The sequence below is a fragment of the Microcoleus sp. FACHB-672 genome, assembly GCF_014695725.1.
Classification (GTDB): Bacteria; Cyanobacteriota; Cyanobacteriia; order Cyanobacteriales; family Oscillatoriaceae; genus FACHB-68.
This window is the reverse complement of sequence record NZ_JACJOU010000020.1, coordinates 173,015-218,883: the sequence shown is the minus strand read 5'-3', so window position 1 is coordinate 218,883 and position 45,869 is coordinate 173,015. Positions and strand designations below refer to the sequence as shown.

General features: G+C 47.7%; 45 protein-coding genes (1 of these 45 cut by a window edge). 13 read left to right on the top strand and 32 right to left on the bottom strand.

The features are described 5' to 3' along the window. The first annotated feature begins 213 nt into the window (after positions 1 to 213). Positions 214 to 405, top strand: coding sequence for an HNH endonuclease signature motif containing protein (locus H6F56_RS26920; protein WP_190670282.1), 192 nt, complete (start codon positions 214 to 216; stop codon positions 403 to 405). 80 nt (positions 406 to 485) lie between these two features. On the opposite strand, the gene argH is transcribed toward H6F56_RS26920, so the two are convergent. The 7 genes from argH to H6F56_RS16890 form a co-directional block, all read right to left on the bottom strand. Beyond that, the gene (argH, locus tag H6F56_RS16920) at positions 486 to 1,871 is read right to left on the bottom strand and encodes an argininosuccinate lyase (protein ID WP_190670279.1); all 1,386 of its coding nucleotides are present in this window, start codon (positions 1,869 to 1,871) and stop codon (positions 486 to 488) included. A 115-nt stretch (positions 1,872 to 1,986) separates the two neighbouring features. Next, positions 1,987 to 2,235, bottom strand: a complete 249-nt coding sequence (locus H6F56_RS16915; RefSeq protein WP_199312972.1) for a hypothetical protein — start codon at positions 2,233 to 2,235, stop codon at positions 1,987 to 1,989. Positions 2,236 to 2,602: 367 nt separating this feature from the next. Beyond that, positions 2,603 to 4,087, bottom strand: coding sequence for a PP2C family protein-serine/threonine phosphatase (locus H6F56_RS16910; RefSeq protein WP_190670327.1), 1,485 nt, complete (start codon positions 4,085 to 4,087; stop codon positions 2,603 to 2,605). 673 nt (positions 4,088 to 4,760) lie between these two features. Next, positions 4,761 to 5,783 (bottom strand): hypothetical protein, encoded by a 1,023-nt coding sequence (locus tag H6F56_RS16905; RefSeq protein WP_190670276.1) that lies wholly within the window; start codon positions 5,781 to 5,783, stop codon positions 4,761 to 4,763. A gap of 107 nt (positions 5,784 to 5,890) precedes the next feature. Next, entirely contained in the window at positions 5,891 to 8,275 is a 2,385-nt protein-coding gene (locus tag H6F56_RS16900; RefSeq protein WP_190670274.1) for a DUF3769 domain-containing protein, read from the bottom strand. A 108-nt stretch (positions 8,276 to 8,383) separates the two neighbouring features. After that, complete coding sequence (locus H6F56_RS16895; RefSeq protein ID WP_190670270.1) at positions 8,384 to 8,503, bottom strand: photosystem II reaction center protein I; 120 nt, start codon at positions 8,501 to 8,503, stop codon at positions 8,384 to 8,386. A 318-nt stretch (positions 8,504 to 8,821) separates the two neighbouring features. After that, positions 8,822 to 10,690, bottom strand: a complete 1,869-nt coding sequence (locus H6F56_RS16890; protein WP_190670267.1) for a hypothetical protein — start codon at positions 10,688 to 10,690, stop codon at positions 8,822 to 8,824. A 17-nt stretch (positions 10,691 to 10,707) separates the two neighbouring features. Between H6F56_RS16890 and H6F56_RS16885 the strand changes: the two genes are divergently transcribed. Further along, complete coding sequence (locus H6F56_RS16885) at positions 10,708 to 13,884, top strand: alpha-mannosidase (protein ID WP_190670265.1); 3,177 nt, start codon at positions 10,708 to 10,710, stop codon at positions 13,882 to 13,884. Positions 13,885 to 14,002: 118 nt separating this feature from the next. Here H6F56_RS16885 and H6F56_RS16880 read toward each other — a convergent pair whose 3' ends face one another. From H6F56_RS16880 to H6F56_RS16870, 3 genes are all read right to left on the bottom strand, one after another. Continuing rightward, entirely contained in the window at positions 14,003 to 14,509 is a 507-nt protein-coding gene (locus H6F56_RS16880) for a hypothetical protein (protein ID WP_190670264.1), read from the bottom strand. Between the two features lie 259 nt (positions 14,510 to 14,768). After that, entirely contained in the window at positions 14,769 to 16,934 is a 2,166-nt protein-coding gene (locus H6F56_RS16875; protein ID WP_190670262.1) for a pentapeptide repeat-containing protein, read from the bottom strand. A 15-nt stretch (positions 16,935 to 16,949) separates the two neighbouring features. Then, positions 16,950 to 17,282: a hypothetical protein gene (locus H6F56_RS16870; RefSeq protein ID WP_190670260.1), complete on the bottom strand. Its 333-nt coding sequence runs from the start codon at positions 17,280 to 17,282 to the stop codon at positions 16,950 to 16,952. A gap of 209 nt (positions 17,283 to 17,491) precedes the next feature. Here H6F56_RS16870 and H6F56_RS16865 point away from each other — a divergent pair, with 209 nt between their 5' ends. After that, positions 17,492 to 17,917, top strand: a complete 426-nt coding sequence (locus tag H6F56_RS16865) for a hypothetical protein (protein ID WP_199312970.1) — start codon at positions 17,492 to 17,494, stop codon at positions 17,915 to 17,917. 372 nt (positions 17,918 to 18,289) lie between these two features. Here the strand turns inward: H6F56_RS16865 and H6F56_RS16860 are convergent, their stop codons facing one another. The 5 genes from H6F56_RS16860 to petB all read right to left on the bottom strand — a co-directional run bounded on the left by H6F56_RS16860 (position 18,290) and on the right by petB (position 21,766). Then, complete coding sequence (locus tag H6F56_RS16860) at positions 18,290 to 18,670, bottom strand: hypothetical protein (RefSeq protein ID WP_190670258.1); 381 nt, start codon at positions 18,668 to 18,670, stop codon at positions 18,290 to 18,292. A 46-nt stretch (positions 18,671 to 18,716) separates the two neighbouring features. Then, entirely contained in the window at positions 18,717 to 19,862 is a 1,146-nt protein-coding gene (locus H6F56_RS16855) for a glycosyltransferase family 4 protein (protein ID WP_190670255.1), read from the bottom strand. Positions 19,863 to 19,871: 9 nt separating this feature from the next. Next, positions 19,872 to 20,297 (bottom strand): ATP-binding protein, encoded by a 426-nt coding sequence (locus H6F56_RS16850; RefSeq protein WP_190670253.1) that lies wholly within the window; start codon positions 20,295 to 20,297, stop codon positions 19,872 to 19,874. Positions 20,298 to 20,514: 217 nt separating this feature from the next. Continuing rightward, positions 20,515 to 20,997 (bottom strand): cytochrome b6-f complex subunit IV, encoded by a 483-nt coding sequence (gene petD, locus H6F56_RS16845; protein ID WP_190670251.1) that lies wholly within the window; start codon positions 20,995 to 20,997, stop codon positions 20,515 to 20,517. A gap of 121 nt (positions 20,998 to 21,118) precedes the next feature. After that, positions 21,119 to 21,766 carry a cytochrome b6 gene (gene petB / locus H6F56_RS16840; protein WP_190670249.1) on the bottom strand — a complete coding sequence of 216 codons (648 nt, stop codon included), beginning with the start codon at positions 21,764 to 21,766 and terminating at the stop codon, positions 21,119 to 21,121. A gap of 619 nt (positions 21,767 to 22,385) precedes the next feature. Here petB and ctpA point away from each other — a divergent pair. After that, a complete protein-coding gene (gene ctpA / locus H6F56_RS16835; protein ID WP_190670247.1) occupies positions 22,386 to 23,618 on the top strand; it encodes a carboxyl-terminal processing protease CtpA in 1,233 nt (410 codons plus the stop codon). Here ctpA and H6F56_RS16830 read toward each other — a convergent pair. Together H6F56_RS16830 and H6F56_RS16825 are read right to left on the bottom strand one after the other, a co-directional pair. Continuing rightward, positions 23,615 to 24,814 (bottom strand): chromate transporter, encoded by a 1,200-nt coding sequence (locus H6F56_RS16830; RefSeq protein ID WP_190670245.1) that lies wholly within the window; start codon positions 24,812 to 24,814, stop codon positions 23,615 to 23,617. The genes ctpA and H6F56_RS16830 overlap by 4 nt on opposite strands. A gap of 298 nt (positions 24,815 to 25,112) precedes the next feature. Further along, positions 25,113 to 26,051: a chromate resistance protein ChrB domain-containing protein gene (locus tag H6F56_RS16825; protein ID WP_190670244.1), complete on the bottom strand. Its 939-nt coding sequence runs from the start codon at positions 26,049 to 26,051 to the stop codon at positions 25,113 to 25,115. Between the two features lie 314 nt (positions 26,052 to 26,365). On the opposite strand from H6F56_RS16825, the gene H6F56_RS16820 reads away from it, so the two are divergent. After that, on the top strand, positions 26,366 to 27,157 hold the full coding sequence (locus H6F56_RS16820; RefSeq protein WP_190670242.1) for a tetratricopeptide repeat protein: 792 nt from the start codon (positions 26,366 to 26,368) through the stop codon (positions 27,155 to 27,157). A 9-nt stretch (positions 27,158 to 27,166) separates the two neighbouring features. Here the strand turns inward: H6F56_RS16820 and H6F56_RS16815 are convergent, their stop codons facing one another. Together H6F56_RS16815 and psaM are read right to left on the bottom strand one after the other, a co-directional pair. Then, entirely contained in the window at positions 27,167 to 27,598 is a 432-nt protein-coding gene (locus H6F56_RS16815; RefSeq protein WP_190670240.1) for a hypothetical protein, read from the bottom strand. A 283-nt stretch (positions 27,599 to 27,881) separates the two neighbouring features. Beyond that, on the bottom strand, positions 27,882 to 27,977 hold the full coding sequence (psaM, locus tag H6F56_RS16810) for a photosystem I reaction center subunit XII (RefSeq protein ID WP_190670238.1): 96 nt from the start codon (positions 27,975 to 27,977) through the stop codon (positions 27,882 to 27,884). A 425-nt stretch (positions 27,978 to 28,402) separates the two neighbouring features. Between psaM and H6F56_RS16805 the strand changes: the two genes are divergently transcribed. Further along, on the top strand, positions 28,403 to 29,131 hold the full coding sequence (locus H6F56_RS16805; protein WP_190670236.1) for a TerC family protein: 729 nt from the start codon (positions 28,403 to 28,405) through the stop codon (positions 29,129 to 29,131). Positions 29,132 to 29,241: 110 nt separating this feature from the next. Here the strand turns inward: H6F56_RS16805 and ndk are convergent, their stop codons facing one another. The 5 genes from ndk to H6F56_RS16780 form a co-directional block, all read right to left on the bottom strand. Next, positions 29,242 to 29,691: a nucleoside-diphosphate kinase gene (ndk, locus tag H6F56_RS16800; RefSeq protein ID WP_190670235.1), complete on the bottom strand. Its 450-nt coding sequence runs from the start codon at positions 29,689 to 29,691 to the stop codon at positions 29,242 to 29,244. An 81-nt stretch (positions 29,692 to 29,772) separates the two neighbouring features. Beyond that, complete coding sequence (locus H6F56_RS16795; protein WP_190670232.1) at positions 29,773 to 29,943, bottom strand: hypothetical protein; 171 nt, start codon at positions 29,941 to 29,943, stop codon at positions 29,773 to 29,775. Between the two features lie 56 nt (positions 29,944 to 29,999). Further along, positions 30,000 to 31,028: a PstS family phosphate ABC transporter substrate-binding protein gene (locus tag H6F56_RS16790; RefSeq protein WP_190670230.1), complete on the bottom strand. Its 1,029-nt coding sequence runs from the start codon at positions 31,026 to 31,028 to the stop codon at positions 30,000 to 30,002. Between the two features lie 91 nt (positions 31,029 to 31,119). Next, the gene (locus H6F56_RS16785; protein ID WP_190670228.1) at positions 31,120 to 32,151 is read right to left on the bottom strand and encodes a mechanosensitive ion channel family protein; all 1,032 of its coding nucleotides are present in this window, start codon (positions 32,149 to 32,151) and stop codon (positions 31,120 to 31,122) included. A 98-nt stretch (positions 32,152 to 32,249) separates the two neighbouring features. Further along, on the bottom strand, positions 32,250 to 32,768 hold the full coding sequence (locus tag H6F56_RS16780) for a hypothetical protein (protein WP_190670226.1): 519 nt from the start codon (positions 32,766 to 32,768) through the stop codon (positions 32,250 to 32,252). Between the two features lie 233 nt (positions 32,769 to 33,001). Between H6F56_RS16780 and H6F56_RS16775 the strand changes: the two genes are divergently transcribed. Beyond that, entirely contained in the window at positions 33,002 to 33,919 is a 918-nt protein-coding gene (locus H6F56_RS16775; RefSeq protein ID WP_190670224.1) for a histone deacetylase, read from the top strand. A gap of 75 nt (positions 33,920 to 33,994) precedes the next feature. On the opposite strand, the gene lepB is transcribed toward H6F56_RS16775, so the two are convergent. From lepB to H6F56_RS16760, 3 genes are all read right to left on the bottom strand, one after another. Continuing rightward, positions 33,995 to 35,104: a signal peptidase I gene (gene lepB, locus H6F56_RS16770; RefSeq protein WP_190670222.1), complete on the bottom strand. Its 1,110-nt coding sequence runs from the start codon at positions 35,102 to 35,104 to the stop codon at positions 33,995 to 33,997. Positions 35,105 to 35,110: 6 nt separating this feature from the next. Continuing rightward, the gene (locus tag H6F56_RS16765) at positions 35,111 to 35,884 is read right to left on the bottom strand and encodes an SDR family oxidoreductase (protein WP_190670220.1); all 774 of its coding nucleotides are present in this window, start codon (positions 35,882 to 35,884) and stop codon (positions 35,111 to 35,113) included. A gap of 88 nt (positions 35,885 to 35,972) precedes the next feature. After that, the gene (locus H6F56_RS16760) at positions 35,973 to 36,818 is read right to left on the bottom strand and encodes a nuclear transport factor 2 family protein (RefSeq protein WP_190670218.1); all 846 of its coding nucleotides are present in this window, start codon (positions 36,816 to 36,818) and stop codon (positions 35,973 to 35,975) included. A gap of 107 nt (positions 36,819 to 36,925) precedes the next feature. Between H6F56_RS16760 and murG the strand changes: the two genes are divergently transcribed. The 3 genes from murG (at position 36,926) to H6F56_RS16745 (ending at position 39,819) form a co-directional block, all read left to right on the top strand. After that, complete coding sequence (gene murG, locus H6F56_RS16755) at positions 36,926 to 37,987, top strand: undecaprenyldiphospho-muramoylpentapeptide beta-N-acetylglucosaminyltransferase (RefSeq protein ID WP_190670216.1); 1,062 nt, start codon at positions 36,926 to 36,928, stop codon at positions 37,985 to 37,987. Positions 37,988 to 38,001: 14 nt separating this feature from the next. Next, complete coding sequence (locus H6F56_RS16750) at positions 38,002 to 38,922, top strand: hypothetical protein (protein ID WP_190670214.1); 921 nt, start codon at positions 38,002 to 38,004, stop codon at positions 38,920 to 38,922. A gap of 156 nt (positions 38,923 to 39,078) precedes the next feature. Next, positions 39,079 to 39,819 (top strand): Uma2 family endonuclease, encoded by a 741-nt coding sequence (locus H6F56_RS16745; protein WP_190670212.1) that lies wholly within the window; start codon positions 39,079 to 39,081, stop codon positions 39,817 to 39,819. Positions 39,820 to 39,895: 76 nt separating this feature from the next. On the opposite strand, the gene H6F56_RS16740 is transcribed toward H6F56_RS16745, so the two are convergent. Further along, positions 39,896 to 40,522 carry a thioredoxin family protein gene (locus H6F56_RS16740; RefSeq protein WP_190670210.1) on the bottom strand — a complete coding sequence of 209 codons (627 nt, stop codon included), beginning with the start codon at positions 40,520 to 40,522 and terminating at the stop codon, positions 39,896 to 39,898. Positions 40,523 to 40,590: 68 nt separating this feature from the next. On the opposite strand from H6F56_RS16740, the gene H6F56_RS16735 reads away from it, so the two are divergent. From H6F56_RS16735 to fmt, 3 genes are all read left to right on the top strand, one after another. Further along, entirely contained in the window at positions 40,591 to 40,995 is a 405-nt protein-coding gene (locus H6F56_RS16735; RefSeq protein WP_190670208.1) for an NIL domain-containing protein, read from the top strand. Positions 40,996 to 41,053: 58 nt separating this feature from the next. Then, positions 41,054 to 41,521, top strand: a complete 468-nt coding sequence (locus tag H6F56_RS16730; protein ID WP_206753412.1) for a hypothetical protein — start codon at positions 41,054 to 41,056, stop codon at positions 41,519 to 41,521. 366 nt (positions 41,522 to 41,887) lie between these two features. Next, entirely contained in the window at positions 41,888 to 42,895 is a 1,008-nt protein-coding gene (gene fmt / locus H6F56_RS16725; protein ID WP_190670204.1) for a methionyl-tRNA formyltransferase, read from the top strand. A gap of 94 nt (positions 42,896 to 42,989) precedes the next feature. On the opposite strand, the gene uvsE is transcribed toward fmt, so the two are convergent. The 4 genes from uvsE to H6F56_RS16705 form a co-directional block, all read right to left on the bottom strand. Continuing rightward, positions 42,990 to 43,931: a UV DNA damage repair endonuclease UvsE gene (gene uvsE / locus H6F56_RS16720; protein WP_190670202.1), complete on the bottom strand. Its 942-nt coding sequence runs from the start codon at positions 43,929 to 43,931 to the stop codon at positions 42,990 to 42,992. An 88-nt stretch (positions 43,932 to 44,019) separates the two neighbouring features. Further along, positions 44,020 to 44,376, bottom strand: a complete 357-nt coding sequence (locus H6F56_RS16715) for a DUF6464 family protein (protein WP_190670200.1) — start codon at positions 44,374 to 44,376, stop codon at positions 44,020 to 44,022. A 115-nt stretch (positions 44,377 to 44,491) separates the two neighbouring features. Then, on the bottom strand, positions 44,492 to 45,628 hold the full coding sequence (locus H6F56_RS16710) for a hypothetical protein (protein ID WP_190670198.1): 1,137 nt from the start codon (positions 45,626 to 45,628) through the stop codon (positions 44,492 to 44,494). A 59-nt stretch (positions 45,629 to 45,687) separates the two neighbouring features. Continuing rightward, positions 45,688 to 45,869: the end of a GAF domain-containing protein gene (locus tag H6F56_RS16705; protein WP_190670195.1), read on the bottom strand. The gene runs 2,371 nt beyond the window's last position; the window shows 182 of its 2,553 coding nt (coding positions 2,372-2,553); its start codon lies off the right edge, out of view; it ends in the stop codon at positions 45,688 to 45,690.

Here is a 45,869-nt window from a genome sequence, read left to right as displayed (position 1 = left end):
CTTTCTCTCTACTGTTTTATTAACTTTTGAATGAAGCTTTTGGCTACACAAAATCGTTTCGCCAATTCCCGTTGCGATATTTCTTCATTCTCATACACTTGGATTATTTTTTCCCGCAAGTCCAGTGAGTAGGCTTTCATCTTTACACCCTCAACAGCTCCCCATTACTGTACCTCTGTTATTTGAGAAACGCTATATATGGTGTGTTGGTAGGTGAACCCTAAAGCTCACGGTCATTACCTAATTCTGTATAGTGAAGGAGGCTCTGCTGATCTACAAAACATGATGACGCTTTGTCCTTCATGCCATACTAGGTCTCATAATAAAGAGGCTACTTTGGCTTTAGCTAAACGGATCGCTACTCGTCGCCAGCGTCAGAAAGCTGCCAATACCGGCTCCCAGTAGAATTTCCTAGCCTTAATTTTTCCGAGTTGCCTGTTCAACATTTCACCCCAATATTACAGTCAACAACTTGTCTCTCACGCCTATGAGTTCAACCGGCACTTTGCCTCCTCTATTGCTTTCCTCACCGGCACAAAACCTGTCCCGCCATAACTATTCCGTGCGGCAACAACTTGCCTGGGTGTAATTGCATCATAAATATCTCCCTCAAAAGCGGGATGCAATTCTTTCCACTCTTCCAAACTCAAATTCTTGAGCAATTTCCCCGCAGCCAGACAAGTTTTTACTACCTTTCCCACAAGATTATACGCCTCGCGGAATGGCACGCCCTTTGTTGCCAAATAATCTGCTACATCTGTCGCATTCGAGAAGTCTTCCGCCACCGCCTCAGCCAGACGCTCACTGCGAAATTCGATTCCTTCCCGCAGCAAAATTGTCATCGCTTCTAAACAAGCTTTAACGGTTTTAACGGCATCAAATAGCGCTTCTTTATCTTCTTGCAAGTCTTTGTTATAGGCTAAAGGCAATCCTTTCATTAACACCAACATTGCTTGCAAATGCCCAAACACACGCCCTGTTTTTCCTCTTACTAATTCTGGTACGTCGGGGTTTTTCTTCTGGGGCATAATGCTAGAGCCGGTGGCGCAGCTATCTTTGAGGGTAACAAAACCAAACTCTTGAGATGCCCAAAGAATGACTTCTTCAGACAGCCGGCTTAGGTGAACCATAATTAAGCTAGCTGCACAGAGAAATTCAATCGCAAAATCGCGATCACTGACCCCATCTAAACTGTTGGCATAAACGTTGCTAAACCCCAACAATTCGGCGGTATAATGCCGATCAATGGGGAAAGTGGTGCCGGCAAGTGCACCCGAACCTAGGGGACATACATCCACGCGCCGGCACACATCTCCCAGGCGTTCCCAGTCGCGCTGAGACATTTCAAAATAAGCCAGCAGGTGATGAGCTAAACTCACCGGCTGCGCTCGTTGTAGGTGCGTGTAACCGGGAATCAGCGTCTCAATATTCTGCTGGGCTAAATTCAGTAAAACTTCCTGAAATTCGCGCACCTGACCCCGAATTTGACCGATTTGATCGCGCAAGTACAGTCGGGTATCAGTGCCAACTTGATCATTGCGAGAGCGTGCCGTGTGCAGTTTTTTACCGGCATCTCCAACAATTTCTGTCAGCCGGCGCTCAACGGCAAAGTGTATATCCTCAGCATCAACGCCTGGTCTAAAAAATCCCTGCCGATATTCTTGCCGGATCTTTTCCAAGCCTGCCACTAAATGTTCGCCTTCTTCCGCTGAGATAATGCCGGTTTTTGCCAGCATCTTGGCATGAGCGACAGAGCCGGTAATGTCATATTCAATTAATTCAATGTCAAAATTAATACTGGCATTGAACCGTGCAATGGCGGGATGCAGCGCTGATTCAAATCGCTGGCTCCAAGTCTTTTGTTCAGTCACGGCAGTTTCTCGCTTTGCCTTATGCTTATGCTGGTAAATTTGATTGTGAGTGACTGTCAGTGAAGTTTAATTTTTTATCCACTTCAATCACCCCCTGTTAACGCCTAATCAATAATTAAGAAGCAGTCGTATTCCGAATTACATAGCCAATCACAATTCCCGCCAACATTGCCCAAACTTGGCCGGTTTGGATAAAATTGTTAAAGGCTTTTTGCATATCCGTTAAAACGTTCGTCTGACTGACATTTTGAGCCAGTACCGCTCCATTGAAGAGCGACTTCCAAAGGAAAAGCTGCACAGAATCACTGCTCACTGTCATGCCGGCTAACCCCGCTGTCGCTTGGTGAATTAAGTTAATGACCATTTTTTCTCCTTACACAAAATCTAAGCTGACTACTGAAGTTTGACGGTAAATAGATGACTTTCCTCACCTCAAGGAAAAGCCTCTCAAGTGAGAACTACTAAAAGTTATACCATTTTTAATTTCGATTTTTGTATTAATAAAACCAATCACTGAATGAATTTTCAGCAGCCATAAATCATATAAGTCGGCATAAACCTTTGAATGCAGCTAGCCCATCATTAATGTTGCATATTTTGGGGATTTGTAAAGGGGGCGTCTGCCTGAATTAGGTTTCAGTTCACAGCGGCCAGTTTCTCACAGGAAGGAGCCGGCAAAATATGAGTGTTAGATGCGAGGTGAGTTTTACCCTCTCACCCTTCACCTTTGCCTACTCCCCTGTCACCGCAGCTTTTTGAACTGAACGCCCTACAGCCATCTCAGAAGATTGCACCTGCATGACCACAAGCGTCATATCATCACTATTGTGGTTATTTAGGCCAATGAATTGCTGCACCCGATCAAACAGATAATCTAAAATCGCTTGGGGATTTGGGCAATGCTGGCAAGCCCATTGAAAAGCGCCGATCAGATTTTCCTCATCGAAACGCTCACCACTTTGGTTGGCTGCATCCGTAAACCCATCAGTGAAATAAATAATCGTATCTCCGGGGTGAAGTTGCACTTGAGCTTCTTGGTAGGTGGTGTCTGCATCCAAACCAATCAGCATTCCCAGTGTATCTAAGCGTTGGATCGCGCCGGTGCCGGCTTGCCACAACAGTGGGGGGTGATGAGCGGCATTACTGTAAGACAGGATACGCGTTTGTGGGTCGTACTCTGAATAAAATAGCGTGACAAATCGGTGGGAATTTTCCAAATCGGTATACATGACCCGATTTAAATGTTGCAGAATCCGAGCCGGCGAGTGGCCATTAAGAACTTCCGCTCGCAGCATTCCTCGCGTCATAGTCATAATCAGGCCGGCAGGCACTCCCTTACCCATGACATCCCCGATCACCACACTCCAGGGACCGGCTGGGTTACCACCAGGCGCTTTAGAGCGCACCTGTTCACCTTGCGTGCGCCTCTCACAATCGTGGCTGGTGGGAATGAAATCGTAGTAATCTCCCCCCACACGGTTCGCCGTTTGGCACTTTGCTGCTAGTTCAACGCCTTGAATTTTGGGACATTGGCGAGGCAGCAGGCGCAGCTGGATTTCTGCCCCAATTTCCAGTTCCCGATCTAGCCGTTCTTTCTGGCGCAGTTCAACCGTCAGTTCGTCATTTTCAATAGCCACTGCCGTTTGGTCAGCCACTAAACGGACTAACTTCTGGCGCGTTTCCGTCCAGGTGTATTCGGGATCGCGGCTAAAAACATACAGACGCCCTCGTTCAGCATTCTTAATCAAAATGGCAGTGCCAAACAATTGCACATCTGCACCTAAGGATCGGCTGACTTCACTATCGAGGGTGGCGGTGGAAGGCGTTAGGGGCGCAGCAGATGAGGAAGAGGCTGCTACTTGACGGGTTGCTGCCTCCAGCGCTTGGCGGATATCCTGACACTGCCGGCCCTCCTGGCAATGCAACCGCTGTAGCCTCACTTGGCCATTTGGTTTAAATAGCACCAGTGCCCCCCCATCTGCATCAGTCACACGGCTGGCGACAAGGGGAATTAGCTCTAAAAACTGATTGAGATTGTTAAAGCTTCGCAGAGCGAAACCGAGAGAACTGAGCAAATCCTGAATTTTGTGCTGTTCCCGCTGCAAACGTGCCACTAAGTCTTTGAGGGCAAAAACGGGTGTCATGTCCGCAGAGGCACTACTGTCAGCAGGATTCACAGGTTGCGATGGCCGGCGAGGTAGAGGTACAGCAGTCATCAATAATATGCCAGAGGCGAGTTTAAGGACGAGCGAAATGGTTGGGTAGTTAGGAACTGAGGAACCTTGGAGAAGTTCCACAGAAAGATTGCGTGAGCCGCAGCCTGGACTCAGTTCTGCTAAATATAGCTGCTTTTTGGTATTTGGACACCTGTAAGTTGTCCATGATATCCACTTAGGGCGATTCCCGGAAAAATACGCCGCTGATTTTTGTAAAAATTCTAACGAATGCGAAGCGGGATCATCGAAGACTGTTCTCCCAATTCCGAACGCTTGCATTTGAGATTGACCCAGACGCTGGTGAGGGATGTGCGATAGCAATGCCCGCGCTCTTGGACGCCGAACGGATTTCTAGGTCACTAACATCTGAGGGCTGAACTGGTGAACGGTTATAACTTGTTGGCAGCTCAAGTGTCAAAACGACAATGCCGATTTTTATTGGGAGTCCTGCTAATGGACAAACAGGATGCTCTTCAGGGAAGTTTTACCGGATCATTGTACTCCAGTCAATGCAATTAGCGGAGTCAAATTGTTAATTTTTCTAGTTATAGCAGCAAAAATTTAGTTCAGCAGCACTCAAAATATAGAACTTCTTCTGTTCACCTCCAAACTCAAGACGGGGCATGGGGCATGGGGGATTCAAAACGACCTCTCCCAACTCAAAACTCAAAACTCAATCGTCTTCCCACAAATCTCTTTCTACCTCAATGTCTCTAATCTGAGGTTTGCCGACTGAAGGTTCAACACCGGCATCTTCTGGGGGGTGGGCCACTGCTTTCAGCTTGGTGTAAAACTCAGAGGATTCGGGACTGGGAGAGAACTGGACAATTGGTTGTTTGCTAGTATCGCAGCGCGACCAATCAGCCTGATACTTACCCTGAGACGATGTTTCGGACTTCGGGCTTAAACCGGCTTCATCCTCTATATTTGCCACCTCAACCGACTCTTCTTGAGGCGTATCCAACGCTTTTGCCTGTTCTGAAGGGACTGGTGGTTCCCCCTTAGCAGGCAACGGTTGGAATTTGACGGGCCAAGTAGCTTGCAGCAGTTGTTCTGCAGTCTTCTCCGTTTCTGCCGGTACCGCCGCATTCGGATTGGAACCAACCGGCTTAGATTGTTCAGCTTGATAATATCGGGGTTCTGTTAGCGCTGCATTATCGGTAAATTCAAGGATTGCCTCAGCGTCTCCCACAACGTCGGTTTGCGGGAACGTACTCCCTCTGGTTTGCGCCTCATTAGGCCGGCTAACGGCTTCACCAGGCATAAGTGCCGGCGTTTCTGAGGGGTTAGCCTCTTCTTCGCCGGTCACCTCTAGCTCATTCTCTTCGCCTTCGCCAGAAAAACCGGCAGCAGAAATCGTTGCGGCTGAAACTGAAGAAAGTTCCGGATAGAAATCTAACTGGCTGCTTAAGGTATTGGGAAACTTGCGGCACACTAAGCGCTCAAATTCATGGTTGAAATGGAAAATCGGCTGACCGCGCCGACGCCAAAGCGCTAAAATTTGGGCCACCGAAATCGCTTTGTAACGCCCTTGATAGAGCGCCTCAATCAGGGCCAAACGCAACCAATGAGCCTGATAGTCGCCCAACCACCGCTCGATCAGTTGCTCAGCAGTGTAGCCACCCAGGTCAAAACTGTAGTGAGTTAGTAGCGCAGTTGCAGCGGCAACCGCAAAATCTCTGGCCGATTCTATCATCGCTGTTCTGAGAACAACTCAGGACTTAGGAGGTCATTTGTCATTTATTATTTGTTATTTGCCAACCGGCAACCGACAAAGCACAAATGACGAATGTCATCCATGCCTTAATCATAATCGCGGCGAACGCCTCCCTCTACTGAGCGGATCTCATCTGAGCCGGCAAAGGGCTGAGGGCCACCCGTCCAGTTAAAGTCGCTAATTCGCAGCGTCAAGGTGCCAATTTCCCGCACTGGATTGTAGCGCAGGACGATGCCATAGGTGCGCCGGCTGTATTCCAGAATGTAGTCGGTATTGATTTCTTCGCCGGTATCCAAGTTAACAGCGGTTTGAAATCCTAGACGGAACGGGCCATAAATTTGCTGGACGATGCCACCACCCAAGACTCTGACATCAGCAATGCGGTCGAAGTAAAACGGAGATTCCCCGCTTTGCAAGACTTGGGTATAAGTGAGATTAAAGCCGGTGTAGTCTAACCAAGGCCGGGAAAAATTACCGATTTGTCCGAGGATGCCAACGCTGCCGGTGAGGGAAGATTGGTTATCACCGTTACTGTAGAAGCCTGTGACGCCTCGGAGTCCAAGAACGAGTTGGAGATAGGGCAACACCGGCACGGGGGTGTATTTTAAGCCTTCTGTCGCAGTTGCCGGCAGTGATTGACCCCGCCACAAGGGAATGCCTCTGCTCAACGCTGCACTGGCTTGATAGCGGCCCAGGCCGGCGCGATTGTTTTCCCGGATTGGATCGAGTAAATCCAAACGATCTGTGTCGGCGTTAACATACTGCGCCGCTGCCTGATAGCTGAGGTTAATCCGGCTAGTTCCTAATTGAATCACCGGCGATGTGAGAACCGCACCCAGACTGCTTTGAACGGTTTGATAGCCCAAGGAACCATTAAACAAGCGATCACGGAATGAATATTCGCCGGTTAGGGCATGAGTGCCCACCAATTGACGCAGTCGCAGACTTGCCCGTAAATTGTCGTCTACTTCGTTCAAGTCCAGACTTGTGAATACCGCCGAACCGATCAGGCTGGTGCGTGGAGTTAGGGTGGCATTAAGTCTGGCCTTTAGACCAAACAAATCTGCAAAGCTACTGCCTTCCCCTTCCAAGGCTCTTTGAATATAAAATTGCGGTCGCAAGCTTAGCTGCAGTTGTGGCTCTGAAAGCGGATTAAACCGGCCTTCCACGAACACCCCGCCCCGATCCTCGCGGTCATAACCGAAGCTATATAAAGCTGGGTCACGCTCACGCCGGTCGATTAGCACGCGATTTCGCAACAATGGTAGGGAAAAACCCCCATCAAACACCAAGCGGGGGCGTTCTGCCCGAATTTCATCTACCAAGGGGGAAATACGCGTAAATGTGGCGCGTTCTGCCCTCAGTTCTAATTCAGGGGGTGAAAACGGGTCGTTGGTGAGGCGAATATTCCGGGCAAGTCCTCCCTCTGGGGTGAAATCTAGCTGGTCGGCTTCGTAACGCACACGCCTGATCTGCCCGCTTTGCCCGAAACCGGAACCGACATTAATGGAAACGCCGCCTGGAGTTTCTGTGACGTTTTCCAGGGGTTGGCTGGCAAGGATGCGATCGCTTAATGCGCCCTCTTGCAAGGCGACTGCGCTGACATCGGTGGGTAAGGTTGATGCGGATGCCTCCCCGCCGGTTGCCAGATACAGCTCACCGCCGGCTGGGCTAACGGTTCCGACGTTTTGAATAAAGTTATATTCAAATCGATCACCGCGCAACACCTGCTGTCCACGTCTCCAAGCAACGTTTCCCTCGGCTGCCGCCATCCGAGTTTGCAAATTGATTTGAATTCGGTCTGCATCCAGCACCGAGTCGCGAATTCGCATGACGACGTTGCCTTGTGCCGTGACGATTTGGCGTTCTGAGTCGTACTCTTGACGATCAGCGGTTAATTCCACCACATCTTCTGGGGCGATGGGTGGTAAGGGCACCGGCTCACCCGTTGGGGCATTTTGCCATTGGACTGACTTTTTTATGGCAGCAAGGGCAATATCGACCGGCACAGGGTTCTGTGTCAAAGGTTCTGTGCCGGTGACTCTGTTGCTTAAGTGAAGCTGATAGTTAAATTCTTTGCCGGCGGGTCTTTCTAAGACGCGAATAAAAACTGACCGCGCCGGCAGCATCAATGAATTTTCAGGTGCTGTTATCGGCGGCGGGGGAAATAAATCATTAGCGGTGCCTGCTTGCGGTTGTAGGGCCGGCTGTGACCAGCCGATAGCCACACTTAGTGGCTTCAGCAGAGAGGCCACCGAGAGCCTTTGAAGGGCCGGTAAAGGAGTCGATTGCAAACGCTCCGGCTCTAGGGGCTTGGGTTGCGTTATCAAGGAGGGGTTGCCCCCAGCCGCAGTCTGTGTGGGTGTTGGCGAAATCGCGATTGCATCAGAAACTGCGGAATGGGGGACTTCCTCAGGCTGCAAGTATTTAACCACCGATGGCGGTTCAGGTGGTGGAACCGGATAGGGCATAATCAGCAAAATGGGTCGAACGGATAGCCCAGACGGTTGACCTCAACCGCGCTAGATGCATAAAGGTACACTGCACCTTTCCAACCTGAGGCATGGGTGAAGGGCTGTTTATTCCGACAAATCGCGCCGGTTGGGGTTCCGGGACGGGTCGTTGGACAGGAAGCCAAACACGAATAAGCTAATGAAAAAGCCAACTACGATATAAACAGCGATTTTGAGGGTAACCATTCTGGGTTCTCCGACAGATTAGAACAGCGGGGGGTATGTGCCATGAAAATATGACAGTTTTCTTATCATATCTAAATATTTGACAACAAATTTCGATGGTTTGATTTTTTATATTTAAAACTTTTATTTTGCATTAATAGTTGGATACTTTTATTTTGGCGCTCGTTGTTGAAGGGGTATTTTTTTAACCACAGACAAACACATAGGGGTTATTATTTGGTGTCTAGGTGGGTGCTTGATATTTTCTGAATGGTTAAAATTTTTGCTTTGAGTTAGATTCCTTTGCGGTTGTATTTATGCAGTTTAAGTGCATAAATGTTAGTTGTGTCGGCGCTGTTGCCACAACTTCCAAATGTGGAGTGCTAGTTCTTCTAGCCAGAACATTGCACGATCCAGCCACTCAAGCAAAAGTTCTAGGGGATGTTTGACATATCCGACTGAGGTGGCGTGGGTTTCTATCCAGTCTGGGGTGTGTTGGATTGAGCTGCGCCGGCTCGTTAGTTGGGCTACTGTTGGGGGAGTTTCGCTGGTGGCAGCCGGCAAGGGTTGGTTTTGTTTTTTGATGGTTGGGGTTGCCGGCTTCGCATTTACTGGCGCAATTCCCTCGCTGGAAGTGGTTTGAGTGCTGGTAACCGATGAGGTATCTTGAGGTTGGCTTACCAGTTCGGATTTGCGTTTTAGGTAACGTTTGGCTAAATTCCGAATGGATTTGCCCACCGGCACGTTTTTGGTGGGCGAGAAGGGCAATGCTAAGTTTGGTTGCTCATCTTCTGAACCGGATAATTCATAGGTAGATGTGCCGGCTGTACTGTAGCTTGCCGGTTTGCCAAATAAGTCGCCGAGTGAAAGCCAGGGATCGGGTTCTGAGTTGAATTGTGCGGTTTGCGGGAGTTGCCGGCGAGTGTTACCGACAGCTAATTGATTTTCTGGTATTTGTGCGCCGGCAGGCAGTTGCCAATCTTCATCAGCTTCCCCTGTTAATTGTCCGCCACGAGGGCCAAAAAAGTAATCAACAGCCGCCTGAATGAGTGCTTGAACTTTGAGGGGATCGTTTTGAAGTGATGCCGATTTTTCTGTCTCTGCCGGTAAAGGGTTATCGAAAGAGTCGGTAACGAGGGCGATAAATGGTTTTTTTGCTTGTTCCAGTAGCCCATGAGAACGATTCTTAAAGGCAATGGTGAGGGCTGACACAGACGGTAAACTGAGTGTTTCCACTGCTGCTACGGTGCGATCTACGACGACTATCGCCCGATCTGGCAGCAATTCATGTATTTTGGATTTTAAATCTTGGATTTTAGATTGAGGAAGCGGTGTTAGGGGTAAATTAGCAGCCGGCAGCCCTAATAAATTCTCTGCCTCTGCGACTTTCTCCCTCTCCCTAGGTTGCAAAACCAGCGCCGCTTCTTGAAATAAATTAACAGCAACTGCCACAGGGCCACTTTGTACCCACGCCATGACATCCACAAATACACGCACCGGCAGGGCGAGATTTGCTCTTTCTTCGGGTGGCGGTAGTTGGGCGAGATTCTTCTGGCGTTGAGTTGCAGCAAGCTTTCGGTAACGGCAGTAGTGGGCGACTTCCCAACTAATTCGCTGGCGCAGTTTTTCCTGCTGCGGCGGTGTCAAAATATCTAAAACTTCATTTTTAACGGTTACTAGCACTAAGGATTTTGTCGCAATCAGGGAAGCAACGCCATGAATGATGGCATTGTCGCCTTTGCCGGCATTGTTCTGAATTTTTGCTGATTTCGCTGCATTCAGCTTGCTGGCAGGTTTGACGGCCAAGGCTGAATTACCTGCCGATGGTGAAAACCGTGTTGCCACATCCTCTGGCAGGGAAAGCGTTTGGGTGGCTTCCAGCACTTTCTGCAGGGGTGTGTCTACGGTAGGAGGTTCTTGACGCTGTGAGCTGGTAGACTCCTGCAATAAGGGTTTTCCCTCATTCGCGGGTGGTTTTAGCTGTTTTCCTGTCAATCTCGCGGTTTGAAAGATGGCATAGATCGGATACAGGAAGACTTGTGTACCCCAAACCGTTGCGACTTTTAGTTGTCGTACGGCGTGATCGCACGTCTCTGCTACGCGGCGGGATTTTTGGGAGAGGAAGTTAAAAAATCTACTTTGATAGCGACCAGAAGAACCGGACATAATTTTTAGAGGCGACAGGCTGCCATTTCTATTTTGTGGCATAGGAAGAGGATTAAACTGTGGATTGCGCTCAAATTTTTGAATCGATTGAAAAATTGCGCCAGCTGACTCATCTGAATGTGCAAACCGGCTGGCAATATTGCGAAACTGACTTGCCGGTTACGGAGGTAGCAGCGGTTGCCGAAAATTGGCCAATTGCCCCGCTTAATGCCAAGGGACATATTGCTTGGAAAGGTGGGCGTCAGGTGGTGTGGCTTTTTCAGCGGTTGCGTGTGCCGGTGGATTTGCAAGGCTATCCTTTAGAAGGCTTAACGTTGCGCCTGTCGCTGAGTTGGTGGGCGGAAGATGCCCAGATTTTTCTAAATGGGAAGTTAGCGCAGCAGGGAGATTTATTTGATTGTGCGGTACGGGTGTTGTTGAGTTCCGCTGTGATTGCCGGCGAGGAATTTACCGTTTTATTGCGGTTGGTAAGTCCTAACCATGATAACGGTGCTTTGGTGCGTTCCCTGTGTGTGTGGGAAATGATTGATGAGGACTGCATCGATCCGGGTTTTGTGGCGGATGAGTTAGCAGTTTTACAGCACTATTTAGAAACCTTTGAGCCGGCACAGTTAAATACTTTATCAGCGGCAATTACAGAAATTAGTTGGGCGGCGTTACCCAATCGGCAAAGCTTTGAAAGAACACTGTTTTCTTTGCGTCAAACGCTGCAATCCCAACTTCAGCCTATAAAATCTAAAATATACTTATTAGGTCATGCTCACCTCGATTTAGCATGGTTATGGCCGGTGAGTGAAACGTGGGTTGCTGCTCAGCGAACCTTTGAATCGGTTTTAGCTTTACAATTAGATTTTCCAGATTTAATTTTTTGTCATTCTTCGCCGGCACTGTATGCCTGGATTGAAGAACATCGTCCCGATTTATTTGCGGCAATTCAGCAACAAGTGGCTGCCGGCAAATGGGAAATTGTGGGCGGAATGTGGGTAGAACCGGATTTAAATTTGATTGCCGGTGAATCAATTGTCCGCCAAATTTTATACGGGCAGCGTTATATCCAAGAAAAATTCGGTCAGTTAATGCCGGTGGCATGGCTACCCGATAGTTTTGGTTTTTGCTGGCAGTTACCCCAGTTGTTAAAACAAGGGGGTGTTGAATACTTTGTCACCCAAAAACTGCGCTGGAACGACACAACAAAATTCCCTCACGGTATTTTTTGGTGGCAGTCACCTGATGGCACACAAATATGCAGTTATATGTCGGCTTTGATTGGGGAAAGTATTGAGCCGGTGAAAATGACCAAATACGTTTGTGAGTGGGAAACTCAAACAAATTTAAAAGATTCTCTCTGGTTGCCGGGAGTTGGTGATCACGGCGGTGGCCCAACTCGTGATATGTTAGAAATTGCCCAAAGATGGCAGCAATCTCCTTTCTTTCCGCACATGGAATTTACAAGCGCGGTTGATTATTTGTCTTTGATTAACAGCCTTCCCGGGCAAAAGGCGTTGCCGGTTTGGAACGATGAATTATATCTAGAATTTCACAGAGGTTGTTATACCACCCACGCAGATCAAAAGCGCCGGAACCGGCAATGTGAAGGATTATTGTATCAAGCAGAACTGTTTGCTTCTCTCGCAACTCTCACTGCCGGCGATATTTATCCAAAAGTTGAATTAGAAGACGCTTGGAAAAAAGTATTATTTAACCAGTTTCATGATATTATTCCCGGTTCTTCGATTCCTGAAGTTTATATTGATGCAAACCAAGCTTGGATAGAAGTAGAACAGGTTTGTCAGTCAATTTTAAACAAAGCAATCAGTTCACTTTCCTTACAAATTGCCCTGCCAAAACCGCCGCAACCCAACGCCCAAGTAATTCTCGTTTTTAATCCCCTCAATTGGCAGCGATCTGAAGTGGTTGCCGTTTCCTTGTCGGCAGCTTCTAATCAAGAATGGCAAATTTATGATTTAGCTGGAAAACAGGTGATTTCCCAACTATCTGAGGCATCCACACTGCTATTTGTGGCGACGGATATCCCTTCAGTTGGTTATCGTGTTTATTGGCTTTCTCCTGTGCCGGCAGAAAAGCTTAATCTTGATATATTTTTAGAAGACAATCCCAAAAAAGATATAGAAATCTATCAAAATACAAATAATTTAGCAAATTTAAACTCACTTTCTGAAAAAGATACAGAAAATTGGGTTTTAGAAAATGACTTACTGCGCGTAACTATCGATGCTAGCTCAGGAAACTTGAGCCAAGTTTGGGATAAAATAAATAAGCGTGAGATTATCAATCAAGCAGAAAATCAACTGCAAACTTTTCAAGATAGTGGTCAGTATTGGGATGCTTGGAATATTGATCCAAATTACGAACAGCATCCTTTACCGGCACCCGTTTCAAAAGAAATTTATTGGGTAGATAACGGAAAAGTGCGGCAGCGTTTGCGTGTTGTTAAACAGTTTGGTGAGTCAAAATTTCAGCAAGATTATGTTTTAGACGCCAACTCCCCAGTTTTGAAGATTGAAAATGAGGTAAATTGGCAAGAACGTCATGTTTTAGTGAAAGCTGCTTTCCCGCTTAATTTAGAGGCGGATTTTGCCACTTATGAGATTGCTTGCGGTGCAATTCAACGAACCACTAAACCCCAGACACCGGAAGAAAAAGCAAAATGGGAAGTGCCGGCACTTCGCTGGGCGGATTTAAGTACAGATAATTACGGTGTAAGCTTATTAAATGATTGCAAATACGGTTATGATGCCGAAAGCAATCAATTGAGATTGACGCTGCTGCGAGGTTCAACTTGGCCGAATCCCGAAGCGGATAGAGGAATTCATCAATTTACTTACGCTATCTATCCTCATGCCGGCAGTTGGCAAAATGCTCAGACAGTTCGACGCGGCTATGAATTGAATATACCGCTGCAAGTGAAAGTCATTGTGCCTGCCGGTGAAAATCAAAATGCTTCGCTGCCGGCATCGGGTAGCTTTTTAGAGTTATCGGCTGAGAATTTCATTTTAATGGCATTCAAGCGGGCAGAAGATCATCCAAATGCTTGGATTTTGCGAGGCTATGAATGTCACGGAGAAGCCGGTGATTTAGAATTAAAAAGTGATGTGGGTTTAACAATTAGTCATAGTGTCGATTTATTAGAACGAAGCGTTGACACGGTAAAGGGTGAAGGTTTTAAAATTGAGCCTTGGAAAGTTGTAGGGTTTCAGTGTACTTCTAAGTTTTGACACTATTGCAAAGGCTTGTTTTTTATAAACCACACATGGACACAGATAAAACATCTGCGTATGCCTAACGGCACGCTGCGCTATCATCTGCGTTTATCTGCGGTTAAAAATCTTCTCTTTAAAATCTTAAACCTAAACCGCCTTGCACAGAAACAGCAGCGCCGCCTTCTTTCCGATAGGCGTCAAATGCAATAATGGCATTGCCAAATACGACTAATCGGCTATTAGGTAGTGAGTAGTCAATTCCGGGTTGAATGGCGAAGCTTGTTTTGTCGCCTACGGGTGTCTCACCGTCGGCAAAGGAAACGCCGGCACCAACATAAGCATCTGTCTGCCAATTCATGGGAATATCATAGGAAACGGTAGGAACAATTGCTGTTCCGTCGCCATTAATGAAGGCTTGGGCGCGTAGAGAAACTGGAACTTCTAGCAGTTTATAGCGTACTGCAACGACTGCGGCACCTTGGGTTCCGTCGTCGCCGCCAACTCCTACTGAACCTCCGACGCCGACGTAGCTACCATACGCTGCTTGAGCGAAAACCGGCTCGATATTGATGTTTAATGTTGTAATGCTTCCGAGTGCTGCTATACTGACTGCCCACAATAAACCCTTAAGATATTCCATGTCTTTATTCCTCACACTTAGAATTGAGCAGAAAATTCTATTTTGCCGGCGGTTTTAGTGAGTAGCAAGGAAAAATTGAGTTATTGCAAATGCTGACTTCTTTAAACCGCAGATAAACGCAGATGTGGGCGATAGTTTGCTATTAGGCGTACGCAGATAAAGTTGATAGTTGGCTTTTACAATGTTTTCACAAGCTTAGATGAAGCGGAGACTTTGTTATAGGTTTTTTCCTTTTTTCTTGATTCTTGATTGTCGGGTTCTAGCGGTTTGAAACGGCACATTTTGGATGCAGTGCGCCTTGAGCACAGATATAAGTTAGTTGTTTAACATTTAAGTTTTTTACTAAACTAAAATCAACGCCTTGAAGGTAGATGGAAGAAGCACCGGCAGGCATGGCTTGCACAAATTGATCCGGTGTAGCCGGCACAATTGCGACAAAGGTTACTCCTTGAAAATCTGCCCCGGCTAATTTGGCTTCCCGTAAATCTGCTTCACTAAGATCGGCGTTGCGGAAATTGGCTGACTGCAATTGTGCGCCGGCTAAATTTGCCCCTACCAGTCTCGTCGAAGACAAGTCAGCATTTTGAAGATTACTCTGACGTAGATCCGCCCCTGATAAATCTGCCTGTTGCCACTCAGTTTGGGTTAAATTCGCCCATTGAAAGTTCGTCCCAACGGCTTTCACTTGACTGAGTCGCGCCCGTTGTAGATTCGCACCGGCTAGGTTAGCGTCGCCTAAACTCGCCCCGGTTAAACTAGCATTTGTTAACACCGCTTGACCGAGATTTGCACCCGTGAGTTGAGCACTGCTAAGATTTGCATTCTTTAAATGCGCCCTAGACAAATTCGCCTTGTTTAAATTAGCGCGAATTAAACTTGTGCCATTCATCAAAACTTGGCTAAGTAAAGCGCCGGTAAAGTTGGCTTCTTTAAGATCAGCACCACTGAGATCCGCAATTTTATCGTCAAAGGTGCCAAATAGTCTATCCTCACCGGCACCATAAAACCGGCTTTCTTGAAAACTGGCGTTTGTTAGAATCGCGCCCCTAAACTGAATGCGTGATAAATCAGTTTTATCTAGCACCAAAGTAAACTGAGTTGAGTCAGAAGTTGTTTGCGCCAGATTTGTGCGGCTAAGATCGGCAGCGTGAATTTGCTCATTATACAGCGTGAGAATTCTAGCAATTGCCCGCTGAGTGGTTCGCAACCGCAACGCCACCTGCTGACGTTCTTGCCGGTTGCCGCCATAGCGCAGAGACTCTAAATCGTTTCTCACAGACTGATTCAAACGCTGTAAAAAAGGAAGCGCTTTAGGGCCGGTGGTGACTAATGCTTGCCCAATCGCATCCATCAATTGTGGCTCAGTTTCTAAGCTAAGTAAATCGGTTAATAGCTGAATCTGAGCATCCGGCTGGTTTAGCGTTCCCATCGCCAAGATCGCACCTCGTCTCTGATCCGGTGCGAACTTATTCACCAGTTGCAGAAACGTCTCCTTATCCTGCTGCCGGCCTTGACGCCAGTTTACCTGACTTTGTATATAAACTTGAGTACCAACAAAAGTTATTAAGACTGAACCTAACGTTGTTACCGTAACAATTAGCAGCGTTACGCCCGGATTTTGACGAATCCAGTTTAAAATTCCCGATCGCCGCCAACGGGTTTCAGGCGTTAAAACAAGGGCTGCAATGGTGGCATCTTCATCTTCATCGTTCAAACCAGCAGACGCCCCAGATTGCCCGAACCTTGGCGCATCGAACCGCTGGAACTTGGGCACACTGCCCTCAGCATCTAAAATAAACGTTCTTGCCAAGCGGTCATGAAACGTTTGACGCTGGGGATTGAACCTAGCGCTAACGGCGTCCGCCAATAGCATTAAGCCGGCTAGTCCAGTTAAAATTCCCAAATCTGGCACCGCCCCACTAAAGCGCCAAATCGTATAAGCGACACCCAGCAGAATTCCCCACTTGCCTACCCCTTCGCGCAGCAAAGCTCGTTTAAAACCAGGTGGATCACCGGCAGCCGTGACAACCTGTAGCCCGAACCAGCGCTTGGGAAGCGTCTTGCCGGTTTTAGCCAGTAAGTAAATTTGCCCACCAGCGACGAGCAAAGGCGTCACAAGCGCCCCAGTCCACAGCAAATTGGTTAAGGGAGATACCTGCCGGTAAGGCAACCGCATGGGAATAATCAAAGTTTTGGCAACCGCCGCCTCCACATTGGCTAGCACAGGATTCAGGGGAACTGACTTAGCCGGCAGATGAGACTGGGCGTACAACCCAACACTGAATGGAATCAGCGCACTCGCTACAATCAAGGAAACTTCTGCCGCCCAAGCACCGCAACGTCGGGCTAGCAGCGGCAGGGAGTTGGCCGGCATAGACACTTGCTTAGATCGATAAATGCCTCTAGTTGCGCTTGAGCTAGCCATCAGTAGAATTCCCCGTTACGAATCTTTATCTTGTGAGGATTGGGGAACCAAGAAAAACTTGTATCCCAAGTAGAGTATCACTCCTAGCACTGCAAGACTAAAAGCTAGGCGAATGAGTTGAAAGACTATACTGAGCGCTGACAGCCCGATCAGTATGCCGCCGCCAATCACTGCTACTTGGCCAATTTGAGGAAGTCTTTGATACCAACTCAGAAATTGAGTGTACAGGGATTGAATAGCAGGAGATGCTTCAAAATGGGTTTGTAGAGGCTGCTGCTGATTGACTTCAACCTCTAGTTTTTGCATTTGACGCTCTAGGCGTTGAGCCTCTTCAGATTCTGAATTCATAAAAATATGCCGGTAGTGTGAAAACAAGCGTGGCTTTAGCCCTAGGAAGAAACACGACGCCGCTTCAGTACATGATTGTTGTGATTGTAGCGAATGTAGCATCTAATATAAAAGATAGCCTGTTGTGAGGGTCGGAACCTCCACAATCCCCACTCGTCCTAAAGAAATATAGAGTATTTAATTGTGAGGAACCCCTTGAGCAAAGGGGAATGACAAGAATGGAAAAATTCCGTCGCTGGATGGTTGTTCCCACTGCCGCGCTCTTGATTTTAGCGGCTTTCACTGGGGTTCCGGGTAACGCGCAAGCGGTGCCAATTTCTCCTAACTTCCAGCCCGATCCTCAACCGCTTGGGGGTGGCACATCTGGAGGCACAAAAGACAGCGGTGACTGCGGATTTATCGCAGACGCCCCAAATCTCCAAGTTCAGTTAAATGAGCCATTTACCTATCTGCGTTTCACTGTCCAAGGTGCCGGTCAGCCAACGCTGTTAATTGAAGGGCCGGGAGGACGTTTTTGTGGATTAGGTCAGCCTGAAATCTCTGGATTTTGGAAACCCGGAACCTATAATATTTACGTTGGTGATCGCGCCCAAGGTAAAAATCCCTTCACCTTATCTGTCACGGCAAAGCCTTAATCAAAACCTTCCGTTGCCGGTTTCATCCCAACATCAATTAACCGTAAAACAGAGATAGCGGTTCTCACACCCACTCATCCACGATAAACGCCTCGTCTCAAATTGAGAATCGCTCTATCTCTGACACCAACGCTTAACCGATCCGCATATGCCTGCCGGCACGCTACGCTATCATCTGCGTTTATCTGCGGTTAAAAAACCTTAACTCCTCCCGCCGTCAATTTCTCAACACAAAAACATCCTTAAAGCGCTCAAGTGCCGGCACTAAAAATACCCCGCTAATCACAACCACTGCATGAACAATTAGCGAAGTTCCACATAGCGACCGGCAGATGATAGCGCAGCGTGCCCTCAGGCACACACGAAGAGCGACTAATCTTCAAGCTGCCTAGCAGATACTTCAACAGCCTTGACATCAATCGTACCTGGAGGTGTTAAGCGCTCCAAATGACCTTGTTGAACTTGAAGGGGTTCACCACAACTAGGACACTGCAGTTGAGTTTGATTCAAAGCCGTAATTTCATACTGACACACTGGACAAGGGTCTTCAATCAGATTTCGACTCAGCCACCAGCGTAAACCAAAGTATGCAATCACCGGCACAATTAAAGCCAAACCCATCAAAAATAACAGGGAATTGACCAGCCAGCCCAAGCCAAAAGTTGCCAGCAACCAAACGATCAGTAAGATGGTTAGCCAATTGCCCACGCCAGACAGGTTGAATTGAAAGATTTTGGGGCTGTTCTGGTTCACGGTCGTCTCCTATGGGTCACGATGGTACGGACTATTTCCATACTAATCACAAATCTAGGAGTTGTTTAAGGCGCAAAGTAAAGGTAGCCGTACTGAAATGCTCCAGCACTTGCTGCCGTAACCAAACTCCCTCACACCGGCTATCTTCGCCCTTGAGAATTTCCATACAGGCACCGGCTACGGCTTCTAGATCTCGATGGGGCACTCTCCAGCCCAGTTTACCATCCAGCAAGGGTTCAGCAGAACCATCTGCCTCACCGGCAACCATCGGCACCCCACACGCCATTGCCTCTAAATACACAATGCCAAAGCCTTCTTGGGAAGGCATGATATAGGCATCTGCGAGGCGGTAATGCGCCGGCAAGTCTTCTGCTCTGACAAAGCCGGCGAACACGACCCGATCTGCTACGCCCAAGTCTTGCGCCAATTGGGCTAAACGGGGTTGATCGTCTCCCCGCCCAACAATTAAATATTTCACTTTCGGGTATTTTTGTAAAATTAAAGGCAAAGCCCGAATAGTCACATCGACACCTTTATAAATATCGCCTGACCATAGCCGCGCTACGGTCATGAGTACCTGAGTGCCGGCAAGCCCGTATTTTTCAACGAAAGCTGGGTCTTTCTCTCCCGGTGTAAAAACGTCACCATCCACCGCACAGGGCAAAATCTGAAACGCTTGCTGGTCGAGGTTGTTCGCTTCACAGGTGCGATCTCGGCTATACCGGCTAATTGTCCAAATGCTGTGGGCTTGCCGGAGTGCCTTTTGGTAGTTGGCAGGCAGCGGTTCCCACACTTCTTTGCCGTAAGTCAGAACTGTATAAGGAATTCCTAGAGACCTGCAGAGTAATTCAACCAGGGGCGCGAGCTTGATATGGCCGCAGAAAACTCGTCGGGGGCGCTGTTGCAACAGACAGCCCAACAGCGTTATCGCTAGCCGCAGCCGGCCTAACGAAGGGGGTAAAGTTTTTAAATAATGAAATTTAAGCTTAGGAGCAGTTGTGGGTAGATTACTTTCAAACGGATTTTGGCATTCTGGACTATCCCGCAGCAGGAAAACCTCAGCAGTGCCGGCACCTATAGAGAGATAAGCTTTTAAAATATCCTTGACATAGGATTGAATGCCGCCTTCAGAAGAAAAAACTTCCAAGAAAACGAATATATCCGGTGCCGGTGTTCTCACGTTCTCGTTCAAAGCTGTCAGTCATTTTGAATGATATTTAACAATCCAAAGGCAATTTCTGCGATCCTGATAGCGTTCATAAACAACTTTATTAGCCAAACGCCGAAGCAGAAACCAGCCATAGCCGCCTTCTTGGAGTGTCCCCGGAGATGGTTCTTCGATGATGTCAGGATTGAAAGGCTTTCCCCAATCCCAAATGCGAATTTCCATCCGGTCATCCCATAGGGTGACATCAATATCAATAGGCGTTGCCGGTGGTAAGTCTTGATGTGCGTGGCGAACGGCGTTACTAAATCCTTCAGCGAGCGCTAAGTTAAGGCAATAGAGCTGCTCTTCTGGCCAAGAAAATTTGGAGGTATGTTGCAAGTAGAACCCCTCAAACCATTTCTGCACTTTATTTAGTAACGTTAAATCGCTCTGAACTGTCAGATGGTCTTGCTGCAACATATCCAAGCTTGACCAATCATTGATTCTAGGAAGCTAAATGTTTTTAATTTGCCAATAATGTGGCTTGATTTAGAAAAAACCGACCCTAATTATCCAGTTATTTCTAATGAAGACAAAATCAGGCGTTTATTAATGATTGACGCCTGTTCAGGTTTCCTAAAGTACAGCCGCACTTCTAGAAAACTTGACAGGCGTCAAAGTTAGAACAATCTCGTCTTTAGAAAAGACCGAGGGTAAGAGATGTGTCAATTGGGAAAATTGCACCAATACCCAACCAGATCGTAACCAACGTCCCAAACATGAAGATGGTTGTGGCGAGAGGCCGGCGGAAAGGGTTTTGGAACTTGTTGACGTTCTCAATGAAGGGAACGAGCATCAATCCCAGAGGAATCGCACCCATGCAAGCAATTCCCAACAATTTGTTAGGAAGGATACGCAGGATTTGGAAAACCGGCCACAAATACCATTCAGGCAAGATTTCCAGAGGGGTAGCGAAGGGGTCTGCCGGCTCACCCACCATTGCTGGATCTAGCACAGCTAGGCCCACGCACAGGGCGATCGTCCCTAAAATCACGACTGGGAAAATATAGAGTAAGTCATTAGGCCAAGCGGGTTCACCATAGTAGTTGTGACCCATGCCTTTGGCGAGTTTAGCGCGTAGTGTTGGATCGCTCAGATCCGGTTTTTTTAGGGTTGCCATAATAGCGCGAGTGTTCTCCTGTTAGTTGTTGGTCGTTGGCAAATTTTGAATTTTGAATTTTGAATACTTAACTCAAAACCCTATAAAGACGCGAGGTGTTCGCGTCTTTACGCAAAATTCCTTACAACGGCCCAGAAATACCTTGCTTGCGAATCATCAAGAAGTGCAGCAGCATGAAGACTGCAATTAACCAAGGCAGCACAAATGTGTGCAGGCTGTAGTACCGGGTTAGGGTTCCTTGGCCAACACTGGTGCCACCGCGCAGCAGCTCAACGATCAGCGAACCGACGACGGGAATTGCTTCAGGCACGCCTGACACAATCTTGACGGCCCAGTAACCAACTTGATCCCAAGGCAGAGAGTAGCCGGTGACGCCGAATGAAACGGTGATTACCGCTAAGATGACGCCAGTCACCCAGGTTAACTCACGGGGCTTTTTGAAGCCGCCGGTGAGGTAAACCCGGAAAATGTGCAGAATCATCATCAGCACCATCATACTGGCCGACCAGCGATGGATGGAGCGGATGAGCCAGCCGAAGTTAACCTCTGTCATCAAATACTGAATTGATGAAAAAGCTTCGGTTACGGTCGGCTTGTAATAAAACGTCATGGCAAATCCAGTGGCAAACTGGATTAAGAAGCAAGTGAGGGTAATCCCACCCAAGCAGTAGAAGATATTGACATGAGGAGGGACGTACTTACTCGTTACGTCTTCAGCGAGAGCCTGAATTTCTAGGCGCTCCTCAAACCAATCGTAGACATTAGCCATAAGGCAAGCGTTCCCCAAAAAATGTATTGCTGTTCATCAAAAGTTTGACGATCCTCCCATCCCCCTTGGGATCAGGGCTTCTCTATCTCACGATAGAGATTTCATAGCTGTCTGACAAACCTTGCCTTAAGACAGTAGTCCTTTCAAGGTAGCAGGTCTCTCTCTCCAGTGCTAGCTACCTTCGTGCTTACGCCCTTGGCGTTTCCGAAGGGTAGGAGCGGGGTGGCACGTGCCCCACGGAACTCAACATTCAACAAACGAGCTTTTGCTTAATCCTCTGTCCTGAGACAGGTATCAACTTTAAAGCTTTTAGCCTTTTTTTGAGTTGACCAACCTGGAGTAGGTTGTTAAATTTTATCACGTTTATTAGTAACGTTTCATGGGTCGCAATGGGTGGGGCATTCTGGCCGGGTTTCTGTAACATAGTCTAAACAAGGGATTAAGGGAGCAAAGCTGTTTTTGCTTTAAAACTAAATGGTTATCTAGTTTTAAAGCGCCCGCACGAAAAGCTGTAGGTGGAAACTAGCCAGACTCGGCATTTCTAGCGCAGCAACAGGATGGCGGCTTTCTCGGCCTTGATAGCAGGTGGTTTCTGAGTTGAAGCTTAAAAATCGGTGATATGCACAAACGAGTTTTCTGGGTCGGACTTTTACTAACACTGCTGCTCATATTCGGCTGGCCGGCATCCCCGGCATCTGCCTTAACAGAAGAACAGCAACTGTTCAATGAAGCGTGGCGAATTGTCAATCGCGCTTATGTGGATGACTCATTCAACAATCAAAACTGGTGGTTAGTGCGCCAAAAGGCGATGAAGTCCCCACTGAAAAATCGCGACGCTACCTACACTGCCATAACTGAAATGCTGGCCGGCTTGGACGACCCCTTCACACGATTATTAAAGCCCGATCAGTACCACAGTTTACAAGTCAATACATCCGGAGAACTCACCGGCGTTGGGCTGCAAATTGCTCTAGATGAGAAAACCGGCAAAATCGAAGTCGTGGCACCGATAGAGGGATCACCGGCAGACGGGGCCGGTGTTCACCCCCGTGATCTCATCGTAGAAATCGATGGCGTCTCTACCATCGGTCTTTCCCTCGACGATGCCGCAACTCGGATGCGTGGCCCTATCGGCAGTAGCGTCACCCTAACCGTGGAACGAGAGGGAAGTGAGCAACCTTTAAAAATCGAGCTGGTGCGGGATCGCATCGCCCTCAACCCCGTACACGCCGAACTGCAAACTCCCGCTAACGGCATCCCCCTGGGCTACATTCGCCTTACCCAATTCAATGCCAATGCCACTGCTGAGGTCGCCCATGCTTTAGGGAAACTGGAACAACAAGGCGCACAAGCTTATATTCTCGATCTGCGAAATAATCCGGGTGGCCTTTTGCAGGCCGGCATAGAAATTGCCCGCCTCTGGATGGACACCGGCACCATCGTTTACACCGTAAACCGGCAAGGCATCACCGGCAGCTTTGAAGCCACGGGCCAAGCACTCACGCATGATCCCTTAGTCGTCTTAGTCAATCAGGGAACTGCCAGCGCTAGTGAAATCCTGGCCGGTGCGCTTCAAGACAATGGACGCGCTGTGCTGTTAGGAGAGAAAACCTTTGGCAAGGGACTGATTCAATCCTTGTTTGACCTATCTGATGGTTCTGGGCTAGCGGTCACAGTGGCCAAGTACGAAACGCCAAACCACCGAGATATCCACAAATTAGGGATTATGCCAGACCGAGTGGTATCCCTAGACTTGATTAACCGCAATCAGGTGGCGACAGAGGCTGACCGGCAATATCAAGCGGCTGTGGATTTGCTGGCGAACGGTGCAGTAGTTGCCGGTGTTCCTTAACTGGACTGGAGAACTAGCCCAATTACAGCAGCCGCTAACACGATTGCCGGTTCTGGCACTTTCTTTTTAAATTTGAACAAGATTGCCAGCGTCACAACTGCAATTAAAACAGTCGGGATATCGCTCAACGAACGCCGGCCCAGCACAATCACCGCCCCCGTAATCGCCCCAATTGCCGCACTCGTTACGCCATCAACAAAGGCGGCAATGTCGGGGCGCTTTCCGTATTTTTTGAAGTAGGGAGCGGGAATGATGGTAAACAAATAGCAAGGAAGAAAAGTGGCGAGGGCAGCCACACAAGCGCCAGGAAAGCCGGCAACTAAATAACCAATAAAGCCGGTGGTAATCACCACCGGCCCTGGTGTGATCATGGCGACCGCTACAGCGTCTAGGAACTGCTGAGTGTTCAGCCACCCGAATTCTTTAACTACACCGCCATATAAAAAAGGCACAATTGCCAAACCGCTGCCGAAGACAAAGGCACCCGCTTTGCTGAAGAAGATTAAGATGTTCCACAGCGTTCCCGAACTGGCTGCCGGCGCTGTTGCAAAAAGGGGGATCAGGGGCAATACCGTAAAGCTACTCAGTTTCTTGCCCCGCCACCATTGCTTAGGAGGAGCTTTCACCAGCCAAACTAGGATGCCAGCGGCCAAAAACAGCAGCACTTCTTCCGATTCAGTAATGATGGTGACAGCCGCTGCAACCAGATAAATCGCCCACAGCAACCAGTCTTTCCCAATGCTTTTTGTAGTGAGCCGGTAGGCGCTATAAGCAATAATCCCAATGACACTTGATCCTACCCCATAGAACACCGCCTGCATCCAGGGGATGCCCTCATAGCGCGTGTAAGCCCAGCCTAATGCCACCACCATCAGGAAAGACGGCACCACAAAGGCAATTCCCACCAAGGTCGCCCCAAGGATACGGTAATGCACATAGCCGAGGTAGATGGCTAACTGTGCTGCTAAAGGCCCAGGAGCGAGTTGAGACAGTGCCAGTCCCTCACTGTAGTCGCTTTCTGAGATCCATTTCTTATCTTCAACCAGATCCCGGTGCATATATCCCACTAAGGCAACCGGCCCACCAAAGCCAATTGCTCCCAGTTTGAGTGTGTACATAATCATTTGCCACAGCGAATACTGGGGAGTTTCTGTCTCTGGCTGAGAATTTATCTGATTTTCTAAGGGTTCAGTCATAAGGTTAAATTTCGCCCATAAAGGGCGCTGTCACGATGCTCCACGCTTTCAATGTCAGTAATAATGTAATATGTGTTTCCATCTTGAGCAATACCTTATACTTAAATGAAAAAGAGCGGATAATATTTATAAATAATCCGCTTGAAAAGTATTTTTAAGATTTTTTTAATTAAAGATTAAAATAAACTTGATAAGAGGCAAAAAAAACTTCATTTTTAAATGTCTTCTTTTGATGGGGTCGCTATAGATTAAATCCTCTTTTTAAGTTTTTATAATGAGTTATTAATCTGATTTAACATTACTTATTTCTGGAAAGTACAGCGTCAAGTCCGTCAAAAAGTTCGAGTCCGCGCAATTCCAGCTTAGCGTCAGAAAGCCCCAAAAGTACCCACCCTCGGATAGCTGCTTCAATTCCTGCTGTCTCAGGATGTATATACAATCCATCGCGCAAGTCAAGTTCGTGGACAATCTCTGCAAGCGTTCGCACACTTGGTTTTTCCAAGCCAAATCTGAATACCATTGTCTCGAAAGAGCAGAGGTTGCCGGTGTGACCAAACTCTGCTCCTTGCATATCAAATGCCACCTCTTCTGGAGTCGGCTGGAGTGAGTAGCGAATCATAGCGTTGGCGTTAATAAACCGGCGGATTAACCAAGCGCAGGCAATGCGATCTACATAAGGACGCGGACGAGTCACCCAGTGTTTATCTTGATATTGGGCAATGGCAGCCGGCACAATTGCTTTAGGTAAAGAGTTGGTTGAAGAAAGTACCCGCTCGATTTGTGTCAGTCGTGATGCTAATTGCGTGCTTTCTGGACAGTCGAAAAAGTCAATTCTTGTGATTTCTGCATAGCGTTTACGCAGCTTTGCGAGTGCGTCTTTGATTGGATCTCGATTTTCCGAGTTTGTGTCTGCGCTGAGAATCTTCTCCAATTCTTCAGCTCGAGCCTCAATTTCTACATATTCTGGCCGGCGAACATCCCGAAAAAGTTCAATTAACTGCGAGTCAGTTAATCCGTCAAATCGCTCAACATGAATAACCAGAACCTCCCCGTTTACTTGCTGCACCTCTTGAGCAAGCCACTGAAAAGCTTCGATACATTCATCGCGTGCCGGTAAAACATAAACTCCACTCGTCAAAGAGATTGCACCCTGCCGGCGCAGACGACGCCACAGGGCAACTCGTGGGCTAGAGTTTGATTTGGATGGCAGAGAGTAAGAAAAGACAACCCATTTCATGGGCGGATTTATTTAGGAGGTGGGTGTAACAAGTGTTACTTGTATTCCTATCATCCCACCGAGCGTTCGCGTGTTTGAGGTTTAGCACTATGACACTTGCGCGGATGGGTGAAAAAGATTGTTTTGCTTCGCCTAACTGTTGCCGGCTCAAACCTAGATAGCATAAGCTTTTTCCGCTAGGTGAAGCCTCTGAGTCAATCGCCCCTATCCCCTTGTTTACCAGACGCCTTCGGAAGTGACACACCGGCGATCCCGCCGCTACAGAGAACTTTATAAATTTATGTTTGAAGGCTACTAGGGACAGGGATAACGCCATGAACGCTCGCACTTTTGCACACCGCCAAAACAGAACTCAAGCCCACTGCCGCACGACTGTTCAAGGGATACAGGTGGTATGCGAGAAGGAGCACCAATTGGCTGAGAAACGTCAGCAAATGCAGCAGCCAAGCATTAACCCCCTAGAATCTACCACTGAGCCGATGCTTATCTCAAGCCAGCAAGAGCAAGAGTTACTCATTCGTCGCAGCCAAGCGAAAGAGGCAGCTCAACGAGGACAATATACTGAGGCAATTGAGATCCTCAGCAAACTGATTTCCTGCCATCCTGAAAGTGCGAGCGAATACAACAATCGCGGGTTAATTTATTTCCAAAGTGGCCAGATGGACGAGGCGATTGCGGATTACAACAAGGCAATTCAACTCAATCCGGGATTAGCCAGCGCCTACAACAATCGAGCCAATTATTACGCGGCGCAACAGAAACTGGCGGCGGCGGTTGTTAACTATGGCAAGGCTATCGATCTCAACCCGGTTTATATTCGCGCCTGGATTAACCGAGGCATTACCTTCAGAGACTTGGGAATGTATGAACAAGCCATTGAGAATTTTGACTGTGCTTTGCGCTTGGGGACGTTGAAAGCTAATATCTGGGCTGAAAGAGGCCGCACTTATCACTTAATGGGTGATTGGAACTTAGCAATGGCCGACTATGGGCGTGCCTTGAACCAATTGCGCTCAGTGAATGTGGGACAAGTAGAAGGTGCAAGCCGGCTGCAGCAGCGTGTAGAAAGCTGGCTCGATGATCTCCTCAAGCCCTTAAGCGCGTAACCGGCTCATTTAGGGAGTGTCTAAATCCTGTAGGGGTTCGGCCAATTCCTGCGCCTCGCTAGGCCGGTTTTCCAACCAAACGATCCGCAACTGTGTGGGATCCATTCGATAGCTTTGCTCTTGCATGATCGTTTTCACTTGTTGTGGGCCGAAGGAGCGGCTAAAGTCTGCCCGCAGCTGATTAACCCGTCCTTGAGCTGATTGAACTTCTGTTTGAACTTGCTGTAACTTTTCTTGCCCAGCTCGGTTATGGGGCAACAGTTGTACTAAAGCAGAAACAGCGACAAGAGACAGCACAACATTGACCGCTAACTTCACAGTCGTTTCAGTGGCCATCATCAAGTGAGGATTTTGTCGCGGGTATTTACCAGCGCGACGTGCCACCCGACGGCGGGGTTCTACAGGTTGCAGAGTGGGTCTTGAGGGTTGAATGGCATTCATGGTGTTGAAATTCAGCGCTAAGTAGGAATTGCAACTGAGTTTGAGGCAGACCTCACCAGATGCACACCTGTGTGGATTTTTGAGGAAGTTGAACGGCGCTAGGTTAGAATACCTGCCATTTTACAGCCTTGGTTAAGCTTTACACAGATCGCAAGGGGAGCCTCCCTTGAAAATTGACCGCTTGTAATCTTCCCTGACAATTTACCGTTAATGGTCGTTTTTGCCGGCAAGGGTGGGGGTCAATCGCCTAGACAAGCTCCCCATAGCGGGACTCTTGAGAACTTTATTTGTAAAGTTCTGTTGCCAGCCGGAAGGCTAGAATGCCTGGAATCAAGGCTACGACAAGAGCGGCTAAGACTTGTGTGTCTGATAGAGACATTGTTAAAAACTCCTAATTTCACGGGTAGTCGTTCACCAATTTCGACCAAATTGCGGATTTCTGGAATACTCTTGTAACAAGATGAAACAAAAAGTGCGCTTTCGGCAAGCCCTCTGGGAGATAGTTGGGGCTGTTATATCAAATTTGTATCAGTAACCGCTTTTTTGCGTGAGTGTAGCACTGTATCAAAAATCACTTGGCACTCAGCATTAAATACTTCTGGTAGGCACGGGCGGACGAAAAGCCCGCCATCGGGAGTGAAAGGCAGCACACAACTGTGTGACTGTGCAGCTCAGTTATATGGGTTGGGCGGCAGAGTTACCTAGTTAAAGGTTAAGCTATGTAAATAGAGTCATACTCTTTAATAATTTAGGCAATTTGGTTGTTGCTGTTAATTTGCAACTGTCAAGCTCAAAAAATCGTTAATGCTGGATCAATTTCTAGACTTTTACCCCAATTTCGGGATAGACGCCTTTTTCCTACTGGTCATTTTGGTGGCCCTAGAGGCGGTGCTGTCCGCAGACAATGCCATCGCCCTGGCATCCATTTCCAAAGGCTTGGAAGATGCCAAGATGCAGACTCAGGCACTGAACGTGGGTTTGGTGGTTGCCTTTGTGCTGCGAATGGCTCTAATTCTCACGGCTACTTGGGTGATCAAGTTCTGGCAGTTTGAACTGCTGGGTGCGCTCTATCTGCTGTGGCTCGTTTTCCAACACTTTACGTCCGATGAGGGCGAGGAGGGAGAACACCGAGGGCCGCGTTTTACCACAGTCTGGCAGGCAATTCCAACGCTTGCTCTGACAGATTTGGCGTTTTCGCTCGATAGTGTCACAACTGCAATTGCGGTATCTGACCAAACTTGGCTGGTTCTCACCGGCGCAACAATCGGGATCGTGACGCTGCGGTTTATGGCCGGGTTATTTATCCGTTGGCTGGATGAATATGTCTACCTTGAGGATGCCGGCTATATGACGGTTGGCTTGGTGGGAGCACGGCTGCTGGTGAAAGTGTTCAGAGACGATTTCGCGCCACCACAGTGGTTGATGATTTCCGTGATCGCCGGATTATTCATCTGGGGATTTTCTAAGCGCACACCGGCGAGTGTGGCAGATGCCGGTGAGGCGAAAGAAAAGGAGCTAGAAACTAGCGACTAGAGGCACGAGTCAGAGGGGAAGAAACGCCTCTCATCCTTCATCCTTGGCCGAGACTAGCGGCTAAGGTTAGATGTTTAAGGTGGGCAGTGCCCACCTTTGTTTGTCAGTGGCTATTCGTAGATCCACTTGGTAAGGGTGGGTTCCCAATGGGCTAATTCCTCTTCTTTAAACCAGAGGCTAATTTCTCTTTGGGCAGTTTCTACGGCGTCAGAGCCATGAATGATATTGCGGCCAATATCAACCCCATAATCACCACGTATGGTGCCCGGTTCTGAGTTGAGGGGGTTGGTAGCGCCAATAATTTTCCGCGCTGAGGCGACAACTCCCTTACCTTCCCAGACCATCGCGACAACTGGGCCAGAGGTAATAAAATCTACCAGCCCAGCGAAAAAAGGTTTTTCTTTATGCTCGCCATAGTGCTGTTCGGCTAGTTCGCGGCTGACCTTCATCAACTTCAAGCCGACTAGGGTAAAGCCTTTTGCTTCATAGCGACTAATGATCTCGCCGATCAGAGCGCGTTGAACGCCATCTGGCTTAATTGCTAAAAATGTCCTCTCCAAACCAATCTCCTAGAACTGCATCAAATAACACAAAACTCAGATTAACTTAGATTGTCTCTTCTATGCCGATTGCGGGCGAGGCTAAGTGTCTTCTGTTTTGACTTCACTCACAACGCCGGTGGCATAACCAACTGCGCCGCATTCGCAGTACCATTCGTACTCGTCTTCTGGTTTGGCTTTGTTCGTGGGGCGATCACATTGGGGGCAAGGATAATCCCATGTTTGATCGCTGGGTGGTTGCATCGGTTCCATATTTTTCTCTTGATTCGCTCGGTTAATTGAGTTTGATTGCTATCTGAAGGAAAAATTTAACGAATTCTGACAAACCCTGCCTGAGAAATTAGTTCTTGTCCCTGAACGGTGAGCAACAAATTTGCGTAAGCTTCACCGGCTTGCTGTTCGATTTGGCCATTTTGTTTGATGGCGACAAATAAACTGCGGGTGATCGGGTATCGACCTTGCTGAAACGCTTGAAGATTTAGCTGGTTTCGCTGCTTGGGGCACTGTTCTGCCGGCACAAGCGGTTCTTGGTAGGGTGGGACAAATTCACCGGCAAGCCGGCCAATTGGCAGAGGCTTAATCGTACATTGCGGAACAACTTCTGGTGCGGAGGCAAAGTAAATTCCTCCTGGGCTATCAGCAAGCTGGCCTAGGGCTTGAGTGGTATTGGGGACAAATTTAACGTTTGGCCCAAAAGCTTGACCTCCTAAGATTTCTTCGACAAACAGTTCAACGGTGCCGCCGGTATCTGCTGGGCGTGTAAAGGGGATGATGTTGAGATTTGGCCCTCCAACTTGGCTCCAGTTATCAATCTTGCCCGTGTAAATATCTTTAAGTTGAGCGAGTGTTAAACCGCTGATGGTGAGGGTGGGGTTAACGGCAACTGCTAATCCATCAATGGCTACGGGAACTTGTTTGAGGCTGAACCCTCGCTGCTGCGCCTGCTGAAACTCAGTGTCGCGGAGCGGTCTGGAGGATTGAGAGAAGGCCATTTGGCCATCAAGTAACATCCGAATGCCGGTGCTAGAACCGGGTGGCTCACCAATCGGATCGATGTAGCGCAGTTTAAACTCAGGTCTAGCCACTTGAATTGCTGGATCTGCTGTAAGTCGAATCGGTGCCCAAGAGGTGCTGCCCCCATAGCTAAACAGGCCGGCTGGGACATCTTGCACTTGGGCAAAACTCTGGCGGCTGGTTTGCGCCGGCTGATTGGATGGGGCACTACCCCCTGAATTTGTGCCAGAACGCTGGAGGAACCACCAAAGGCCGGCACCTACCAACCCAACGGTGATCAGCAGGGACAAGATGAGAACAGCGGTTTCATTTTTCTGTGACATGACCTGAGTGTAGAGTCGCAGTTTCTCTTTTAATAGCTTAGACAAAACAGCCAAATCCTGCCTCTACATTTAATGACGAATTCCTGGCGGATTAGGAGTCTTCCGGCTTCTCTTTTAGATAGACATCTCTGCTCGGAAAAGGAATTTCGATTCTCTCTTGCTGATAGCGTTTGTGCAATCTTTTGATAAATTCATGTTTGGCAATGTTTTGATCGAAAAATTCATTAACTCTGAGAAACACAGTAAAATGAATGCTAAATTCTCCAAAAGTTTGAAAGCGAATAAAAGGTTTAAAGTCTGGAACGCATTGGGAAACTTCTTGCATGACTTCTTGGGCAACTTCGAGAGTGACTTGTTCAACTCGCTCAAGATCGCTATGGTAACTCACCCCAACCTGAATCGGAACTGTGATTTCCTTCGCCGGCAGGTGATAGTTGGTAAAGATGGCAGAAGCGAGTTTTGTATTGGGCACAATGATCACATTATTAGAAATTTCTTTAATAATGGTATTGCGCCAGGTAATATCTATCACGTAGCCTTCTTGCCCAGTTTCCAGTTTTACATAATCGCCGGTTCTAACTTGTCTAGAGATAATTAGGTATAAACCAGAGAACAAATTTGATAGCGTGTCCTGAAAAGCTAACGCTAGGGCTAAACCCCCAATCCCCAAAGTTGCCAGGATGGGTGTGATAGAAAATCCTATTGTCTGGAGAATCGTCAGAATGCCAAAAACAAAAACGACTATTCGGGCGAGGTTGGAAAGGAGGGATGCGGAAATTCCTTCTACTTTTTGGCTCAATACAGTTACAAAACCGGCAGCGAGTCTGGCTGCGACGATTGTCACTGAATACAGGAAAATGCTGCTGAGGATTTTTTGCAGGATTGCGAAAACGCTTGCCGAAATAAGCCCATTAACATGGAGGCTAATCACTGCACCAGAAACGCCTGCGACGACTAACCAAATAAAAGTAATACCGCGCAATGATTGAATAAAAAGTTCATTTCCCGGCAACTTCGTTCTGGCTATAAATCCTTTTAATTTATTGAGAAGAACTCTTTCAGAAATTATGCCCGTTATCAAGCCGATTAAGAGCAAGGCTACAGGAACAATCCAGTGTTTCATTAAAAAAATGCACCCGAAACTTACCAAGATTTTAAGTAAATGCTCGGTCAGGTTTAAGTTTTTAACTTCTGTCTGAAGACAGATTTTCTAAAAAATAGTTAAGATTGAAACAGTTGTTTTAATTGAGCGATTTTTTCTGGACTCAAGGCTACTTTTATTTCTAGCTGTTGCTGGATATCCCGCAAAGTAATAATGCCCTTCTCATCGGATTGCCTGTATTCAATTTCAGGATTTTTTAATTCTATTTTCTGGTAAACAATTTCAGGGAACCCCACCTGAATCACAAGATTTTTTTGAGATTGAGGGTAAATATAAAACTGCTGACGTCGCGTGTCTAATTCTAATTTATGCGGGGTTGTGCTGCGTTCATCCTGAGAATTCGGCTTGCGCCAATAAAGGGTAATACCGCGAATTTGGGGACTAGAAACAACGAACAGTTCATCAAAGCGCTGAGGTTCCCAGTCGAGTTCGCTTACATCACCGCTTGGCGGGATTAGTCGTTGCCGCCAGCTAATTTCTTTGCCGGCTAGTGTGCTCCACCACTGACGGATAGTATCTAAATTATTAGTATTGTCAGGGTTGCTGCTGCCCATCTGCCAGATTATCTTGGGTTGCATGATCGCTTTAGGGTTGCTTGTGTTTCCTTATCTTCAAATAGCATAAGGTGCGAGGAGGGTAATTGTCTCAGAATTCAGCGGTATTTGGCGGGGTTTAAGGTGAAACTCTGCATCCTGGCGGCTAGTTTTTTTAGGGTTGAAAAGCGGAAAACTTAAGCAGGTGAGTGTTTAAACCACTACTATTAGAGTTGATTCTGTGGGCAAAAGTCAACGCTTCATTCATTAAATTAGTCATGGATCTGCCAATTGTTTATCATCCAGATTACGTCGTACCGCTGCCGGCAGGACATCGTTTTCCCATGCCGAAGTTTCGGCAACTTTACGAGATGCTTTTGGCGGATGGAGTGGCGCATCCGGAACAATTTCATGTGCCGGTGTTGCCTCCCCTAGAGTGGATTAAACTGGTTCATGATCCTAGCTATGTTCAGGCATACTGTGAGGGAACGCTGGATGCCAAGGCGCAGCGGCGGATTGGGTTGCCTTGGAGTTCCGCGCTGGCAAATCGCACCTGCATTGCGGTGGGAGGTACAATTCTCACGGCAAAGTTGGCGATGAATGCCGGCTTGGCGTGCAATACTGCCGGTGGTACACATCATGCGTTTCCCAATTTTGGTTCAGGTTTTTGTATTTTTAATGATCTAGCGATTTCTGCCCGTGTTTTGCAAAAATTAGGGCTAGTTAGCAAAGTTTTAATTGTGGATTTAGATGTGCATCAGGGAGACGGCACTGCTGTTATTTTTCAAGATGATCCTAGTGTGTTTACGTTTTCCATGCACTGTGCGATTAATTTTCCTGGAACGAAGCAAAAGAGCGATCTAGATGTACCGCTGCCGATGGGTATGGAGGATGATGATTACTTACAAACTTTGGATAAGTATTTACCAGATTTATTGTCGGAAGTAAAGCCAGATTTGGTACTTTATGATGCCGGCGTTGATACTCATGCTGGCGATCATTTGGGCAAGTTGGCAATGACAGACACGGGTTTGTTTCGGCGAGATATGCAGGTTTTGACCACTTGCGTTGCTGCCGGCTATCCGGTTGCTTGTGTAATTGGTGGTGGTTATTCTGAGGATATGAAAGGGTTAGTTTACCGGCATTCCCTACTTCATCGGGCTGCTAGTCAAGTCTACAGGCTATGTCGGCTTTGAGGTTAATTTAGGCTGTAATAATATAGTTTTATATATCTACAGAAAGCAGAAAACTATAAGTAAGAATAAGAGGCTTTAGTTTAAAGGTTGGATGCGGGCTGGAGGCCAATAAATTTTATAGACTTTGCCGATAATATTGGCTGCCGGCAAAAAGCCCCAAGCATGAGAGTCAAAACTATCATTGCGATTGTCTCCTAGAACCAAATAGTTGCCGGCTGGCACAGCTACTGGTCCCCATTGATAAGCAGCCGATTCCGCAATATAATCTTCTTTCAAAGGTTGATTATTGATATAAACAACCCCATTGCTGATTTGAACAGTTTCCCCCGGTTTACCGATCACTCGCTTGACAAAGAATTCATTTTTATTTGCTTCTGAGTATCGGTTTTCTTGGGGAGGGTTAAAGACAATTAAATCACCTTGTTCAGGACTATAATTATTAGATTGATGTACAAATATTTTATCTCCAGGTTGCAGCGTCGGCAGCATTGAATTGCTAGGAATTGTAAATTTTTCAACCTGTTGTTCAATCAAAATCGGCAGGAATGCCGCTGTTAGTTTAAATATAATAATCGCAATGACAACTTGCTTAATTAACTGCCTTGATTTTCTAGATTTTTTGGGGTAGACGAGATAAACGTGATAACAGGCAGTTGCAGAAATAATTGCAGTAACTGCTCGCAAGGGCCAGAAAAATACAGACAAATTTGAGAAAATAATGATAGAAATGAGAAAAATTCCCCCCAGAAATATTTTTTCTATGTATAAATGACCAATACCCGGCAAAATTTGGGATAAAAAAACCGCAAACCAAAGGTCTTTGATAGCGGATGAACGATGAAGGGTAAAGGATGAATAAGTAGGAGATTGTTTTACAGAAACTTTGTTTGCTTTCTGAGGTTTGTTTTTTTTGATACTATTGTGGGCATCAAAAAGATTTAAAATGTAGATAACAACCATGAAGGCTAAAAAGCTAATCCCGGCTACTGTGTTACCAGTGGGACTAAAAATTGACCAGGCAGCAATTAGAATCAAGGTAACTTGAATAACTATGAAAATTATCCCTTTTAAAAGTTTGCCGGCATAAAGTTGACCAATGCCCGGAAAAAATAGGGATAAATTAACAGCCAGCCAAGGTTCTTTATTCTCTCTTTTTGCCGGCTGCTTTAACTTAGAAGGTTTCATTCGCGTTCAACTTCGCCGGTGAACAAGCGTTGCAGTTGCCTGATCGGTAGGAACAATCAACAGTTCGCTGATATTAACATGAGCCGGTCTGGTGGCACAGAAAAACACTACATCAGCAATATCTTCTGCGGTGAGCGGAGTCAAATCTTGGTAAACTTTGTTAGCGCGGTCGCTATCTCCATGAAACCGCACAATACTAAATTCTGTTTCAACTAAACCCGGTTCAATTTCTGTTACTCGCACCGGCGTCCCTAACAAATCTTGTTTTAACCCTTCAGAAATTGCCCGAACAGCCGCTTTAGAAGCGCAGTAAACATTGCCCCCCGGATAAGCCTGACGACCGGCAATCGAGCCAATATTCACTACATGACCCCGACCCCGGCGTACCATTCCCGGAACAACAGTTCGCGTGACGTAGAGCAAGCCTTTAACATTGGTATCCAGCATTTCTTCCCAATCTTGAATGCTGCCCTCATGAAGTTTACTTAAACCGCGACTAAGCCCAGCATTATTAATCAGAATATCTATCGCTTCCCAAGAAGTCGGCAAACTGGAAAGTGTGGATTCAACTTGAACACGATCTCGCACATCTAATTGTAATAAATGAGATTGCGTGCCAAATTTTTCACTTAATTCTGTTGCCAATTGTTCGAGCCGATCTTGACGCCGTGCACTCAAAATTAATTTGGCACCGGCTTGGGCAAACATTCTGGCACAAGCTGAGCCAATGCCACTACTCGCGCCAGTGATAAAAACAATTTTTTCTTGGAGAGAAACCATTACTGTTTTTGCTTAATACTTATTTCGTCTGGAAGAGAGAGGGAGAGGGGTAGAAAATTCCCTAAGCCCCATTCCCTATTTTCTTACTTCATTTTGCCGCGCCACTGCCACCAACAATTTTGATGCGTTCGGTAATCAAAGTCATGCCATCTTTATGGACTAAAACAGCCGAAATCCAGTGAGGATCAGATGCAGCCGGTGCTCGCCCCATTTTGAAAAGTCCGCCTGCCGCCAGCGGCTCTAACTTCACCGTTGAAGGATTAAAATAACTGTCTGCTTGGATGGGTTCTTCTAAAGCCGTTCCGATCAGCAAACTATTGCCCAACGGTTCTTCAACAATGGCGTCAAAATTATACTCTTGGCCGGCACGAATCTGATCGGGTAACTGCACTTTAACCGTGGGCGGCTTTTCTCCAGAGGTTAGCTGAGTGCGTTCTGCCAAAATCTCTTGCTGAACAATTTTTTGGTTTTCATAGCGCTGCCGTGACCGTAAAGTGGCTGTGAGGCTCATTTCTCTGTCTTGCAATTTCTCGCTGCCGGCGATCACCGTGACTGTTTCCGCAATAATTCCATTGCCATCAATTTGCCAAGATTGTAGTTCCGTGCGGTAGTTTAACTGGGGATAGCGCTGCCAGAGATCGCTCAACGCTTTTCTCATATTCTCGTAAGTTAAACCGTCGGCATGGCTGACATCCTGACTGTAAAACTGCATCACAGCTTCAATATCTCGACGGTTAGCCGCTTCATCAATGTTTGACAGAAGCGTTTTCAACTCTGGAGGCGCAGTATCGGGAGTTGCCGCCCGCACACCTGTGGCAGACATTCCTGCGGTGCACCAAACGGCTAAACCGGCTAAAAACGAGATGAGTTGGGTTCGGGTGTGCCGGCGAGAAGTCCCAGATATGCCTGACAGTAGAGTTAGAGGATTGTGCATAGCGTGATAGTTTGAATAATTGGGTAGCTTCAGCTGCCAACTTTAGGTTTGAGATTTTAGATTAACAATGAATCTAAAATCCGCGCATTTTAAATTTAACAGAGGGATTGGTGAGTAAACCTGTACGACTGTTAATCGCTGCTAGTGGAACCGGAGGGCATTTATTTCCAGCAACGGCACTGGCAGAGCAATTGAGCGATTATGAGATTGAATGGCTGGGGGTTCCCAACCGGCTGGAAACGCAGCTGGTTCCTGAGCAGTATCCACTACATACAATTGCAGTAGAAGGATTTCAGCAGAGAGGACTCGGCAGTTTGCGCGTTTTAAGCAAACTGGTGGGTTCTGTTCGTGAAGTCAGGCGTTTGCTAGTAGAACGGAATTTTCAAGGTGTCTTTACCACCGGCGGCTATATTGCAGCACCGGCAATTATTGCGGCGCGTTCCCTAGGGTTGCCGGTGATTTTGCACGAATCGAATGCTTTGCCAGGAAAGGTGACACGCTGGTTTAGTCCCTGGTGCACTGCGGTGGCGATCGGGTTTGAGTTTGCCGCCCAATATTTACCAAAGGCGAAGACGGTTTATGTGGGGACGCCGGTGAGATTGCAGTTTCTTTCCCCGCAGCCCTTAGATTTACCCATTCCAGAGGGGGTGCCGGTGATTGTCGTTGCCGGCGGTTCTCAGGGGGCTGTAGCCCTGAATAAATTGGTACGCCAGTGCGCGAAGGCATGGTTTGAGGCAGGGGCTTGGATTGTCCACCAGACGGGGGAAAACGATCCAGAGGCAGGAATTTTGCAGCATCCGCAATATGTCTCAATGCCGTTTTATAACAACATGGCTGGATTATTTCAGCGCGCTAATTTAGCGATCTCTCGTGCCGGTGCCGGCACCCTGACTGAGTTGGCGGTGACACAGACGCCTTCTATTTTGGTTCCCTATCCCTTCGCAGCGGAAGATCATCAAGCTTATAATGCCGCAGTGTTTGCCGGTGCCGGTGCGGCTGTGGTATGCCGGCAAGGGGATTTAACGTTAGAGGAGTTGGAAGGTAAGGTGTTGGATTTATTAAATTCACCGGCACGCTTGCAAAAAATGACTGAAAGTGCCGGTTCTCTGGCAATTCCAGATAGTAGCGAACGTTTAGGAAAATTAGTGCGCCGGTTGCTGGAGGCTTAATCTAGGTTTAATCGATGACACGCACACCGTACGATCAATTCGCCAAGCAATATTTAGCCGAATTGTTAGCGCCTCTGGGTGAAGTGGAAACCAGTCGGGAAGTTGCTGGAGAAGTGCGGCAAGTGGATGTCTGGTTTGCGCCGGCACCTGCTGGAGTTGAGCCGGCATCTGAACGGCAGATTTTAGGATTATTGGGGCAGATGGCATCAAGTGCCTGTCTGTTAGAGCCTTTTCGGAATCAGCCGGCGTGGGTAGAAATCCGCAGTTGCCTGCTGAAACTGTTCTCCATTCACAGCGAAATGCAGCGCAAAGCCCGACGCGAGGAAAATACTCTGCCAGAAGCGGATCTACCTCGCTTGTGGGTACTGTCGCCTTCCTGTTCCCCTCGGCTGCTGGAAGCATTTGGGGCGACAGCCGATGCCGCAGGAAATTGGCCAGAAGGGGTTTATTTTCTGCCGGCAGCCATGAGGACAGCGCTTGTGGCAATTAACCAGCTACCTCGCACCCAAGAAACCCTCTGGCTGCGGCTTTTAGGAAACAGTTCAACTCAACGACAGGCAGTCAATGAGGTGACGGCACTCCCACCGGGTCATCCGTTATTAAATAACATTTTGGAGTTGCTTTCTAACTGGCGCATTACTGTCGAAGCGAGTCAAAATTTAAGTGATGACGAGCGAGAGTTAATTATGAATTTATCACCGGCTTATCTCAAATGGCGGGAAGATACTTTACTCGAAGGAATGCGCGAAGGAATGCGCGAAGAACGACGTGCCACGATAAATAACCTGCTCAGAGTCCGATTTGGTGCGCTTGATGGGGAACTATCGGCGATTATTGAGCCTTTGCTGCAACTGTCGCCGGAGGAGTTTACTCGCCTGTTGCTAACTCTTTCCCGTGAGGAATTATTAGCCCAATTTGGGATGCAAAACCTCTGAAAAAGTTAGAACACGAAAATACCGGCATTCGGAAAGGCTTAAACGATAGAGAAAAGTCTGCCGATGCCGGTTTATTATTTTTACAATGGATTTAGCCCACTTGATAGAATGTGTTAACCTGTGGGCAATAATGTTCAGTTGAGCAATTCCTAAATTATGGCGGAAATTCTCACGACTGAGTTGGCTCCATCCCCAGATATCAGTCACCTTATCACTGAAGATAATACCCCTGTAGATAATTTTGGTTCGGAAAAACAACAGCGTTTACTAACTAGAGTTCTTTACAGTTCTTGGACTGGTGCTGATGACTCGCAGAAGTTTCTGGTTGCAGCGAATGTCGGTGTTTTCCCAGCCATCGCTCAACCGCCAATTGTGCCGGATGTTTTTCTCAGCTTGGATGTGGGAGTTGCTGAGAATTGGTGGGAGAAGAAAAACCGCTCTTATTTCGTTTGGGAGTTTGGTAAACCCCCAGAAGTTGTGATTGAAATTATTTCTAATCGAGAGGGAAATGAGTTAGGGAGTAAGCTGAGAGATTATGAACGGATGCGGGTCAGTTATTATGTTGTTTTCGATCCGATCCAGCAATTAGGAGGGCCGATTTTACAAATTTACCAGCTACAGGGAACGCGCTACCTTCCGATGACAGATACCTGGCTGGAACAAGTAGGACTAGGTTTGACGCTGTGGCGTGGCGTGTTTGAAGATAAACAAGATGTTTGGTTGCGTTGGTGCGACAGAAATGGGAATCTTATCCCCACCGGCACGGAACGAGCAGATCGAGCGGACTCTCAACTACGGGAAACAGAATCGCTATTACAGCAGGAACGCCGGCGAGCAGAACTCTTAACAGAACGGCTGCGAGCATTAGGCATCGATCCTGAACAGTTAAATGGGTGATCAACACCGGCTAATCAGTGGAACAGGTAGAGCCAGCCATTCTGATTAACCTCCGCCTAATGAGGCGATAAACAATTTAATTCGTTACCTGAGCGCCGTGACTACGAGGATCATCGGCATTTCCCTTTGCCGGCATCCTTGGCGCTTCAAAAGCAGATACTTGACCGGAAGCCTTGGCGTATGGCAGAGCAGTGCCGGCCACTAAAGCCTCTAAATTCGCCTCTAAAACCGAACGCGGCAATTCACCGATGGTACTGGCAATCGTCTCTCCATCTTTGCCCATAAACACAAAATGGGGAATGCCATCCACGCGATACTTCAAAATCTCTGGCAACCACTTGGTATTATCGACATTCAGCATCACAAAATTAACGTTGCCGGCATATTGCGTTTCCAATTCCTTAATCGTCGGTGCCATCGCCATACAGCTAGTACACCAATTCGCATAAAATTCCATCAGTGTTGGTTGCCCATTCCCAAGCGCCACTTCCAAGGGTGTAGAACCCTCTGCTAGCTCAGTTAAGTCAGTTGCAGTCGTTTCAGTCCGCAATCCAAAGAAAAGGGCGACAGTCAGCACAATTGCCACCATTGCAATCAGAAAATTTTTGATGCGAGTTGCAGCGCCGGCATCAACCGCTTTGACAGCCGATGATTCAGACTTCTGCTCAGACACAGCTTTTGGATCGGGTAAATTCGCAGACATCAGATATTTTTCAAACGATCTATGATTCAGTTATTAGTCTAACTGAAGTTGCTAAAAGCTCCCCAACCGTGAAAAAACGGGTCACGCTCACCTTTCCGAAACGCTCAATCCAAATGCCAGTCACCTACCGGCTGGCTAAAGATTTCAATGTAGCGGCAAATATCATCCGCGCTCAGGTTGCTCCCAACCAAATTGGCACCCTTGTTGTGGAACTCTTAGGCGATATTGATGAACTCGATGCCGCCATTGAGTGGATGCGCTCACAGGATATCACGGTTTCTCTCGCCAGCCGTGAGATATTAATTGATGAAGATGTTTGTGTTCACTGTGGCTTGTGCACTGGCGTCTGTCCCACAGAAGCCCTAACTCTAGAACCCCAGACTTTTAAACTGACATTCACACGTTCGCGTTGTATCGTCTGCGAGCAGTGCATTCCCACCTGTCCCGTTGAAGCAATTTCTACCAATTTATAACCTCAATGAAATCATGAGTCGGGTGCGTCCTGTTACCTCTCAAACAAATACCAGGCAGATGGCTTCAACTCCATTCTTTAAAAAAGTACCGTGGCTCTCCCTCTCGCTTCTCATCGCCACCTATTTTAATTTTGGTTGGGTTTTATCTGCCTCGGCGGCGGATTGGTGGGTTTGGCTATTAATCATTGTTTATACCTTGGGCATTGCTGAGGCATTGGCTGCCCCTTTTTCAATGATTAGATATGTAGTTAGACGCTTAATTAGCTCAGATACAAAAGCTTTTCTCTCAGCAATTGTCGCATCTTTTTTTGGCATTGTTATCCTTTCTTATTTTGATATTTCTGGCCATGCCTTGCTGTTAATTGCGGTTGCTGCCCTATTGAGACTCGATCTTCAAGCTGCTGCCATCGGCGAATTAAAAAGCTTTATGATTTTAAGTGCCTTTTCGTTACTCGGCTTAACTTTAGGGAGTGCTGCCTACTGGGGAGTGAATCACTATAGTTGGGTAGTTAAATTTTTAAACTAGCTTCCTTCACATAAAAAAGCAGCCGATTTTGGGGCTGCTTGTGGAATGCATGAGGATTTATCTATACATTAGGCCCAAACTTGCTCAGGATACCGTGGGTTACATTTTTTGATACAGCCGCTTGGCAGACTGCCCTGCCGGCACGCCAACACACAGCCGCTCAATAGACAATGTAAAAATTGTCACAATGCCTCAACCAATTGGGGCTGAATCTCTAAACAATGTAAATGAAGCGTTTATCTGTCCTTATGCTCCGTAGCTTACCCGGCTGTGGGGCAATTTTGTTTTTCGGGATGATGGTGCAACGGTTGCCGGCTCGTCTGCTTATAATTAATACTTCTCAATCTATGCACTTTAGTGCCCCCCATGAAAGTTATCTTCTTTGGCACCCCCCAGTTTGCAGTCCCCACCCTGGAACAATTGCTGGCTCATCCAGAATTTGAAGTCTTGGCTGTGGTTTCTCAACCGGATAAACGTCGAGGACGTGGGAACGAGTTAACGCCCTCGCCGGTAAAGGCGGTTGCCACTGCTCACAACCTGCCGGTGTGGCAGCCGGCACGCGTGAAAAAAGATGCGGAAACGCTCAGTCAGTTAAAATCGGCAGAGGCAGACGTTTTTGTAGTAGTGGCGTATGGCCAGATTCTGTCTCAGGAGATTCTGGATATGCCGGCATTGGGTTGCATCAATGTGCATGGCTCGATTTTGCCTCAATACCGGGGTGCAGCGCCGGTGCAATGGTGTATTTACAACGGTGAACCCCAAACCGGCATTACGACGATGCTGATGGATGCCGGCATGGATACGGGAGCAATGCTGCTAAAAGCTTCTACTCCAGTAGGGTTACTTGATAACGCTCACCAGCTGGCGCAAACACTTGCAGATGCCGGCGCTAAGTTATTGGTGGAAACCCTGTTAAAGCTGGAACGCCAGGAAATTCAACCGATTCCCCAAGATTTTTCGCTTGCAACTTATGCGCCGCTCATTAAAAAAGAAAATTACTGGCTCGATTGGTCACGCCCTGCTTTTAATTTGCATAATCAGGTTAGAGGTTTTTTTCCAAACTGTGCGGCTGTCTTTCGGGGCGGGCAGCTAAAAATCGTTGCAACAGCACCCCTCGGCCCGGAATACTGGACTCAACTACCTCCAGAGTTGAAAGAGCTGGAAGCGGATCTGCCGGCTCAGTCTGGGCGTACGGGAGAAGTCGTGAGTATCGCTAAAGGGCTAGGGCCAATTGTTCAAACCGGCAATGGTTTGTTGCTGTTGCGGGAAGTTCAGCTTGCCGGTAAACGCGCCCAGTCAGGAACCGACTTTGCCAATGGTACTCGTCTGGCTGTGGGAGAGGTTCTGGAAAATGGCGGAACTGGGGAAGGCTGAGCCGGGACGATTACTCAACCAAGAAGTCTTTGTTGCTTCAAAAGTGGATAATGCCCAGGTTCTTTTAAAGTTATGCAATTTAAGTGTTAATGAGCTAAGCGAAAACCGGCATTGAATACAAATTTGGTAGCCACTCGGTTCGCAGCTTATCGATAGCCTGTTCTTTAAGTTTCGCTTCCACCTCAATCCAGGGAGCGGCAGAGTAGCAACTAGGCATTACGGTAATAAAATCGCTGTGGTGCCGGTCTAAGAAAGACTCACAACCGTTGGAGATATGCACCAGTTGCCATTCAGGATTCGGCCAAGTGGTGCGGGCGGCTGCCAGCATTTGGGCAACGCTGGGGTCTTCGTAAGTATTTAAACCTTCGTGAATGACATGATGGTGGGCGTCAAAGACCATTGGCACACCGGCAGCGTGGCAAATCTCTAAAATTTCGGAAGCCCCGTAAGCGTATTCATCATTTTCCAGTGCGAGGCGAGTGCGAATGTTTTGGGGCAACGCTTTGATCACACTGACTAACGCTTCGGATCTTTTCGATTTGCCGCCGTGGATTTCCATGATCGCCCAAGGCGAGTGGGGCAACCCGAGTTTATCCATAATTCGGGCGTGCGTTTCCAGAATTTTGATGCTGTTCTCGACAACATCCGGCTTTTCTGAACTGAGGACAACAAATTGATCGGGATGTATGACAAGTCGGATGCCGGCAGCGATAGCGCGTTTGCCGGTACTCAGTAATTCCTCTGTAAACTCATCAAGCACGGCTGCGCCCAGCGGGGTATCAGCAAAGGGAAAAAGCGCAGAACTGAGCCGGTAAAGGTGGATTTTATGGGTCGTACAAAAATCCCATGCGCCATTTAACCGCTGTAGGTTGTTGCCATACAACTCGCGCAAAACTGTGGCTTGCTCATCATCAGTGAGTTGCAAGAGTCGCTTGCGTGTGACGGTGCGGAAACGCACGTGATCAGAGGTTGTGATGCATACCAACCCCAGCTTGGGCGGCACCTTATTCTCGAATAAACTGGGTATCTTGCTCATGTTTCACAAGATACCTTTTCAGCTTTTTCAAAGGCATCTACAAATAGATATAAACACGTTGGCTGTGATGCTTGCTTTTACAACGTCGCTATAAAGATTTTTCATAAAATCGGCAACCCTCGCATGGCCCAGATGGATTTACGGCACAGCGAATGATTTCTGAATGAGCATTAAATTGACAGGTAGCGTCTCCAAGTACCCTGTGTCCATTGACAAGACTTGTTTCGCTGGGTCGTTCTGCGGATTGGACATAAAGAGCAATTTTTTGTAAGCGATACTTACCCGATTTCAGTTGATAGCGGTGCCGGCGTTCTAATACTGCATAAGTTTGACCTTCTAGATCGAGGTAATGACCTGGTTGAGGACTCCAGTCAAGTAGAACGCTGCCCAAGGATTGAGAGGGTTGGGTCAGAATGACCTCTGTTGGTAGAGAATCTGGCTCCATAGGTTCCTATGTAATATGGCTTACCTACTCACTTTAAAGTAATAAACCATTGATGAAAAATGCCCCAGCCAACAGGAGTAAATGGTTGGGGCTAGATTCGCAGGAATTTAGGTTACTAGGGTGTTGGTTGGCTTGGGTTGGGAATGATAATTGGCTGACCTGTGCTGGGGATTATTATCGTTGGTTGTGGGGTATTAGGCTGTGTGGTGTTGGGAACGGTGCTTGGTTGGCCGGTGTTAGGTTGGCCGGTGTTGGGAAGATTTGTGGGCTGTGAGGTGTTGGGAACGGTGCTTGGTTGGCCGGTGTTGGGCTGTGTGATGTTGGGCTGTGTAGTATTTGGCTGTGTGGTGTTGGGCTGTGTGGTGTTGGGAACGGTACTTGGTTGGCCAGTGCTTGGTTGGCCGATGTTGGGAACGGTGCTTGGTTGGCCGGTGTTGGGAAGATTTATGGGTTGGCCAGGTATCGGTGTTACTGCCGGCTGCCCTGGTTGGGGTGTTGCCGCCGGCTGCCCTGGTGTGGGTACTGTAGCCGGCTGCCCTGGTGTGGGTACTGTAGCTGGCTGTCCGGGTGTGGGTGTTGCCGTCGGCTGTCCGGGCGTGGGTGTTGCCGTCGGCTGTCCGGGTGTGGGTGTTGCCGTCGGCTGCCCTGGTATGGGTGTTGCCACCGGCTGCCCTGGTTGGGGTGTTGCCGTCGGCTGTCCAGGTGTGGGTACTGTAGCTGGTTGCCCTGGTGTGGGTACTGTAGCCGGCTGCCCGGGTGTAGGTGTTGCCGTCGGCTGCCCTGGTATGGGTGTTGCCACCGGCTGCCCGGGTGCGGGTTCTGGAGCTTCAAATCCTAGCAAAATTTTTGAACTGGGAAAGTAGGTTGCCCATTGTTCTAGATCAGGCTGGCTTTGCCATTGATCGCGGCTCACTTGTACAGACAAAATCGGTGCGATTAACCCTTGGTTCTGACCCACAATACTCAGTGTGATTTCACTCACCGAACTATTATTAAATCTTCGCTGAATGACTGCGTTTGCGGCTGTTTTGGCTCTATCAACTAAAGTTTCGTAGGTTTCATCAGGCTGAGAGTTGAGGGAAAGGTCTATGCGGCTGGGATCAGCTTGGGCTATCTCGGAGGCAATTGCACTTTGAAGTGAGCAGACGCCGCCGGCTAATCCTAAAATTACGGCTAAACTCATCGGCATCATTTGCCGGCACGCCAACTGTGCTATCCGCAATTGGGATTGATGATCCTTAAACTTCCGCATAGTTTGTCCTCTCCTGACTCTGATAAAAGCGCCGTTTTCAAGGTTTGAGCCGGCTAGACTTAGCTTGTTTGGCTGGGTCCATTAATGGGTAAATCCACAGTAAAGCAAGTTTGACCGGCTTCACTCTTGACTTGGATTGTACCTCCCAAGCGTTCGGTCAGTTTGTTCACCACTGCAAGTCCTAACCCAGTCCCGCCTTGCTGCCACCGATCGGCTTTGGGAATGCGGTAAAACTTCTTAA

Excerpts from the sequence above, each read along its gene's own strand:
- ctpA (WP_190670247.1), top strand. The coding sequence starts at position 22,386 with ATGCACAAACGAGTTTTCTGGGTCGGACTTTTACTAACACTGCTGCTC.
- petB (WP_190670249.1), bottom strand. The coding sequence starts at position 21,766 with ATGGCTAATGTCTACGATTGGTTTGAGGAGCGCCTAGAAATTCAGGCT.
- H6F56_RS16775 (WP_190670224.1), top strand. The coding sequence starts at position 33,002 with ATGGATCTGCCAATTGTTTATCATCCAGATTACGTCGTACCGCTGCCG.
- H6F56_RS16890 (WP_190670267.1), bottom strand. The coding sequence starts at position 10,690 with ATGCCACAAAATAGAAATGGCAGCCTGTCGCCTCTAAAAATTATGTCC.
- H6F56_RS16750 (WP_190670214.1), top strand. The coding sequence starts at position 38,002 with ATGACACGCACACCGTACGATCAATTCGCCAAGCAATATTTAGCCGAA.
- H6F56_RS16825 (WP_190670244.1), bottom strand. The coding sequence starts at position 26,051 with ATGAAATGGGTTGTCTTTTCTTACTCTCTGCCATCCAAATCAAACTCT.
- H6F56_RS16850 (WP_190670253.1), bottom strand. The coding sequence starts at position 20,297 with ATGTTGCAGCAAGACCATCTGACAGTTCAGAGCGATTTAACGTTACTA.
- H6F56_RS16870 (WP_190670260.1), bottom strand. The coding sequence starts at position 17,282 with ATGAATTCAGAATCTGAAGAGGCTCAACGCCTAGAGCGTCAAATGCAA.
- H6F56_RS16785 (WP_190670228.1), bottom strand. The coding sequence starts at position 32,151 with ATGAAACACTGGATTGTTCCTGTAGCCTTGCTCTTAATCGGCTTGATA.
- H6F56_RS16880 (WP_190670264.1), bottom strand. The coding sequence starts at position 14,509 with ATGGAATATCTTAAGGGTTTATTGTGGGCAGTCAGTATAGCAGCACTC.
- H6F56_RS16900 (WP_190670274.1), bottom strand. The coding sequence starts at position 8,275 with ATGCCCTATCCGGTTCCACCACCTGAACCGCCATCGGTGGTTAAATAC.
- H6F56_RS16915 (WP_199312972.1), bottom strand. The coding sequence starts at position 2,235 with ATGGTCATTAACTTAATTCACCAAGCGACAGCGGGGTTAGCCGGCATG.
- H6F56_RS16875 (WP_190670262.1), bottom strand. The coding sequence starts at position 16,934 with ATGGCTAGCTCAAGCGCAACTAGAGGCATTTATCGATCTAAGCAAGTG.
- psaM (WP_190670238.1), bottom strand. The coding sequence starts at position 27,977 with ATGTCTCTATCAGACACACAAGTCTTAGCCGCTCTTGTCGTAGCCTTG.
- H6F56_RS16730 (WP_206753412.1), top strand. The coding sequence starts at position 41,054 with ATGGCTTCAACTCCATTCTTTAAAAAAGTACCGTGGCTCTCCCTCTCG.
- H6F56_RS16820 (WP_190670242.1), top strand. The coding sequence starts at position 26,366 with ATGAACGCTCGCACTTTTGCACACCGCCAAAACAGAACTCAAGCCCAC.
- H6F56_RS16715 (WP_190670200.1), bottom strand. The coding sequence starts at position 44,376 with ATGGAGCCAGATTCTCTACCAACAGAGGTCATTCTGACCCAACCCTCT.
- H6F56_RS16790 (WP_190670230.1), bottom strand. The coding sequence starts at position 31,028 with ATGTCACAGAAAAATGAAACCGCTGTTCTCATCTTGTCCCTGCTGATC.
- H6F56_RS16710 (WP_190670198.1), bottom strand. The coding sequence starts at position 45,628 with ATGCGGAAGTTTAAGGATCATCAATCCCAATTGCGGATAGCACAGTTG.
- lepB (WP_190670222.1), bottom strand. The coding sequence starts at position 35,104 with ATGAAACCTTCTAAGTTAAAGCAGCCGGCAAAAAGAGAGAATAAAGAA.
- H6F56_RS16760 (WP_190670218.1), bottom strand. The coding sequence starts at position 36,818 with ATGCACAATCCTCTAACTCTACTGTCAGGCATATCTGGGACTTCTCGC.
- H6F56_RS16815 (WP_190670240.1), bottom strand. The coding sequence starts at position 27,598 with ATGAATGCCATTCAACCCTCAAGACCCACTCTGCAACCTGTAGAACCC.
- H6F56_RS16740 (WP_190670210.1), bottom strand. The coding sequence starts at position 40,522 with ATGTCTGCGAATTTACCCGATCCAAAAGCTGTGTCTGAGCAGAAGTCT.
- petD (WP_190670251.1), bottom strand. The coding sequence starts at position 20,997 with ATGGCAACCCTAAAAAAACCGGATCTGAGCGATCCAACACTACGCGCT.
- H6F56_RS16895 (WP_190670270.1), bottom strand. The coding sequence starts at position 8,503 with ATGGTTACCCTCAAAATCGCTGTTTATATCGTAGTTGGCTTTTTCATT.
- H6F56_RS16865 (WP_199312970.1), top strand. The coding sequence starts at position 17,492 with ATGACAAGAATGGAAAAATTCCGTCGCTGGATGGTTGTTCCCACTGCC.
- H6F56_RS16795 (WP_190670232.1), bottom strand. The coding sequence starts at position 29,943 with ATGGAACCGATGCAACCACCCAGCGATCAAACATGGGATTATCCTTGC.
- H6F56_RS16780 (WP_190670226.1), bottom strand. The coding sequence starts at position 32,768 with ATGCAACCCAAGATAATCTGGCAGATGGGCAGCAGCAACCCTGACAAT.
- H6F56_RS16745 (WP_190670212.1), top strand. The coding sequence starts at position 39,079 with ATGGCGGAAATTCTCACGACTGAGTTGGCTCCATCCCCAGATATCAGT.
- H6F56_RS16765 (WP_190670220.1), bottom strand. The coding sequence starts at position 35,884 with ATGGTTTCTCTCCAAGAAAAAATTGTTTTTATCACTGGCGCGAGTAGT.
- H6F56_RS16905 (WP_190670276.1), bottom strand. The coding sequence starts at position 5,783 with ATGATAGAATCGGCCAGAGATTTTGCGGTTGCCGCTGCAACTGCGCTA.
- H6F56_RS16910 (WP_190670327.1), bottom strand. The coding sequence starts at position 4,087 with ATGACTGCTGTACCTCTACCTCGCCGGCCATCGCAACCTGTGAATCCT.
- H6F56_RS16830 (WP_190670245.1), bottom strand. The coding sequence starts at position 24,814 with ATGACTGAACCCTTAGAAAATCAGATAAATTCTCAGCCAGAGACAGAA.
- H6F56_RS16805 (WP_190670236.1), top strand. The coding sequence starts at position 28,403 with ATGCTGGATCAATTTCTAGACTTTTACCCCAATTTCGGGATAGACGCC.
- uvsE (WP_190670202.1), bottom strand. The coding sequence starts at position 43,931 with ATGAGCAAGATACCCAGTTTATTCGAGAATAAGGTGCCGCCCAAGCTG.
- fmt (WP_190670204.1), top strand. The coding sequence starts at position 41,888 with ATGAAAGTTATCTTCTTTGGCACCCCCCAGTTTGCAGTCCCCACCCTG.